At 32.8% G+C, this 57,671-nt stretch carries 51 protein-coding genes and 2 pseudogenes (2 of these 53 running past the window's edge); 25 read left to right on the top strand and 28 right to left on the bottom strand.

Annotated elements, in window-relative coordinates; all coding sequences use genetic code 11:
• Window positions 1-1,188, top strand: the 3' portion of a protein-coding gene (gene pnp, locus deia_RS05585) for a polyribonucleotide nucleotidyltransferase (RefSeq protein ID WP_146821405.1). The gene continues 1,032 nt to the left of window position 1, outside the view; only the last 1,188 of its 2,220 coding nucleotides appear in the window; the start codon falls outside the window, past its left edge; it ends in the stop codon at window positions 1,186-1,188.
• 56 nt (window positions 1,189-1,244) lie between these two features.
• Window positions 1,245-3,269 carry an acetyl-CoA carboxylase biotin carboxylase subunit gene (locus deia_RS05580; RefSeq protein WP_146821403.1) on the top strand — a complete coding sequence of 675 codons (2,025 nt, stop codon included), beginning with the start codon at window positions 1,245-1,247 and terminating at the stop codon, window positions 3,267-3,269.
• A gap of 449 nt (window positions 3,270-3,718) precedes the next feature.
• On the opposite strand, the gene hemF is transcribed toward deia_RS05580, so the two are convergent.
• The 4 genes from hemF to deia_RS05560 all read right to left on the bottom strand — a co-directional run bounded on the left by hemF (window position 3,719) and on the right by deia_RS05560 (window position 6,523).
• Entirely contained in the window at window positions 3,719-4,573 is an 855-nt protein-coding gene (hemF, locus tag deia_RS05575) for an oxygen-dependent coproporphyrinogen oxidase (protein WP_146821401.1), read from the bottom strand.
• Between the two features lie 105 nt (window positions 4,574-4,678).
• Window positions 4,679-5,083, bottom strand: coding sequence for a hypothetical protein (locus deia_RS05570; protein ID WP_146821399.1), 405 nt, complete (start codon window positions 5,081-5,083; stop codon window positions 4,679-4,681).
• Window positions 5,084-5,130: 47 nt separating this feature from the next.
• Window positions 5,131-5,808: a hypothetical protein gene (locus tag deia_RS05565; protein WP_146821397.1), complete on the bottom strand. Its 678-nt coding sequence runs from the start codon at window positions 5,806-5,808 to the stop codon at window positions 5,131-5,133.
• 73 nt (window positions 5,809-5,881) lie between these two features.
• Window positions 5,882-6,523, bottom strand: a complete 642-nt coding sequence (locus deia_RS05560; protein WP_161982888.1) for a DUF374 domain-containing protein — start codon at window positions 6,521-6,523, stop codon at window positions 5,882-5,884.
• Window positions 6,524-6,776: 253 nt separating this feature from the next.
• On the opposite strand from deia_RS05560, the gene deia_RS05555 reads away from it, so the two are divergent.
• Both deia_RS05555 and deia_RS05550 read left to right on the top strand, forming a co-directional pair.
• On the top strand, window positions 6,777-7,100 hold the full coding sequence (locus tag deia_RS05555; RefSeq protein WP_146821394.1) for a ferredoxin family 2Fe-2S iron-sulfur cluster binding protein: 324 nt from the start codon (window positions 6,777-6,779) through the stop codon (window positions 7,098-7,100).
• Window positions 7,101-7,267: 167 nt separating this feature from the next.
• A complete protein-coding gene (locus tag deia_RS05550; RefSeq protein WP_146821392.1) occupies window positions 7,268-8,443 on the top strand; it encodes a hypothetical protein in 1,176 nt (391 codons plus the stop codon).
• A 454-nt stretch (window positions 8,444-8,897) separates the two neighbouring features.
• Here the strand turns inward: deia_RS05550 and deia_RS05545 are convergent, their stop codons facing one another.
• Window positions 8,898-10,679 (bottom strand): class II fumarate hydratase, encoded by a 1,782-nt coding sequence (locus deia_RS05545; RefSeq protein WP_146821390.1) that lies wholly within the window; start codon window positions 10,677-10,679, stop codon window positions 8,898-8,900.
• 141 nt (window positions 10,680-10,820) lie between these two features.
• Here deia_RS05545 and deia_RS05540 point away from each other — a divergent pair, with 141 nt between their 5' ends.
• Window positions 10,821-11,780 (top strand): hypothetical protein, encoded by a 960-nt coding sequence (locus deia_RS05540; RefSeq protein WP_146821388.1) that lies wholly within the window; start codon window positions 10,821-10,823, stop codon window positions 11,778-11,780.
• A complete protein-coding gene (locus deia_RS05535; RefSeq protein ID WP_146821386.1) occupies window positions 11,735-12,238 on the top strand; it encodes a hypothetical protein in 504 nt (167 codons plus the stop codon). The genes deia_RS05540 and deia_RS05535 overlap by 46 nt, the downstream gene beginning before the upstream one ends.
• A 292-nt stretch (window positions 12,239-12,530) precedes the next feature.
• Here deia_RS05535 and deia_RS05530 read toward each other — a convergent pair whose 3' ends face one another.
• Both deia_RS05530 and deia_RS05525 read right to left on the bottom strand, forming a co-directional pair.
• On the bottom strand, window positions 12,531-15,275 hold the full coding sequence (locus deia_RS05530; RefSeq protein WP_146821384.1) for a 2-oxoglutarate dehydrogenase E1 component: 2,745 nt from the start codon (window positions 15,273-15,275) through the stop codon (window positions 12,531-12,533).
• A complete protein-coding gene (locus tag deia_RS05525; RefSeq protein WP_146821382.1) occupies window positions 15,272-15,772 on the bottom strand; it encodes a hypothetical protein in 501 nt (166 codons plus the stop codon). Before deia_RS05525 ends, deia_RS05530 begins: the two co-directional genes overlap by 4 nt.
• Before the next feature lie 116 nt (window positions 15,773-15,888).
• On the opposite strand from deia_RS05525, the gene deia_RS05520 reads away from it, so the two are divergent.
• Window positions 15,889-16,998: a coiled-coil domain-containing protein gene (locus deia_RS05520; RefSeq protein WP_146821380.1), complete on the top strand. Its 1,110-nt coding sequence runs from the start codon at window positions 15,889-15,891 to the stop codon at window positions 16,996-16,998.
• Window positions 16,999-17,007: 9 nt separating this feature from the next.
• Here the strand turns inward: deia_RS05520 and glmM are convergent, their stop codons facing one another.
• Together glmM and rodA are read right to left on the bottom strand one after the other, a co-directional pair.
• Window positions 17,008-18,366 carry a phosphoglucosamine mutase gene (gene glmM, locus deia_RS05515; protein ID WP_146821378.1) on the bottom strand — a complete coding sequence of 453 codons (1,359 nt, stop codon included), beginning with the start codon at window positions 18,364-18,366 and terminating at the stop codon, window positions 17,008-17,010.
• Window positions 18,367-18,370: 4 nt separating this feature from the next.
• The gene (rodA, locus tag deia_RS05510; RefSeq protein WP_146821376.1) at window positions 18,371-19,531 is read right to left on the bottom strand and encodes a rod shape-determining protein RodA; all 1,161 of its coding nucleotides are present in this window, start codon (window positions 19,529-19,531) and stop codon (window positions 18,371-18,373) included.
• A gap of 67 nt (window positions 19,532-19,598) precedes the next feature.
• On the opposite strand from rodA, the gene deia_RS05505 reads away from it, so the two are divergent.
• Window positions 19,599-20,324: a YebC/PmpR family DNA-binding transcriptional regulator gene (locus tag deia_RS05505; protein WP_146821374.1), complete on the top strand. Its 726-nt coding sequence runs from the start codon at window positions 19,599-19,601 to the stop codon at window positions 20,322-20,324.
• Between the two features lie 5 nt (window positions 20,325-20,329).
• Window positions 20,330-21,274: an SbmA/BacA-like family transporter gene (locus deia_RS05500; protein WP_146821372.1), complete on the top strand. Its 945-nt coding sequence runs from the start codon at window positions 20,330-20,332 to the stop codon at window positions 21,272-21,274.
• Here the strand turns inward: deia_RS05500 and deia_RS05495 are convergent.
• The 4 genes from deia_RS05495 to rfbG form a co-directional block, all read right to left on the bottom strand.
• Window positions 21,264-21,710: a TrmH family RNA methyltransferase gene (locus tag deia_RS05495; protein WP_146821370.1), complete on the bottom strand. Its 447-nt coding sequence runs from the start codon at window positions 21,708-21,710 to the stop codon at window positions 21,264-21,266. The two genes, deia_RS05500 and deia_RS05495, sit on opposite strands and share 11 nt — an antisense overlap.
• Window positions 21,711-21,894: 184 nt before the next feature.
• Complete coding sequence (locus tag deia_RS05490) at window positions 21,895-23,325, bottom strand: mannose-1-phosphate guanylyltransferase/mannose-6-phosphate isomerase (protein ID WP_146821368.1); 1,431 nt, start codon at window positions 23,323-23,325, stop codon at window positions 21,895-21,897.
• Between the two features lie 75 nt (window positions 23,326-23,400).
• Window positions 23,401-24,510 carry a glycosyltransferase family 2 protein gene (locus tag deia_RS05485; protein WP_146821366.1) on the bottom strand — a complete coding sequence of 370 codons (1,110 nt, stop codon included), beginning with the start codon at window positions 24,508-24,510 and terminating at the stop codon, window positions 23,401-23,403.
• Complete coding sequence (gene rfbG / locus deia_RS05480; protein WP_146821364.1) at window positions 24,507-25,562, bottom strand: CDP-glucose 4,6-dehydratase; 1,056 nt, start codon at window positions 25,560-25,562, stop codon at window positions 24,507-24,509. Before rfbG ends, deia_RS05485 begins: the two co-directional genes overlap by 4 nt.
• 149 nt (window positions 25,563-25,711) lie before the next feature.
• Between rfbG and deia_RS05475 the strand changes: the two genes are divergently transcribed.
• From deia_RS05475 to deia_RS05445, 7 genes are read left to right on the top strand one after another with little or no spacing between them, the layout of a single operon-like run.
• Window positions 25,712-26,872: a sulfatase-like hydrolase/transferase gene (locus deia_RS05475; protein ID WP_161982887.1), complete on the top strand. Its 1,161-nt coding sequence runs from the start codon at window positions 25,712-25,714 to the stop codon at window positions 26,870-26,872.
• A 53-nt stretch (window positions 26,873-26,925) separates the two neighbouring features.
• Entirely contained in the window at window positions 26,926-27,699 is a 774-nt protein-coding gene (rfbF, locus tag deia_RS05470; protein ID WP_146821360.1) for a glucose-1-phosphate cytidylyltransferase, read from the top strand.
• Between the two features lie 14 nt (window positions 27,700-27,713).
• Window positions 27,714-28,574, top strand: a complete 861-nt coding sequence (locus deia_RS05465; protein ID WP_146821358.1) for a glycosyltransferase family 25 protein — start codon at window positions 27,714-27,716, stop codon at window positions 28,572-28,574.
• Window positions 28,561-29,865, top strand: coding sequence for a lipopolysaccharide biosynthesis protein RfbH (rfbH, locus tag deia_RS05460; protein ID WP_146821356.1), 1,305 nt, complete (start codon window positions 28,561-28,563; stop codon window positions 29,863-29,865). Before deia_RS05465 ends, rfbH begins: the two co-directional genes overlap by 14 nt.
• Window positions 29,855-30,406, top strand: coding sequence for an NAD-dependent epimerase/dehydratase family protein (locus deia_RS05455; RefSeq protein WP_146821354.1), 552 nt, complete (start codon window positions 29,855-29,857; stop codon window positions 30,404-30,406). The genes rfbH and deia_RS05455 overlap by 11 nt, the downstream gene beginning before the upstream one ends.
• Window positions 30,390-30,740 carry a hypothetical protein gene (locus deia_RS05450; RefSeq protein WP_146821352.1) on the top strand — a complete coding sequence of 117 codons (351 nt, stop codon included), beginning with the start codon at window positions 30,390-30,392 and terminating at the stop codon, window positions 30,738-30,740. Before deia_RS05455 ends, deia_RS05450 begins: the two co-directional genes overlap by 17 nt.
• On the top strand, window positions 30,737-30,919 hold the full coding sequence (locus tag deia_RS05445) for a thiamine pyrophosphate-dependent enzyme (RefSeq protein ID WP_146821350.1): 183 nt from the start codon (window positions 30,737-30,739) through the stop codon (window positions 30,917-30,919). Before deia_RS05450 ends, deia_RS05445 begins: the two co-directional genes overlap by 4 nt.
• An 8-nt stretch (window positions 30,920-30,927) precedes the next feature.
• On the opposite strand, the gene panB is transcribed toward deia_RS05445, so the two are convergent.
• From panB to gmd, 8 genes and pseudogenes are all read right to left on the bottom strand, one after another.
• Window positions 30,928-31,779 (bottom strand): 3-methyl-2-oxobutanoate hydroxymethyltransferase, encoded by an 852-nt coding sequence (gene panB, locus deia_RS05440; protein ID WP_146821348.1) that lies wholly within the window; start codon window positions 31,777-31,779, stop codon window positions 30,928-30,930.
• A 12-nt stretch (window positions 31,780-31,791) separates the two neighbouring features.
• Window positions 31,792-33,525, bottom strand: coding sequence for a thiamine pyrophosphate-binding protein (locus deia_RS05435; RefSeq protein WP_146821346.1), 1,734 nt, complete (start codon window positions 33,523-33,525; stop codon window positions 31,792-31,794).
• Window positions 33,526-33,597: 72 nt separating this feature from the next.
• Window positions 33,598-34,632: pseudogene (locus deia_RS05430) on the bottom strand (DegT/DnrJ/EryC1/StrS family aminotransferase); the annotation flags it as partial.
• 21 nt (window positions 34,633-34,653) lie between these two features.
• Window positions 34,654-35,610 carry a GDP-L-fucose synthase family protein gene (locus tag deia_RS05425; RefSeq protein WP_146821342.1) on the bottom strand — a complete coding sequence of 319 codons (957 nt, stop codon included), beginning with the start codon at window positions 35,608-35,610 and terminating at the stop codon, window positions 34,654-34,656.
• Window positions 35,583-36,665 (bottom strand): glycosyltransferase family 2 protein, encoded by a 1,083-nt coding sequence (locus deia_RS05420; protein ID WP_146821340.1) that lies wholly within the window; start codon window positions 36,663-36,665, stop codon window positions 35,583-35,585. Before deia_RS05420 ends, deia_RS05425 begins: the two co-directional genes overlap by 28 nt.
• Complete coding sequence (locus deia_RS05415) at window positions 36,662-37,489, bottom strand: NAD-dependent epimerase/dehydratase family protein (protein WP_146821337.1); 828 nt, start codon at window positions 37,487-37,489, stop codon at window positions 36,662-36,664. Before deia_RS05415 ends, deia_RS05420 begins: the two co-directional genes overlap by 4 nt.
• Before the next feature lie 2 nt (window positions 37,490-37,491).
• Window positions 37,492-37,983 (bottom strand): dTDP-4-dehydrorhamnose 3,5-epimerase family protein, encoded by a 492-nt coding sequence (locus deia_RS05410; RefSeq protein ID WP_146821335.1) that lies wholly within the window; start codon window positions 37,981-37,983, stop codon window positions 37,492-37,494.
• Between the two features lie 11 nt (window positions 37,984-37,994).
• On the bottom strand, window positions 37,995-38,966 hold the full coding sequence (gene gmd / locus deia_RS05405; protein ID WP_146821333.1) for a GDP-mannose 4,6-dehydratase: 972 nt from the start codon (window positions 38,964-38,966) through the stop codon (window positions 37,995-37,997).
• Window positions 38,967-39,044: 78 nt separating this feature from the next.
• Here gmd and deia_RS05400 point away from each other — a divergent pair, with 78 nt between their 5' ends.
• Window positions 39,045-40,109 carry a glycosyltransferase family 10 domain-containing protein gene (locus deia_RS05400; RefSeq protein ID WP_146821331.1) on the top strand — a complete coding sequence of 355 codons (1,065 nt, stop codon included), beginning with the start codon at window positions 39,045-39,047 and terminating at the stop codon, window positions 40,107-40,109.
• 13 nt (window positions 40,110-40,122) lie between these two features.
• On the opposite strand, the gene deia_RS05395 is transcribed toward deia_RS05400, so the two are convergent.
• The 4 genes from deia_RS05395 to deia_RS05380 form a co-directional block, all read right to left on the bottom strand.
• Window positions 40,123-41,046, bottom strand: coding sequence for a rhamnan synthesis F family protein (locus tag deia_RS05395; RefSeq protein WP_146821329.1), 924 nt, complete (start codon window positions 41,044-41,046; stop codon window positions 40,123-40,125).
• A 56-nt stretch (window positions 41,047-41,102) separates the two neighbouring features.
• A complete protein-coding gene (locus tag deia_RS05390; RefSeq protein WP_146821327.1) occupies window positions 41,103-42,464 on the bottom strand; it encodes a glycosyltransferase in 1,362 nt (453 codons plus the stop codon).
• Between the two features lie 63 nt (window positions 42,465-42,527).
• Window positions 42,528-43,280: an ABC transporter permease gene (locus deia_RS05385; RefSeq protein ID WP_146821325.1), complete on the bottom strand. Its 753-nt coding sequence runs from the start codon at window positions 43,278-43,280 to the stop codon at window positions 42,528-42,530.
• A gap of 8 nt (window positions 43,281-43,288) precedes the next feature.
• On the bottom strand, window positions 43,289-44,014 hold the full coding sequence (locus deia_RS05380) for an ABC transporter ATP-binding protein (RefSeq protein ID WP_146821323.1): 726 nt from the start codon (window positions 44,012-44,014) through the stop codon (window positions 43,289-43,291).
• A 252-nt stretch (window positions 44,015-44,266) separates the two neighbouring features.
• Between deia_RS05380 and deia_RS05375 the strand changes: the two genes are divergently transcribed.
• Genes deia_RS05375 through deia_RS05365 form a run of 3 tightly spaced genes read left to right on the top strand, consistent with a single transcriptional unit; the run spans window position 44,267 to window position 48,048 of the window.
• Window positions 44,267-45,937 carry a CTP synthase gene (locus tag deia_RS05375; protein WP_146821321.1) on the top strand — a complete coding sequence of 557 codons (1,671 nt, stop codon included), beginning with the start codon at window positions 44,267-44,269 and terminating at the stop codon, window positions 45,935-45,937.
• 3 nt (window positions 45,938-45,940) lie between these two features.
• A complete protein-coding gene (locus deia_RS05370) occupies window positions 45,941-47,278 on the top strand; it encodes an ankyrin repeat domain-containing protein (protein ID WP_146821319.1) in 1,338 nt (445 codons plus the stop codon).
• A gap of 56 nt (window positions 47,279-47,334) precedes the next feature.
• On the top strand, window positions 47,335-48,048 hold the full coding sequence (locus deia_RS05365) for an RsmE family RNA methyltransferase (protein ID WP_146821317.1): 714 nt from the start codon (window positions 47,335-47,337) through the stop codon (window positions 48,046-48,048).
• A 31-nt stretch (window positions 48,049-48,079) separates the two neighbouring features.
• Here deia_RS05365 and secA read toward each other — a convergent pair.
• Window positions 48,080-50,494, bottom strand: a pseudogene (gene secA, locus deia_RS05360) (preprotein translocase subunit SecA); the annotation flags it as partial.
• Between the two features lie 276 nt (window positions 50,495-50,770).
• Window positions 50,771-51,994, bottom strand: coding sequence for an IscS subfamily cysteine desulfurase (locus deia_RS05355; protein WP_146821313.1), 1,224 nt, complete (start codon window positions 51,992-51,994; stop codon window positions 50,771-50,773).
• Between the two features lie 200 nt (window positions 51,995-52,194).
• On the opposite strand from deia_RS05355, the gene deia_RS05350 reads away from it, so the two are divergent.
• Window positions 52,195-52,458 carry a 6-pyruvoyl trahydropterin synthase family protein gene (locus deia_RS05350; RefSeq protein WP_146821312.1) on the top strand — a complete coding sequence of 88 codons (264 nt, stop codon included), beginning with the start codon at window positions 52,195-52,197 and terminating at the stop codon, window positions 52,456-52,458.
• 327 nt (window positions 52,459-52,785) lie between these two features.
• Here deia_RS05350 and deia_RS05345 read toward each other — a convergent pair whose 3' ends face one another.
• Complete coding sequence (locus tag deia_RS05345; RefSeq protein WP_161982882.1) at window positions 52,786-54,018, bottom strand: MFS transporter; 1,233 nt, start codon at window positions 54,016-54,018, stop codon at window positions 52,786-52,788.
• 58 nt (window positions 54,019-54,076) lie between these two features.
• Between deia_RS05345 and deia_RS05340 the strand changes: the two genes are divergently transcribed.
• The 4 genes in view from deia_RS05340 to gatB are tightly spaced (at most 29 nt apart) and all read left to right on the top strand, a layout consistent with a single transcriptional unit that may run on beyond the window.
• Window positions 54,077-54,529: a hypothetical protein gene (locus deia_RS05340; protein WP_161982881.1), complete on the top strand. Its 453-nt coding sequence runs from the start codon at window positions 54,077-54,079 to the stop codon at window positions 54,527-54,529.
• 29 nt (window positions 54,530-54,558) lie between these two features.
• Window positions 54,559-55,635, top strand: a complete 1,077-nt coding sequence (locus deia_RS05335) for an LptA/OstA family protein (RefSeq protein WP_146821307.1) — start codon at window positions 54,559-54,561, stop codon at window positions 55,633-55,635.
• Window positions 55,636-55,637: 2 nt separating this feature from the next.
• A complete protein-coding gene (locus deia_RS05330; RefSeq protein WP_146821305.1) occupies window positions 55,638-56,981 on the top strand; it encodes an O-antigen ligase family protein in 1,344 nt (447 codons plus the stop codon).
• Window positions 56,965-57,671, top strand: the 5' portion of a protein-coding gene (gene gatB / locus deia_RS05325; protein ID WP_146821303.1) for an Asp-tRNA(Asn)/Glu-tRNA(Gln) amidotransferase subunit GatB. The gene runs 763 nt beyond the window's last position; 707 of the gene's 1,470 nt are visible here — the first part of the coding sequence; the start codon lies at window positions 56,965-56,967; its stop codon lies beyond the right edge, outside the window. Before deia_RS05330 ends, gatB begins: the two co-directional genes overlap by 17 nt.

Below are 57,671 nucleotides of genomic sequence, written 5' to 3'. Positions count from 1 at the left end.
TCGGCATTATTTTGCAGAGGTGAAACTCAAGCCATGGTTGTAGCAACTCTTGGCGCGCCAATTGATGCTCAAATGTTCGATTCCATCGACGGAGTTCAAAAAGATCAATTCATGTTGCACTATAATTTCCCTCCATTCTCAGTTGGAGAAATTGCAGGACTAAGGGGTCCGGGAAGGCGTGAAATCGGGCACGGAAAGCTTGCTTGGAAAGCAATTTATCCAATGTTAGACCTTGAAAATTGCCAATATACAATAAGAGTTGTATCGGAAATCTTGGCGTGCAACGGCTCATCTTCTATGGCAAGCGTTTGCGGTGCGTCACTTTCCCTTATGGATGCTGGAATTGCGATTAAAAAACAAGTTGCCGGAATTGCAATGGGACTGATTAAAGAAGGCGATAAATTCGAGGTTTTAACTGATATAATGGGTGATGAAGACCATCTTGGTGATATGGATTTTAAAGTCGCAGGAACAGTAGATGGAATAACTGCCCTTCAAATGGACATTAAAATCGATGGAATAAGCCAGGAAATCCTTACAAAAGCACTAGAAGATGCGAAAAAAGCTAGATTATTCTTGATTGAAAAAATGGATGCAATAATTGCAAAGCCAAAAACTGAAATTAGTGCACACGCTCCTCAGGTAATAACTTTCTCAATTTCCTCAAATTCTATCGGAGATGTTATAGGTAAAGGCGGCTCAAATATTAAGCAACTTTGCGAAGAATACAAATGCAAAATTGACATATCAGAAAATGGACTTGTCACAATTTACGCAGAAAGCCTTGAAAAAGGCAATGCTGCAAAGGAAAATATCGTTCTTGCAACAACAAATCTTGAATTTGGAAAGACATACGAAGGCACAATTGTTGAGTTAAAAGCTTTTGGCGCAATGGTAAAACTCCCAGGAAATAAACAGGGAATGATACACATAAGCGAAATTGCATCTGTTCGTGTCAATGAAATAACAGATTATCTTGAAGTTGGGCAAGTTGTTCAGGCAAAATACCTAGGCACAGACGACAAAAGACGCATTAAGCTTTCTGTTAAAGAAATGAATTTACCAAGCAAAGTTGACCCGAATTTGACAAAGGAACAAGAAGACGCTGAAAAGCTTATCGATAAAAGATTTTCATCCGAGTCAGGCGTTGATATCCTGCATAGCAACGATGTTTTCTACTCAAATTAATTTACTTGCTTTTTAATTATTTGTATTAACAATTCTTCTAAATCAGATGATTTTTTATGTCAAATAACAGTAAAATTCATACTATTTTAATAGCAAATAGAGGCGAAATTGCCGTTCGTGTTATTGAAACTGCAAAAAAAATGGGCATTAAAACTGTTGCAATTTACTCAGATGTTGATGCTCAGGCAAAATTTGTTCAAAAAGCAGATGTTGCCATACCAATTGGCGGAATTACCTCTCGTGAAAGCTATCTTGATATTGAAAAAGTAATCAAAGCTTGCAAAATGTCAGGTGCTAACGCCGTGCACCCTGGATATGGATTTTTGTCAGAAAAAAGCGAATTTGTCGAAAGATGTGCTAAAGAAGGCATAATTTTCGTTGGCCCATCGGCAAAATCTATGGAAATGATGGGGGATAAAATCACTTCAAAAGAAACGGCAAAAAAAGCTGGGGTAAATGTTGTTCCGGGGTTTTTAGGCATAATCGACGGTAAAGATCATGCGGAAAAAATAGCATCAGAAATAGGATTTCCAGTCATTATTAAGGCTTCAGCTGGCGGTGGTGGAAAGGGAATGAAAATAGTCTATGACATTAAAGACCTTTGGGCAAGCGTTGAATCAGCAAAAAATGAGGCAAAAAACGCTTTTGGTGACGACAGATTGTTTATTGAAAAATACATCGAAAGACCGCATCACATAGAAATACAGTTAATTGCCGATAAACACGGCAATGTCGTGTGTCTTGGTGAGCGTGAATGCTCAATTCAGCGCTTTAATCAAAAGGTTATTGAAGAATCTCCAAGCCCTTCAATTTCAGAAAAAACCCGTAGCCAAATGTATGAACAATCAGTAAAACTTGCGAAAGAATGCGGATATTTCTCAGCTGGAACAATAGAATTTGTAATGGACGGAAAGGAAAATTTCTACTTCCTTGAAATGAATACTCGCCTGCAGGTTGAGCATCCGGTAACAGAATATGTCACAGGAAAAGACCTTGTGCAGCTTATGATTAAAATTGCAGAAGGTGAAAAATTGCCATTTACGCAGGATGAAATCAAGATTAATGGCTGGTCTATGGAGGCAAGAATCTGCGCCGAAGACCCATCAAAAGGCTTCATGCCGTCAATTGGGCGCATTTCGCACTATAAAGAACCACGCGAAATTCATAATGTGAAATTCAGAATTGATAGTGGCGTGCTTGAAGGCTCGGAAATTTCGCCATATTACGACTCCATGATAGCAAAAGTCATAACCCACGGCAGCACAAGAGCCGAGGCAATTGAGTCAATGAAAAAAACACTAGGGCAATTCGAGCTTGCGGGAATTTCAACAAATATCAACCTTGTTGAAGACATAATACGCAATAAAGACTTTAAAGACGGCAAAATTTCAACTTGGTTTATTAAGGAAAATTATCCAGATGGCTTTAAAGGTATAGAGCTCAGCGATGACGGAAAAATATCGATTATTGCTGCAATTATCAAGCTTTATATCACAAATGAAGCAAAAAGATGGAAAACCTCAGGGCAATTTGCGCTAACTCGTGACCCAGATGACAGAGTTTTATATATCAAAATCGGCGACGAGCAGCATAAAATTCGCTATAGCGAAAAGGAAAATGGCGATATTGCAATGTATATAAACAACATAGAGCTTGATTTTTCTTCAAATTATAAATACGGCGACACAATTCTTAAAGTGACTATAAAAGGCGAGGATAAATACATTAAAATCCTGCATCTTTTTGAAGGAAGCGCTAAAATAAATTACCAAGGAAGCCAGTCTCTTGTTCAATTTTTCCCCCGTCATATCGGTGAATACACAAAGCACATGCCAATTATTGACACAAATAAAAAGCCCGATAATTTTGAGTCACCCATTACCGGAATGCTTGTTAAACTTTGCATCAACGAGGGCGATAAAGTGCTTGCCGGTCAAGAGCTTTGCGTAATTGAAGCCATGAAAATGGAAAATGTAATCCGCGCAGAATTTGACACCACGATTCGTAAAATCCACAAGGAAAAAGGCGCAATGCTATCAGTTGGCGACCTTGTAATTGACTTTGATAACACGCAAAAATAATCCGCGCAGAATTTGACACTGTAATTCGTAAAATCCACAAGGAAAAAGGCGCAATGCTTTCAGCCCGCGACCTTGTAATTGATTTTTAACCTACAAGAAGCATAAAAAAAATCAAGCCTAGTCATAACTTTTTAGATTTTCAGCCTAGAATTTATCTGATTTTTAAAGTGCAAAAGTGGTAAAGTTAAATCTGTATAGTGCGATTTTCCACCTTGAAACCATTATTTCTGTATTTTCTCAAAAATTATTTGTCCAACAGTTTTGTTCAAGATACGACAATATATATATTCTTTACATTGATTTAGTTCAGTGTTTTATATCACAAAACCTATGATTATCTCTATATTTCCATCCCTTACTAGAAAATCAAAGCCGAGTAATATTTCACTTTTCAATCTTCATACTAAACTTTTTTAAACAGAAGCTCTTTGTAGGATAGAAGGTAAGACTCAATCCCACTTGCAAATTGGCGGCAGTGACATCATCATTCCATCCGCATTTCCTCCAGTCATTAAGCCAAATTTAATGCCACGATCGTAAATGAGATTAAATTCCGCATAGCGGCCGCGCTTAAATAATTGCTTTTCAACATCGTCTTTCGTCCACGATTTAGCAACCTTCTTGCGCACAATGTGGTCGTAAATTTCAACAAAAAGCGCACCAACATCACGCACAAACGGAAAAGTCTTTTCAGGACTATCATTTTCCAAGTGATAATCAAAAAATATACCGCCAATGCCGCGCGCCTCATTTCTGTGCTTTATCCAAAAATATTCATCGCACCATTTTGAAAATTTCTCGTAATATCCGCTATTGTGCTTATCGCAAACTTCCTTTAATTTTGCATGAAAATATTTTGTCTCTTGCTCGTCTTCAAAAATCGGATTTAAATCAATTCCACCGCCAAACCAAATTTTCCCAGCTGTTTGAATACATCTTGTATTCATGTGAATCGGCGGCACAAAAGGATTTCTTGGGTGCGCAACAAGTGAAACTCCACTTGCCCAGAAATTTCGCCCATTTTCCGTTCCGGGTAACTCTTTTGCAAGTTGCTCGGCGAGATCTCCAAACACAGTTGAGACATTAACACCCATTTTTTCCATTATTCTTCCACGCAAAAGACCAATTTCTCCGCCTCCACCGCCATTTCTTTCCCACGGCTTTATTTCAAATTTTTCACTTCCAGTATAATCGCTGTAATTTTTCGCAAATTCCAATTCAATTTTTTCGATCATCGATATAATCTGATAGCGTAACTCATAAAACCATGAACTTGCTTCTTTTTTGATTTCTTCAAAAGGCATAATAAAAACAAAAACTTCAGTAAAACACTTACTTTTAATCCTATTTTTCCGCTTGTTAGTCAATAAAATTTGACAATTTTGATGCAGGAAAAAATAAAATGCAAGTTATTTTCCGATATAATTATTACTATTTGAATTAAAATTTTGCGTCCTTAAAGAGCATTGCCCTACTTCTATATCTTTTTTTGGACTACTTTTTTGATATTGAAAATTATATTGTTCTGGATTTTGCTGAACGTTGTAAGTTTTATTGCTCTGCAAATTTAAGTTGTTAAAATCATCAATTATATGACTACCAGAATTGCAACCTTGATCTTCCAATGCTAAATTTTTAAATTCCTTTGATAAAGATTTAAGAGATGCACTTCTTGGAGAATTTTTCCTATCTATCTTAACTTGATTAACTTTGCGTTGTTTCTTTAAATGTTTTGCAATATCAAGACTGCTTCTACCAATCTTTATACTTCTTCCCACTGAATCATCGACATCAAGAATATCTTTACTTTTCATAAATAAAATAAACAAAGCAAATCACTATATCAAATATTTCCTTAAAGTCAAATATTAAACATATCTTTTTTTGCCTTAAATACTGCTTTCCATCGTGTTATTTGATCATTGACATACTCTTCACTATATTTATCTTGATAAAAAGACTCATAAACATCAATATCTTCATTATGTTTTTTATATTCACTTTTGCTATCATCATTTTTAATGCGAACCATTGCCTGACAATCCTTTTCTAGTGATAAAGTCTTTTCCAATTTTCTTACCTCAATATCCTTGGTTTTATCAATAGTACGGATTCTAAAAGCATGATCTTGTATCCTATCGTGCATTCGCTTTAAATTTTCTATATGGTACCTTTTTTGCAGCATTATTCTCATTAATAGCTTTCTTTCAGCCAATGTCAATCTCACGCCATGCAATCTGGGAATAGCAAGTACGGAAATATTTCGTAATATTTGCTGGAAAAACCTTGTTACAAGCACACATTCTCGATAATCACTCCTGTTTCGATTAATAACTCCAAGGCTTCTTGCCCCAACAATCTTTCCAATATGCGTCTTGGTTAATTTTTGTACACCAATCTCCTTATACCTTGCAAGCTTTTGTTTTACCCTCTGTAATTCTCTTTGATTAACGCTTCTTGCATCACCACCAAGCGATAGCTGCCATGATCTTTGCTGTTGATTTAAAATCGCTTTTTCTTCTTTGGTAAAAAATGACACAAAAATATCTATTTACAATAGACTTATGTGACTAAAAAATATAAATCAACATTTTTTTATGCAAATAAGTTACCTAATCTCTTTCTTTTTGATATCTACTTTTCTTTACTGCGCCCTGCACAACATTAGGTAAATTACACATCTTTCTTAGTCTGGAAAATGCCTCAAACATCCTTTCTTCACATAACTGCCTTAATTCATCTGGGGAAAATTTCTCAAGCTCATCTTTTGTAATCACAACTTGATTTAGTAAAAATCCACGCGAAAACGGCTTTAAAAGATATATCTTCTCCCAAGTGTTAAATTCAAAAATATTCTCAGATAATGGACATAAAAATCTTATCTGCACCCCATACCTTTTTGCTATTTTAAATAATGTTGCATCTTGAATCTGCATATCAGGACCTCTAGGCCCATCAGGTGTTACGCAAATTGCAACATTTTTCTTACATGACATAATATTTAAAATCTCCTTAACAGAGCCAAGATATCCCTTATGCCTTGAGCCATCAATAATAAAACACCCAAGTGCACGAAATGCAAATCTCATTAATAAAGTGCTCTTATTGTTAGATAACGTAACATACATATCGTAGTTTTTTTGAAAAATCTTTGTAAATGCAATAGTTGCAGTGCCTGACTTATGCCATAGAAAATAAAATACCCTGCCATTTTCGCCTACATCCTCATTTACACCTATTACATCGTAAATCATTTTAATTCTACATGAAAAACGAATTAATAATAACAATAATAGCAATATATAGCTCAATATGCGCCAAACCTGTCTTATTATAAAATTTTTTACTGCCTTATTTACAGACATGTCAATTAATGTATATTCTATCTACAAAAAGAAATATCAAATATATTTGTCAAGATGTTTTTACATCATTAAATAATTTACTTTAAAAAAAACTTGCAAACAAAAAAAATACTCTCACAATACTATAACTCTTGTTACAAATATGCCAAAAATTATCTTTATTAACAAAGACGACTCCAAAACTGAAATTAATGCAAGCTCTGGATTATCTCTGCTTGAAGTTGCTCATAATAACAATATTGATATTGAAGGCGCATGTGAAGGATCTCTTGCATGTTCAACATGCCATGTAATAGTTGCTCAAGAATGGTTTGACAAATTGGAGCCTGCAAAAGAAGATGAAGAAGATATGCTAGATCTTGCATTTGGCCTCACTAAAACCTCTCGTCTTGCATGCCAAATAATAGTTACAGACAAGTTAGATGGCCTTACAGTATCACTTCCAAAAGGCACAAGAAATCTATAATAAATTCCAAAAACAATATAATAATCCATCTTGCTTTTTTGATGTGATTAAGAACTAACTCTATATATATTACACTCTAAAATTTCTTCTTAAAAAAAGCATGTAAAAGCTACTTTCTCTTGACATTATACTAAAAATATGCTATAATAGTCAAATTTAATTTTTTTATGAACAAACTACAAGATGAAATTGAAATACCATTGCAAAAATCAGACGATGAAAATGCTATTCTTATTCCACAACATGCTCTATATAATCAAGGAGGTGTGATAAATAATATTTTTCAAAATGAGTTCATTACAATGTTATCACATATTAGTGATCAGGACATGAATGACTTAACTAAGAAAATAAATAAGATTCTTGCAAATTCAAATACTTTAAATCAAATTAACACAATATATAATGAAATGCAGCAGGAAGATAAATCATTGATAGCATCATTATTTGACAAGAATAAAAAGCCAGAAGATATTGCAATTATAACAAACATGCCAGCTAATGATAACTTTAATCGCATTAAAACATTATTTGTAAAACTGTTTAATGAATTAGCTCAGGTAATTGATACAGATAAATTAAAACCGGTTGTATTACAGAATGTGATGTATAAAATAATTGAAAATATGCATATTAACAATAAATTGTTGTTCATTCAAGAAGATAATAGTAGATTTGAAATAACGAAAAATGAGAGAAATATTATTTTTGCTGTAACTTTGTGCAGAATCTTAGCAACCGTGGTTTGTACTGGAATATTTCTACCTGTATTAAAAATGGCAAATGATCTCGTTGACCCAGATTATGATAAGGATGGATTGTTGTTATTTCTTGGTAAATATGTACTTAAAGGTACTCTAGATTACGCCTTTTTACACTGTTTTACCTGTGCTATGTTTCAAAATCTCAAGATAACAATGGAACACATAGGTAATACATGGACCGCTTTAGGCTATTCATTAATGACACAAAGAAGTGCTGAATTTAACTCTATTGACAATAATCAAAATGGAAAACCACAAACACCTTTAATGGCAAATATTGCTATCACAAAAGAAGATCAAATGAATGCATTGGCAAAAGTCTATCAAGAACAAAATCTATATGATCTCAATACTATCAAAACTGCATATCAAGATGCTCTTTCAAAGCGATTAGATAAAGGCGCTGGATGCTGTGAAATTGGCAATAATAAAAGTAATACAATTGATAATGCGCGAAAAAAAGCATATAATGTATCTTATAAAATAGTTGATAAAATGAAAAATAAAGCAGAAAAGGCAAGAAAAGAAGTTGCTCGACAACAAAATAACAGAAGAGGCTTTTCTTGTAATGTAATGTAAAACAAAAACAATCGCCAGATCACAACTTGGTCTGGCGATTTCAAATCAGTTTTTTACTTTAAATACCACTTTAGCCCGTTTAATCCTTGGTAAAATGGCTTAATATAGAGTAAAAAAGCAAGCTTGCAAGCCTTTAGTTTAAGTAGCGTGATACTTCATCATCTTCTTTAATCGTGCGTAAAAGCTGAATTTTTAGCACTTTACACAAGCCTTCTTGGATCTAAAATTCCGTTCCAGTAACCGATTTTCTAATCTTGATAGCAACAGATCTATTGCGTTATCGCAAAGCAAGTCTTTTTCTTATACATACCACTTTGATTTCCTTTTGATTGTAGAAAAATTCATTGTGATGCGTCGCAAAAGAGACAAGTTGTCGAAATTTTAGTTTTGTAAATAGCTCCTTTGACTTAAGCAAACTCATCTTAATCGTGCGTGAAAGCTTGATTTTTACACTTTACACAAGCCTTCTTGGATCTAAAATTCCGTCCCAGTCTGCCTCTTTAATGCTTCCGTTTCCTCCATCTTTTGTCAGCAAGCCAAGCTCAAGAGCTGATTCCTTAAGCGATAAGCCTTTGTGATGAGCGTTTTTGGCAATTTTTGCCGCATTATCGTATCCAATATGGGGATTGAGCGCAGTTACAAGCATTAAAGATTGGTCGACAAGTTGCTTTATTCGCTCTTTGTTTGCAACAATTCCGATTAGACAGTTGTCAATAAAGCTGTTTATTCCATCTGACAGTAAATTAATAGAATCTACAACATTTTTTATAATCATTGGTCTGAAAACATTTAACTCAAAATGCCCCTGCATACCGCCGGTTGTCACTGCGACATTATTACCAATTACCTGACATGCAATCATAGTTAGCGCCTCGCATTGTGTTGGATTTACCTTGCCCGGCATAATGGATGAACCAGGCTCATTTTCTGGAAGTGAAATTTCACCAAGTCCAGACCTTGGGCCTGAGGCTAAAAACCTTATGTCATTTGCGATTTTCATGATTGACACCGCAAGGGTATTTAAACTGCCGTGAAATTGAACAAGGTCGTCATTTGAGGAAAGCGCAAGAAATTTATTGCCTTCAGACTTAAACTTTCCAGAAAATGCAAGACCTTTTTTAAACACCTTTGTATTTGGAATATCGGACATTTTGCTGCTTGAACATGCCGTTACTTGTTGCTCTAAAAGCACTTTGTGAATCTGGTTAATTCCAGAAATTGTCGTTAAATTTTCTGCAAATTTCTCAGCAAAACCCTCTGGGCAGTTTATGCCAGTTCCAACCGCAGTTCCCCCCTGCGCAAGGCTTTCAATAAACTCAAGACTATAGCAAATATTAAATAGTGCATGCTTAATTTGTGCCTTGTAGCCTGAAAATTCTTGACCAAGGGTAACCGGCGTTGCATCTTGCGTATGCGTGCGTCCAATTTTCACAATATCTGCAAATTTCACCTCTTTTTCGCGAAGCTCATTTGAAAATCTTATCATTGCCGGTATCAACTTTTCATAAGCCAAAAGCGTCGCCGAAACATGCATTGCCGTTGGGAAAGTATCATTTGAAGACTGCCCTAAATTAACATGATCATTTGGATGCACAGGGCTTTTTCCACCCCTTTTACCTGTTTCAATTTCGTTTGCAACAGATGCAATTACCTCATTGACATTCATATTTGTCTGAGTTCCAGAGCCAGTTTGCCACGCAACAAGTGGAAATTCATTTTCGTAAAACCAGTCAAAAATGTGCTGCGAATTTGGTATATTATTCGCTGTTTTTATAGCGTTTATCGTATCTCTTTGCTGTTTTATGTACTGCAAGTTATACTTTTTTAATGCAAATTCCTGCATTTCAAGACTATCGCCACTATCCATTTTACGATTTGGATTTTCAAGCCACGAAACCCAATTTTCATAATCTGAAAAGATGAAATTTGATTTTGCGCTGTCAAAAATGCCAAGGATAATATTTACAGAATCTATTATTTTATCGCAAATTTCGGGCGTAATTTTTGCAAGCTCAACCTCATTTGGGTTTGCCATTTTTAGCTGTTTATTTGTAATCGCAGCCGCTTTTTTTATAAGCAACATCGCATAAATTACCTCTTTTGGCATTTTGTGTCCAGCGTTTTCATTACAAATTGGGAAATTTTGTATAGATCTTTGCGTTTGCGCGCCAAAATAACGAGACGCAGGCACTTTTACCTCCCCCATTGTATCTTTTTCAACTCTAAATTCGCTCATATTTTTTCTCTTAAATCTAGCATTAAATAAAGATAATAAAAAAATTATTTGCAAGTTTTTTTAAAAAAAATAAATTAATAGTTGACATTATATAAAATTTGTAGTATAATTACAAAATTTAATTTATTATTTTATATTTTTATGAATCAATTTCAAGAACAACAACAAGTTAAAGTAGAAGAAGTTGCAGCTTTACAGAACAATCAAGTACAGCTTAGCCAGGAAGACCAAGACAAAATAGCGTACATCGAAATCAATATAAATGAATATAAGGAAAGCAATAAAGATAAACAAAGTGAAACAGAAAGAAAACAACAAAAGTGTGATATAGATTTAGGAAACCTATATATTGATATTATACAAAAAGGATATGGATATTTGATAAATGTCAACCAAAATAATGGTAGAAATAACGCACTCAACTGTCAGTTTGCAATGATGAGCGCTTTTACTGAGATATGTAAATTAGCCGGCATGACTGAACAGCAAATTAAAAAGAGATCAAAGAAGCTACATGCTGACACAACTTCCGGCAGTGACGCCATCTTAAGACATGCTATAAGTTTGATACTGCTAAATAATCACAAACACAGGTTAAGGAATAAGTTGCACCATACACAAAAGAATATGATCAAAAGTTTTTGTGAATTTTTAAAAAAATCGGACAACATTATTCAGATAGAAAAAGTTCTTAAAATATGTAATAAGGTTATGAAAAACATGATGTTTAAAAAACAACTTATTGCAAATAACTCAAATAGTAAATCACAATTATATTACGATGCAAGAGAAATAATACAAAGCCACGAAATTTTTCGTACCAAGAATCTTCCTTCGATATTAGAAAATGCAACATTTAGTGAACATGGAATGCATTCAATATACAAAAAGATAACAGATGGAGTGATAACGGAAGAAGATATTGATGCAATATTGAATACTACACCACAAAGCAACATGCATAACTCTGCACTTCTGATGGTAATTGCACTATATGCAACAAAATATGCTTTAAATCCAATAGAAGAAGAAAATCAAAAAAGTTTGATTCGTACATGGAAGAACTTGGTACAAAATGTCCAGATAGAGATCAAGAGTTAATAAAAAAAGTAAAAATCGAACAAGAGGAAGAAAATCAGCAAAATCAACAGCAATTTATCAATCAAGTTCCACAAGTAAAGCAAGAGGGGGGAGATGAACAACAGCAATTCCAACAACCATATTATTCTTTTCAAATGCCAATGCAGGGGCAATTTCCACCAGTAACGCAATTCCAACAACCACAATCTAATATTAATATAATCCAGCAGCAGCTTCTTCCGCAAGTTAAAGAAGAGAATAATGTAATAGGAGAAGGTGGTAATCAACAGCCATTCCAACAACCACAATCCGCTATACAAGAACATGTTGTTCCACAGGTGAAAAAAAAGATTACAAAAAAAGATAGACGGCAATTTGAAGTAGCTCAACAGACAGCCAACCAAGCGGTGCAAAATCCTCAAACAGGTCGATACCCAACAAGAGAAAGAAATAATACATCATTCTCACAATTTTTTTGATTAATCAAGTATAAACAAAGCCTGCATCAAATGTGGGCTTTGCCTTGATGATGCAATTATATAAGAGACTTTAAATTACAAAATTTCTTCTAAAATACGTCCTTTTGCTCTTTTTGATTCTGCTTTCATTTGTTGCAATTCATATCCCAACATTAGAAAATCTTTCATAGAAAATATATACCGCAAAAGTTTCATTTATAAATATTTTAGACAATTCTTCAGTGATTTACAATAATGAGTTAAATTTATACATTAAAAACCTTATTTCCATGAAAAAAATAATGCTTAAACTCTATCCAAGCACATCCTCCAAAATATGCGCTTGCTCCTTTTGATGTTGTTTTTCAAAGCCGGTTGCAGGTGAGGCAGAGGCAGGTCTTGAAACGCATGATAATTTCGCCTTTGGCATTGAGTTTTCAAGCGCGCTTTCAAGATAATCACGAATAAACTGCCATGCGCCCATATTCCTTGGCTCCTCCTGTGCCCAAATCATCATTTTCGCCGATTTATACTGCGAAATTTCCACCTCAAACGCCTTGCTATCAAATGGATAATATTGCTCTATGCGAATTATTGCAACATCATTTCTATCGCCTGCCCTTTCAAGTAAATCGTAGTATAATTTCCCGCTTGTAACAACGACTTTCTCAACTTTTTTCGCATTAATATAACGAATTTCACTAATAATTGGCATAAATTCACCCTCAAATTCATCAAGTTTTGAAACAGCCATTTTATGACGAAGTAGCGATTTTGGAGACATAATAATCAGTGGCTTGCGGAATTTCGCGTGCAACTGGCGACGCAAAATGTGGAATAAATTCGCAGGCGTAGTCGGGTTTGCAACTATAATATTTTCCTGCGCGCAAGCTTGTAAATATCTTTCAAGACGAGCCGAACTATGCTCTGGCCCTTGCCCCTCGAAACCATGCGGTAAAAGCAGCACCAGATTTGACATAAGCAGCCATTTTTGCTCAGCAGATGAGATAAATTGGTCAAAAATAGTCGATGCACCATTTGCAAAATCGCCAAATTGCCCTTCCCAAATAGTTAAATGATTGTTTTGCACTAAAGAATAGCCATATTCAAAGCCCATAATCGCATACTCAGAAAGCGGGGAATTGCAAACCTCGTAACTTGCTTTTTCACTAGATAGTATCGATAAAATATTGTGTTTTCCGCCGCTTGTTGCATCTGTTAAAACCGAGTGTCTGTGCGAAAATGTTCCACGCTCTGAGTCTTGGCCTGTAATTCTCACGCTTTTTCCCTCTAAAACCAAGCTTGCAAAAGCTAAAATTTCACCAGCCGCCCAGTCAAGCTCGCCCGTTTTCATGATGTTTTCAAGCCTTGTCTCAATTTGCTTTGCAAGGCGTGAATTTGGCGTAAAATTTGATGGAATTGCGTAAATTTTCTGCAAAAGTGGCAGTATATCTAATTTTTTAATGCCGGTTTTATGCTTTTGAAACGAAAATTTATAATCAAAATCCTTATACTTTTCATCCTTTGTAATTTTTGTGCCAGATGCCCCAATTTCATAGTCTTTATCGAGCTTTTTTAAATATTCATCTTGAACTTTTTGCGCAAAATCCCCTGCAATATTGCCGTTTTTTAGTAAATTTTCAAAATAAACAGTAGGTGGGCTTTTTTTATCTTTTAAAACATTATACAGCATCGGGTTTGTATAAAACGGCTCATCACCCTCGTTATGCCCATATTTCCTTGAGCAAACAAGGTCAATTACAATGTCTTTTTTGAATTTTTGGCGATATTGAACCGCAAATTTTGCGATTTTAACGCACGCATCGACATCGTCGCCGTTTACGTGGAAAATCGGACATTCTATGATTTTTGCAATGTCGGTGCAGTATCTTGACGAGCGTGACTGCCAGCTTTCGGCCGTAAAGCCAATTTGATTGTTGATAGTAAGGTGAATTGTTCCGCCTACATCGTAGTTTTTCACGCCCGACATGTTAAAACACTCAGCAACTATGCCCTGTCCGATCATTGCGGCGTCTCCGTGAATTAATAATGGAATTGTGGCTTTTTTATCCTTATTTTTTGCATATGCCATGCCGATAATTAAAGGATTCACAGCCTCCAAATGCGATGGATTATAGGCAATTTCAACATCTATTTCGTTTTCCTCAATATTCTTCGTTGTTTTGTGCCCTGCGTGATATTTTACATCCGATGCAATTTCCCCAAGAGATTGATCGACCTTGACAGTCTTTAAAAACTCAGAAAAAATCGTAGATGCCGGCTTTTCGGCGATGTTTGTCAGCATTCCAAGCCGACCGCGGTGTGCCATGCCAATTATTATAGATTTTACCTTATCTTTTGCCGCGTTGTAAATGATTTCATTGATAATTGCTAAAGAAGTCTCACCACCTTCAACAGAAAACCGCTTCATACCTGGGAATTTCTTGTGTATAAACTGCTCAAAAGTCTCAGCCTTAATCATTATTTCAAGAGCGGATTTTTGCCTATCATTTGCTAGATTTTCCTGCATCAGTGCTTCAAAATTCGATACAATCCAGTTTTTTTCCTCAAGATTTGAAATATGCGAAAATTCCGCGCCAACAGAGCCTAAATAAATAGACTTTAGTCGATCCCCTTCATGCGTCTGATTTTGCGGTAGTAACTGCGAAATTTCAGGGTGCAGGCGATTTGAATTTGGAATAATTGGATTATAATCTGCCGAAATATGAGCAAATGCAATTAATTTCTCACGAAATGCGGAAATATTGCAGGCTACATCTTGCTTTTGCGTGCTTTGCGTCTTGCTTTGTGCATCATTTTTTGGCGATGCTTCCTCGTCTTTAGATATAACCTTTAAATCGCGTTTTTTCCAAGACGGACCGAAGAAATCTGTCTCAAAAGCCGCAATTTCATCTTTTGACATACTTGCAAAGAAATTACGCCAATTTTCGTCAACACTGTTTGAATTTGCCGTGTATTGCTTGTATAAATCGGCGATAAATGCTGCATTTTGCGCATACAAAAACTGGGTTTGATTAAAAATATCGTTACTACTCATACAGCACTAGAAAAATTATCAACAGCGGTCATTAAATTTGCCTTTATTTGAGACAAAATATTCTTTAAATTATTGTGCAACACAAGATTTTCAAAATATACGGAAAACCCGCTTGATATATAGGTTTTTGAGCCAATATATCTTATAAAACCAACATCTTTGCACTTTTCTTTTACAAATTTATCAGCTAAATCCTCATTAATTCCATATTTTTCGCTATAAAAAACATATGCGATTTTTTCGCCAATCTTTGCTGAAATAATATTTTCCGCCGCAAGCATTACGCAAATTACATCATTCATAGACTTTAATTTTAGTAGTGATATTTTTTCTGCAAGTTGCGATATATCAGATTTTTTACTCTCTTGCGATGAAAAAAAACTGGAAATCGCAAATTTTATCACCTCGCTTTTTTCTATATCACTTCCATCTAAAGAGCTTAAAATTGCTTTTGCCAACAGGATATTTCTCTTGTCTAGAAAATCTGAAATATTCATAAAAAAATAATGCTTGACTTTTTATACAAAGTATTTTTTTATATTTCAAGAAATTTTCTTAATTTTTCTTGACTTATTTCATTTTTTAGTGTATAATTAGAAAACTAGATGCTTTTATGAAAGATGTTTTGGAAAAATTTAAAGATTCAATGAAAATAATGCTAAAAACTCAAGATGAGTATAGAGCGAAATCAACAAAAGTTATAGAAAAAAATATAAGCCTTACAGACTCTTTATCTGGTAAAATAGATGATATACAAACAGAAGTCTCAAATCTACAAACGGAAATAGATAGCTTAAAAACGCAAAATAAAAATCTTGAAACGACAATCTCAAGCTTCAATACTCAGGCTAAATCCATAGCCGAAAATGTTATTAACGAAGAACTAAAATCTTTTAAAATCAAACTTGAAGAAGCTCTTGATAAAATGATCGCTGATAGTCGGGGATTCATGATAAAATCGATTAAAAAAGAAATATTTGATGAAATTAATGAGCGTTTAGATAAAGATGTTGAATTTGTCGTTAAAAAACATATACATCAAGACTTTGAAAATAGAAATTACCAAAAACCTCAAAATATCGAAAGAATATCAGAGTCAAATTTACAACAGAATAAAACTGAATCTCTTGATAATATTGCAAAAAACATAAAAAATAATATTCTTGCACATACTAACTCAAACGCGCAAAATCAAGACCTCAATGGCGGTGTAATCAAAAAAATTGACACAGAAGAAATAAGAAAGAAAATACTTGATGCAATAGAAAGAAAAAATGATAAAATCAATAACTCATTAGACGTTGAAAAATCAAAACAACCAACTACAGCAATAGAAATTATACTTTCAGAAGTAAAGCTTGGTCTATATAAATTGCCTTGCTTCTTCGATGGTGAAAATATATTTGGAATATATAATGCAGATCATAATAAAAATCTTCTTCAAGCCGGAATGAATGATAATCTTATGATAGCAAGCCCAGCTTATCTTGAAAAAATTCACATTAATCCATTTTGTGCAGATATATCTGAAAAAGGCGATATGATAGCAACTAAAACTAATGAATGTAAAATATATTATACCAAAAATGGAAATGTAATATCAACAACTGCGCATCTAAATATATGTAGACATTGCTTAAAAGCTATATACCATAAAGATGATATCGAAAAAACAGTGCAGCAATTTATAGAAGACTTTTTGGCAGGAACAATTCCTGAATAAAATATACAACTATAAAGATCCAGCATTTTTTAATACAGCCTGAACCTTTGATATAATTTCATCTTCAATTTCCTTGTAATTCTTGTCATTAGTCTCAATAGTCAGTCTAATTAGATTTTCAGTTCCAGATTTCCGTATTATTATTTTACTATCAGGTAATTTCTTTAAATATTCATTTGCAATGCTGTTTAAGTCTTTTGATATATCAACAGTTGGCTTTGTATCAAACTTAATCTTTGATAAATATTGCGGAACTTTCTCGAAAAAATTCAATATCTCACTTGCCTTCTTATTATATGTTGTCATCATCGATAATATATTCAGCGCACTAATTAAACCATCACCAGTTGTGCAAAATTTCTTCATTATTATATGCCCAGACTGCTCGCCACCAACAGAAGAATTGTATTTCTTCATTGCCTCATATACATTCTTATCACCAACATCGGTTCTAATTAGCTCAAGCCCATGTTGATTTAGATATTTTTCCATTCCAAGATTTGAAACTATGGTTGCAACAACATACTTACTGTTTAGGTGATCAAGATCTTTTAAATACATTGCAATGGCAGTAATAATCTGGTCTCCATCTGCTATCTCACCTTTTTCATCCACAATAATCAATCTATCACCATCACCGTCGAGTGCAATTCCAATATCAGCCCTTGTTTCAATTACTCTTTGCTGCAATATACTTGGGTGAGTTGAGCCGCAGTTAAGATTAATATTAACTCCATTTGGCTCGTTTCCAATTACAATAATATCAGCCCCAAGTTCCCATAAAATATCAGGTGCTATCTTGTAATTTGCGCCATTTGCACAGTCAATTACAACCCTTATTCCACCTAACATTTTTCCCTGCGGAAAACTTCTTTTTACAAACTCTATATATCTATCACTCATTCCCTCAATTCTTTTTGCTCTTCCAATTGCATCAGGGGTGCAGAAAAAATCATCAATTTTGCAGTTAAAATATGCATGCTCTATCTCGTATTGCAATTGATCGCTAATCTTTTCACCATTTGCATCAAAAAATTTTATCCCATTATCAATATACTCATTGTGTGATGCTGAAATCATAATTCCTATATCACACCTCATGCTTCTTGTTAAAAAACTTATAGCAGGAGTTGGCACGGGGCCTGTTAAAATAACATTCATTCCAGACGATAAAAGCCCAGAAGTAATAGCATTTTCAATCATGTAACTTGAAAGCCTTGTGTCTTTGCCTATAATAACACGCTTTGTTGATGTTAGAGACTTTAATTTATTTCCAATAATTGCACCAATCTTGCTTGCAACTTCAACATTCATAATGCTTGAGTTTGCAAGGCCGCGAATTCCATCAGTTCCAAATAGTTTTCCCATATATTTAACTTAAATTAACATCTTCATTTACATAAGCATTCGATATAATTCCAAGTAATATAAAGGATGTCAGCATGGAACTTCGCCCATACGAAATAAACGGCAGTGGCACGCCAACAACTGGAACAATACCAATATTCATACCAATATTAATAATCATATGCACGAAAATTAATGTTGTCGATGCCTGTGCTGCAATCTTTAAAAAGAAATCTTTGCGCGATATAGATGTATAATGCCCATAAAAAAATATCCCAATATACATTATAATAAGCCCTACAGTACCAATAAAACCCATCTCTTCGCCAATTACTGTAAAAATGAAATCTGTTTTGTTTTCAGGTACAAAATTTGAACGCGTCTGACTTCCAAGCCCAACTCCAGAGCCAAAAAATCCACCACCACCAATAGCAATTTTAGCCTGTGTTATGTTGTATCCAGAATTTAAAACATCGCTTTCCGGATTTATAAAAGTTAAAATTCTCTGCTTTTGATAATCATGCAATTTTGCCCATATTATTGGTATAGAGATTAATACAATAACACCAGATAAAGCAAACTTCCACATTTTTACCCCAGAAATAAAAAATATTACAATGGAAATAAATAAAATAATCATTCCAGTTCCTAAATCAGGCTGTATAATTGTTAAAACACATGGCACTAAAGCAAGTAAAAGAGGTTTGATAATCTTTTTTAATGATGCAATATCTCTCATTTCTGACTTGGAAAAATACTGTGCCATCACTAAAATTATTCCAATTTTTATAAACTCAGACGGTTGAATTTGAATAACACCAATACTAAGCCATCTTTGCGCACCAAGGGAAATTTTACCAATCGCATATGTTAAAACTAGTAAAAATAAACACAAAAGATAAAATATATACGAATATCTCTTTAAATATACAGGATGAATACACGTTACCAACGCAAAAATACACATCATGAAAGGCAAAGAAAATAACTGCTTTTTAAATAAAATTCCGCTTTGATCAACAGAAAATATAGCAGTAAGCCCAATTGCAAGCATCATTGCCATTAATATCACAAATGAAAATGGCATCTTTTTTAATTTCTGAAAATCAAAAATCTTCGTAGCAATATAGCTACTCGTCATTAACATCTGTCTTTTTTGCTGTTTTTTCTGCGCCGCGCTTAACACTTGAAAAAAGTTTGTTGATTTTTATTAATTTATATTCATTTAAAAGTCAAGTGTAAATAATTTTTTTATGGCTGGACATTCACATTTTGCAAATATTAAACACAAAAAAGATGCGCAAGATAAGAAAAAATCTAAAATCTTGACCCGCGTGCAACGCAATATAATGGTTGCACTCAAAACAGGACTTCCAGACCCAGATGTCAATTCAAAACTTCGTAGCGCAATACTTGAGGCAAAATCGGCAAATCTTCCAAAAGATAAAATCGATGCTGCTATTAAGCGATATTCAAATAACTCAGACTCTGACGATAACTACGAAGAAATGCGCTATAATGGCTATGCACCTGGCGGTATTGCAATTATAATAGAATGCCTTACAGATAATAAAAATCGCACCGCAGGCGAAGTTCGTGCAATATTTTCAAAATACGGCGGCAATCTAGGCGAAACCGGCTCTGTTGAATATAGCTTTGCTCACATAGGTCTTATAGTTTATCAAAAAAATGCCAAAACCATAGATGAAATAATAGAAATAGCAATTGAAGCCGAGGCAATTGACGTACAAGAAGATGATCAAAAATTCTATATCACAACAGATTGGACTAAAGTTCATGAAATCGCCGAAAAAGTCTCAAATAAACTCGGCGATGCAGAAAGTATAAGCGTTATCTGGGATGCTGAAAATAAAATTGCCGTATCTGGAGAGCAAAAAGAAAAACTATTAAAAATGCTCGATGCTTTTGAAAATTTAGATGATGTTCAAGATGTTTTTTCTAATGCAAATTTTGATTAATAACAATGACTAAAATATTTACTATACTAAAACACGGAATGTCAAAAAATGCCAAAATACAAATGACATTCGTGATATTTCTTTCAATTATGGCAGTAGCGTGTCTTGTTTGCATGAATTGTGTTTATGGCTGGTTTTATGACTCCCTTGTTAATAAAAATAGCCAAAAAGTCATAGCAAATATAGCTCTCTACTTCGCATTAATGATAACACTTGGACTAACCGAAGCCGAAATGCACTATCGCAAAAGAATGTTCACATCCTACTTTAGAAAAACAATATATAACTACTACAATATCTATGTTTTAAATGAAGAAAAATGTAAATTTTCCTGCCAAAGAATGAGCCAAGATTTGCTTCAATTTGGTACCCAATTTATTAATCTTTTTGCCCTACTTCTGCACTCAATATTGCTCATACCGTCATTTCTTTATGTGCTTATAACCCTTAAAATAGGCTATTTAACACTTGCAATATGTATAATAGTTACAATACTTGCTTCAATAATAAGTAAAAAAATAGGTCACCCAGTTGTAAAGTTACAATATAATCAAGAATCCCTCGAAGGTGGACTTCGTCGTGATTTAATAGATCAAACTAAGCTAACTCGTAATAAAACACTACCTGATATATCAAGTGTTCTGCAAAATTATGTTAAAATGTCAAAAAAAGAGCGACTTTTAATGTATTTTAAAAATACATATGATAAAATATCACATGCAATACCATATACCTTTCTTGTTCCTCGTTACATAGCAGCTAAAATTACCCTTGGTCAAATGGTTCAAATGGGCACAGGGCTTTCAAAATTGCTCACAGAAATAAGCTTTATCGTCAATAATATCGATAAAATAGTAGAATTTGATGCAACAGTTGCACGTGTAAAAGAACTTGATGAAATAAGGCAAAATGCAATAATCGATTTTCTTGACAATAAAATTACCGATTAACAACTAAACTTGCATACGATACAACAATCCCAACACTTACCGCAAGATTTAAAGACCTCTTACCTTCAGCCATTTTGATTTTCAAACTATCATCGCATAACTTCACTACATCTTCACTAACCCCACCAGACTCTGATCCAAAAAGCAATATATCACCTTGCTTAAAGCTATACTCACTATATAATTTATCTGCTTTTGTTGTCAGTAAAATTATCCTTGCCTCATCATTTGCAGATCTATATTCCTCAAAATTATCAAAGCAGTTTATCCGAAAATCAACTCCATAGTCCATCATAGATCTTTTAACCTCTTTTTGATCTAATACAAAACCAGTCGGCCTAATAACATCAATCTCATTAATACCAAAGCAGGAAATCGTTCTAATAATATTACCAAAATTCCCAGGCATGTCAGGCCTAAATAAACACACTTTCATGTAATATAAATAATATAACAAAAAAAAACTAAAAAATCTTTAATTGTCAAGGTTTTTATCTAAAATACCACGACTTTTTCAAAAATGCCGATTATTCCAATCAAAAGCATCAATAACAATGCAATCTCAATAAATTAAGCATACTAAATCCCTCTAAACAAAGCCTAAATTTAATTTAACTATGTTAAACCCTCCCATATTTATCTTCATATCTTACAATATCATCCTCGCCAAAGTACGATCCACATTGAACTTCGATGAAAACCAAATCTTGTGTTTTACTGTGATTTGCGATTTTATGCTTTGCTAAAACGGGTATGTAAATTGATTCATCCTTGCAAAACGGGATTTCTTTGTCGTTTAATGTCACAATGCCGCTTCCGCTTATGCAAATCCAATGCTCGCTGCGTTTATTGTGCATTTGGTATGAAAGTTCATTTTTCGGCTTGACTGTGATGATTTTTATCTTAAAGTTCTCCTTTTCCATCACATTTTCGTATCCGCCCCAAGGTCTGTTGTCAAAACAGTGATTTTTAAGGCACGGTAATTGCGTATTTTGCAATTTTTCAAGCATTTGTTTATTGCCCTGACTGTCTTTTTTCGTGATTGTTATTGCATCTTTCATGGCAATAATGAGTAAATCCTCGATTCCATGGGCAATAAGCGGCTTTTCACTAGTATTTATAATATGCGAATTTGAAACTTCATCAATATATACATCACTGTCCAGCAAATTTCCCTTTTCATCTTTACTTGCAATATCGTAGATTTGACCGAAAGATCCAAGATCTGTCCAACCAAGATTTTCAATTTCTATGCAGAAAATTTCGCTTACTTTTTGCATTATTGCAAAGTCTATTGAATCTGACCTAATTTTGTCAAAAAACTCATCATTTAGCAAAATTCCATCAATATGATCTTTAGAGTGCTCAAAAGACTGCTTTGCAAATTCAAGACTTACTTTTTCAAAAGCTTCAGCCTGCGTAAGGAAAAACTTTGGACAAAAGAAGAAAATTCCGCAATTCCAAAGATGCTTTTTGCCTTCAAGATATTGCTTTGCCCTCTGATTATCTGGTTTTTCGGTAAATTTTGCGACTTTAAAAATGCCATTTCCCACACTATCACTGGTTTTTTCAATATATCCATAGCCATTATGCGCAAACGTTGGAACTATTCCAAAAGTTACAATTCCTTGATTTTTGTAGAATTCATCGACTTTTTTACATGATGCCATAAAGACATCTTCATTAATAATTTTCTGATCGCTTGGCAGCAGCAATACCTTTTCAAAGCCATTTTTACTTGCAAATAGTGACGCAATAATGCTTACGGCAAGTGTGTTTTTCGCACATGGCTCATATATAACATGTATATTTTTGTCTTCCTCAAGATTGATTTTTCGAAGCTGCTCCATGATTATAAATCTGTGTCGAAAATTTGCAATTAGCAATATATTGCTTGATAGTTTTTTACCCCTTAAAACGCATTGCTGAAATAAAGTTAAACCCGATTTATCAAGATTAATAAACTGTTTTGGCATATTTTCTCTTGACAGCGGCCAAAGCCTTGTTCCAGAGCCGCCAACCATAATTGTAATCAAGGTTTTTGCAATCATATCTATAATTACTTATATTGTCTTTCTATTTTAACTTAAGATAAAAGTCAATAGATTAATCACTTACAACTAATATTAGACTATATTGAAAATTCGTTTTATTATCAGGTAAATTTGCTTTACTGGGCGACGAATATGCAGCTTAACACAAAAGTAATAGCCATATTTTTTCACTAACATAAATATATTATGCTTGGCATTCACCCTATGATGTATACTAAATTTTTCCAAGGTCATTAAATATCTCATTTCTTTAATTCCAAAGCCATATTCAAGGTCTATTTTACGCCTTAAATCATCATCTTGCAAAAGGTTAAATAGATTATGAAGAGCGCTGAGTCGAATTTGAAAATTATCGCTATCCAGTGCTATTTTGCATAAATTAAATTTCAAAAACTCCTTGTTATCTGATATTTCATTTCCAAAAACTTTTTTTGCTGTTTCAAAATTCATTTTTTCAAGAAATAAATCAAGTAAATGAAACTCTTCAAATGCAAGTCTATTGCTGATTTTTGAGCCAACATGAAGTCCGCTCATTTGATTCTTATGTATTCTATATCTTACAAGTTTTTGATTAACAAATTTTGCTGTACAACCTCCAAGTAGTAAATTTGCCCAAAGCTTTACATCAAAAAGCTGAATTCCAATGCGACAGACATATTCCCTATAGATTTTAGATTTTTTAATCAATACAGTTGGATATGAAATTAGCGTTATACCATTAAAAAGGAATTTTAATAACTCATTTTCACTTTTACCAAAAGCAATATTAAAAACATAATTATTTTTTTTCATCTTTCCTTGCTCGTCTATAACAGACATATCGGAAAACAGCATATCTATATTAGGATTTTGATTAATTTCACGCATTAGCTCCTCAAGGCAATTTTCTTCCATTACATCATCTGCACAAAAGAATTTGATATATTCACCCCTTGCAGCATCAAGGATTTTTAAAAATAACTCACTTCCGCCTGCAAGTATATTTTTTTCCATTTTTAAATGCACAATTCTTTCATCTTTAAAGGAATGCGCAATTTGGGCGCTTTTATCAAGGCTTGCATGATCAAGTAAAATTAGCTCAAAATCATCAAAAGTCTGCTTTAAAATTGAGGAAATTGATTCAGCTATAAACTGTTCATCATTGTAATATGAAATAAAAACAGTGATTTTTGGGTTTTTCATAAAGCAAAAAAATCCTCAATCATATTATATGATATAGTGTTTATATCCTCTTTATTTATATAGGATTTATACCATTTTGCAGTTTGACTAATCATCTCTTGAGTGCAGTACTTTGGTTTCCAATTTAAAACGCATTTAGCAAGACTTATGTCAAGTTTTAGATAATGCGCTTCGTGATGAAAATCTCCTTTTTTAACCTCAAACTTACCCTTTCCAATAGCATCAATCATATTGCTTACAAGAGTGATTGTGTTTGTCTCGTTTGTATTTTCTGGTCCAATATTTAGAGATGTCATTTCAAGATTATCTTGCTCAAAAGCGTACTTTACAAATGTCATATAACCCGATAAAACATCGAAAATATACTGCCAAGGGCGTATTGAATTTGGGTTTCTAATCTCAAGTGTTGTGTTATTTTCAATTGACTGTATTAAATCTGGAATTATTCTGTTTTCGCCAAAATCTCCACCGCCAATAACATTTCCACCCCTTGCTGTAATGATTTTTGTCTTACCATCTTGAAAAAAGCTCTTGCGATAAGATGTTGTCAAGATTTCCGCCATTGCTTTGCTTGCTGAATATGGATCATGTCCGCCAAGTGGCTCATTTTCACGATATGGATAGTGCCATTCTTTATTTTCATAGCATTTATCGGTTGTTACATTTAACACAACTTTTGGCAAATGAGATGAATTTCTTATCGTTTCAAATAAATTTGCAAGCCCAATAATGTTTGTTTGATACGTTTCTATTGGATTTTTGTAAGATCTTAAGACAAATGGCTGCGCCGCTAAGTGAAACACTATATCAGGACGGCTTTCTTCGTAAGCTTTTTTTAATTCTTCAAGATTGCAAATATCGCCAATATATGACTTTTCGATAGTATTTTCAATATTTAATATATTGTATAAATTTCCTCGAATGTCTTGAGGCTCAAGGCTGAAACCAAATACTTTTGCTCCCATTTTATGTAAAATTAATGCAAGCCAAGCACCTTTAAAACCAGTATGCCCTGTGAGAAAAATTCTTTTATCTTTATAAAAATTTTGCATATTCACTAACTTTTACAGTTAATTACAATATAAAAAATAATTTGCAAATAATATTTCATATTCTATTATCTCATTAAATATTAACTTATATGATAAAAAATAGATATATATATTATATATTGGCATTGCTTGGTTTACTAATATTCTGTATGCAAATTACAAAATATATAAAGAAGTATGATAGCAAGAAAAAGAATGAATTAAATCCAGGAATAATAGCAAAATATCAAAATATACTGAATAAAAAAGATGATCTTTCAAAGAGGTATGACTTTTTACAAAAAGATAATGACGATTTATTGGTCATTTTACTTAGAGCGGAATCAACTAGAGCAAAGGAATTTTTTCCAAATGGATATAAAGTTCATAATACACCTTATTTTGATAAATTTCAAAATGATATTGGTAAAATGGTGAATTTACCACATTTATATTCACTCAGAAATGGCACACCAATAGCTGTTGCACATATGCTAACAAGATTCAAAGAGCATAATCTTCAATCAATATTAAGTGAAAAAAGTGTCATTAGTGTTTTTGATTCTCTTGGGTTTGAAACCGCATATATATCATCAAATGATTTTTCGATTGGTGGAAATGCAAATCCTTTAAAAACAATTATTCTTGAGGCAAAACATCAATTTGATGAAGAAAGTATAGATATGAAGAAGAATGAATATAATATAGCAGAAGGTTTAAATGGTAATGATTGGATAAGTTCTTTGCAATTTTTAAGAATGTATGATCAAGGCAAATTTGACAAGAAGTCTTTTGTTGTTGTCTCGCAACATGCAGGGCCACACGAGCCATATAATTATCATCCAAAAAGTTTTAATAAATTTCAGCCAACTTGTGATGCTGGAAATGATTTTGTATACAATTGCAGTAAAGAAGAGATTTTAAATTCATACAACAATGGAGTAATGTATTCTTCATACCTTTTTTCTCTTGTAATGGAGAAGGTAAAAGATAGAAATGCAATCATTATTTTCTCATCAGACCATGGTCAATCTCTTGGTGATGATGGAGATTATGGTCATGGATATATGGCAAGTAATATGATGAGTCAAAATCAGCGAAATGTAGCATCATTTGTTTGGATGTCCGATAAATATATTCAGCAAAATAAGGATAAATTTGAAAATATCAAGCAAAATAGTCAAAAATATTTGACACATTCAATTTTATTTCATACTTTCCTTGATTGTGCTAATATAGAGTCAGATATTATTGAAAAGGAAAGAAGTCTTTGCAGTACAAAATTAAAAAGCGATACAAAGAAAGAATTTTATAGTGATAAAAAAATATAAAATTTCTTGCAAATAATAATTTTATTATCACAATTGTCTAAATTGTAAGTTTTATGAAAGCAATTATACTTGCAGGCGGACTTGGTAGCAGGATCTCAGAAGAGACAAATTTAAAACCAAAGCCTATGATTGAACTTGGCGGTAAGCCAATTTTATGGCACATAATGAAAATATATTCAAGCCATGGAATAAATGACTTTGTTATATGCGGTGGCTATAAAGCTTATGTTATAAAAGAATATTTCATGAATTACTATATGCATCAATCTGATGCAACTTTTGACTTAAAAAATAATTCGTTTACAATACACAGCAGTAACGCTGAAGACTGGAGGGTAACAGTAATTGATACTGGCGAATTTGACATGACTGGCTCACGAGTTAGACAAGCACTAAAATATGTTAAGGATGATGAAGCTTTTTGCATAACTTATGGTGATGGCGTTGCAGATATTAACATCACAGAAAGCATAAAATTTCACAAATCTCATGGCAAAATTGCAACTGTTTCTGCAGTAAAACCTACTGGCAGATTTGGCATTTTAGATATAAAAGACAATGCAGTGCTATCTTTTAAAGAAAAAACAGTTGATCAATCAGATTGGATTAGTGGTGGATTTTTTGTTGCATCTCCCAAGATTCTAAATTACCTTCCAGACTCAAAAGACTTGGTTTTTGAAACGCAAGTATTACCCAAATTGGCACATGATGGTGAAATGATGAGCTTTATTCACGAAGGTTTTTGGCACCCAATGGATACCTTGCGTGATAAAACAACACTTGAAGATTTGTGGAATGCTAAGGCTGCACCTTGGAAAATTTGGTAATTATACTTAATAACATGAGAAAAAACTTTTGTTACATTTTTTTACTTCTTTTTGTTTTGATTACAGGTTTTTTGTTACATCATAGCAAAATATATTCTACTAAGCCAATTGTTCTCGATCAAGTATATGTAATTAATATGGATAACTCTCCTCACAGATATGAGGCATTAAAGCCAGTCCTAGATACTGAAAATATTAAACATATAAGATTTAGTGCAGTCAATGGATATGAAGTAAAAATAGAAGATATGCATGGTAAAATATTTAAAGGAATTGATATTAAACTTGGTAAATTGAAATTTCGCCTTGGCGAAGAATATAAGATATATTGTCCAAATATTACATTAAGATATAAAATGAAATATCATCAATCTCAACTTGGATTTTCTGCTGGAGAAATTGGAGTATATTGCTCTCATATTGAAATTATGAAAGATATTATTGACAGAAACTATGATGCAGCAATGATATTGGAAGATGATGTTGTCATTCATAATGGATTTGGCGAAAAACTCTCTAATACATTAAAAGAATATATTCCAGAAAATGCAGACATTCTTTGGTTTTATGGTTCAGGTGAAAGAGTTTTGCGATATAAAAAGATTTTATCTGGAGCTCCATGCGGTGGTGCGCATGCTTATATTTTAACAAAAAATGGAGCAACGCATTTTATCAACGAGCTTTTAAATCCAGGTATTACAATAGATGGTGAGATGTATCAAGCTTCAATGAATGGCAATACTAAATCTTTCATTTGCGAAGGTTTTAATATCGAACAAAAAGCACCAAATAACGATGATTCCTCAGATATTAAAAAAATGGGGAGAATGGATTATCAAAGTCATCTTAGTATTAAACATTATGGAAAGCATTAAAAATCAAATTATGGAACTAGTTTGTGAGTATACAAAGCAAAAACACCTTTCTAAAACTGCCTTTGTCGCAGGTCAAACAAACATTCCTGTTTCAGGCAAGGTTTTTGACGAAACTGACGTTTGCAGTTTAGTTGATTCGTCACTTGATTTCTGGCTTACAACTGGGCGTTTTAACGACGAATTTGAATCCGTATTAAAGAAATTCATAGGCACACGCTTTGCACTAACTGTAAATTCTGGATCTTCTGCAAATTTAGTTGCAATGACAACCTTAACCTCTCATTTGCTAAAAGAAAAAGCACTAAAATCTGGTGATGAAGTAATTACTGTAGCAGCCGGCTTTCCAACTACGGTAAATCCTATTATTCAAAACGGTTTGGTGCCGGTTTTTGTTGATGTTGACATTCCAACTTATAACATAAACGCAGATTTAATCGAAGAGGCGATAACAGAAAAAACTCGTGCCATCGCTATAGCACATACCCTTGGAAACGCGTTTAATCTTGAAAAAGTAACGGAAATTTGCAAAAAACACAATTTACTACTAATGGAAGACTGTTGCGACGCACTTGGAACCACCTACAATAATCAACATGTTGGAACTTTTGGAGACATTGCAACCCTTAGTTTCTACCCAGCCCATCACATAACCATGGGGGAAGGCGGGGCGGTTTTTATGAATAACTCAAATGTAAAAAGAGCAGCAGAATCAATTCGGGACTGGGGAAGAGACTGCTACTGCGCCCCTGGAGTTGACGCAACTTGTGGCAAAAGATACGACCAACAGCTTGGCGATTTACCATTTGGATACGACCATAAATACACATATTCTCACCTTGGATACAACCTTAAAATAACCGATATGCAGGCGGCAGTTGGGTGCTCTCAAATGCAACATTTATCAAAATTCATCGCAAAAAGAAAGGAAAACTTCAAGCTTTTATCAAGTGGACTTGCTGATTTACAAGATTTCTTCATTTTGCCGCAAGCAACCCCGAACTGTGACCCATCTTGGTTTGGCTTTCCAATTACAATCAAGGAAAATGCAAAATTCTCCCGCCGTGATTTGATGATTTACTTAAACGAAAAGAAAATTGGAACTCGCCTTGTTTTCGCGGGAAATCTAACAAAACAGCCATATATGAAGGGGCAAAATTTCCGCATAGCCTCCAGCCTTGAAAATACTGATAAAATTATGAATAATGCCTTTTGGATTGGAACTTTCCCTGGGATAACAGAAGAGATGATTGAGTATATTGCAAATTGTTTTAAGGATTTTTGTGGAAAGTAAAAATGTCATCATAACAGGTGCTTCTGGCTGGCTTGGAATGGAGTTAATAGCATTTCTGCAAGGGCAATTCGGCGATTCAGTCTTGAAAAACATTTACCCAATAAGCCATAGCGCAAGCGAAATTAATTTTGGTTTTGGCAGGGTAAAATCCTATAAATTTGATGAAATGAAAGACATTGAAAACGCAATATTGTATCATTTTGCTTTTATTACAAAAGATAAAGTTGCAAATTTTAACGATGAAAATTACATAAATGCCAATCTTGAAATCAGAAATAAAGTTGAATCGCTAATTGAAAAAAACGACATAAAATCGATGTTTTATGCATCCTCTGGCGCAGTTTATCAGCGTGGAACTCACGATTTAGTCTCAAATAAAAGCGATATATACGCCTATTGCAAACTTTTAGATGAGGAGTTTTTCAAAAATTTCTGTGTCAAAAAAGATATTAAACTACTCACAGCACGCATTTTTAGCCTCATTGGCAAATTTATCAATAAAAACGGGGTTTTTGCCTTGCAAAATGATAGAGCAAGCTAAAAATACTGGCATAATTAAAATAAATTCGCAAAATAAAACCTACAGAAATTACATTAATGTGCCTGATTTGTTGGAAATTTCAAATTGCTTTCTAAAGGATGACACTTCTGAAAAATCCTATACTTTTGACACATTCGGGCAAACTTTGGAAATGCAAGATTTAGCAAATTTAATTTTCGAAATACTAAACATAAAATCCAATATAGATCGCACTTTTAATGCAAATCTGCCAAGCGATAATTACTTTGGGAATCCTGAAGAGCAAAATATTTTGCTTGAAAGATATAATTTAAGGCTCAATAGTGTCAAAACGTGTCTTGAAACGATTGTATGAATAAGACGGAAATTAGACGATTAATCCTCGACAAAGCATATAACTCAAACACTGGGCATATAGGCTCAAGTTTGTCAATTTGCGATATTATATGGTGTCTTTATGATCGCATAATGAAGGTGGGGCCATCTGATTTTGAAGACGTGAAAAACCCTGAAAGAGATGTTATTTTTTTATAAGCAAATAATTACCCTAAAGTTTTTTTAATCATAGATAGAGCTTCATCGCTGATGGGATAAAAATGCTCCTCAGCTGGAAATGTTGCGTTTCTAACTTCAGTTGCGTATTGTGATATAGCTTCAGTTATCTTATCACCTATATTATCAAATACTTTTATGAATTTTGGTCTAATTTCTCCTACAAAAGTTCCTAAAATGTCATGCATTATTATTAACTGACCATCTAATTTTACCCCAGCACCAATTCCGTAGCAAGGTATAGAAACGGAGTTTTTTACAATTTCAGCTACTTCATTTGTTACTCCTTCTAATAAAATTGAAAATGCACCAGCTTTTTCAAGAGCTTTTGCATCTTCTACTAAAGCATTAAAAGATGCTATGTCTTTGCCTTGAATTTTATAACCACCCATTTGAGCCATATTTTGTGGAGTAAGTCCTATATGACCCATAACTGCAATACCGCTATCGGTAATCGCACGAACTCTTTCGACCATTCTAACACCACCTTCTAATTTAATTGCATCACAACCAGATTTAATAAATCTTCCTGCATTACTAACCGCAATTTCATTGCTTATTTGATAAGACAAAAATGGCATATCTCCAACAACAAATGCGTGTTTATTACCTCTTATAACAGCATTTGTCATCATAATCATTTCATCCATACTGACTTCATTTGTTGTTTGATAGCCAAGTAAGCACATTGCACCAGAATCTCCAACTAAAATCATATCAACACCAGCTTTATTTGCAAAAGTTGCAGCTGGGAAGTCATATGCGGTAATAAAAACGGCTTTTTCTCCTTTATTTTTTTTGTTTTTCAAAGTTGAAATTGTCACTTTTTTTCTTGTTTCCATATAAAAATAAAATTAATCTTTTAGCCTAGTATTTTTGCAATATTTACTATTTTTTTCAAACTCATCGCCTGATATATAAGGATATTGATCATGAATTGGCTTCCCAAGTTCCAATTTTGGTTCAATCAAAGTATTTTGATGAAGATTTACATTAATAACTGCTGGACCTTGGTAGTCAAAAATTTCTTTTGTTACATCCTCTAAACTATTGATATTAAAATATTTGATGTCATATGCTTCAACGATTTTCTTAAAATCAGGACATGAATATCCATAACCAGTAGCTGCGTATCGTGATTCAAAATATAAATCCTGAAATTGTTTTATGATCCCATATCCATCGTTATTTAATATAAACAGTTTAATATTAAGGTTATGATATCGCATTGTTTGCAGTTCCTGAATATTCATTTGCATAGATCCATCGCCAGTAAATGCAATAATTTGCCTTTCTGGAGCGTGTAATGCCGCACCTATGGATGCTGGAAATGAATATCCCATTGGAGAATTTCCGCCAGCTGTATAAAGAATATGATTTGTTACATGAAATGCCTTAAACACCCAACATAAATTCGCACCATCATCAGCAACCACAATTGCATCATCTTTAATTAATTTGTTAATTTTCTGAACAACTTTATATGGGGAAAGTGTATTATTTGCAACGGAAAAAAGACTTAAATCTTTTCCAAAATATTGTTTTTTTAAATCATCTGCAAAATCTTTCCACTCATTTTCTATATTTACTGGGGATATTTTCTCAAATGGAATATGTTTCAAATTTGCATTTATAGTTTCATATTCTTCTTTTTTGTATTTTTTAAGCTCTTCAATGTCAACATCTATAACCATAACCTTACCAGAAATGGCAAAGTTTTTTATACTTCCAGATCTTTGGCGATTATCAAGCCGTGAACCCAAAACCAAAAGTCTATCACAATTTTGAATTAGAAAATTTGCAGATCTATCGCCATAAACACCAAGTTTGCCATAGAAATTATCGATATTGTGATTAAAATATGTGCATCCATTCCAAGATGTTACAAATGGTATTTTTGATTCAATAAGCCATTTTTCCACATTTTTTGCCACACCTGCTAGTCCAACCCCAGCGCCAAATAGCACCAAAGGTCTTTTTCCATCCTTAAAAAAAGCATTAATTTGATCAATATTAATAACAGAATTTTCTTCTTCCGGCGGGTAATACTCAATTATATCTCCAACCTCTTCTTTTTGAACATTCATAGGAATATCTAAAAGAACGGGACCTTTTCTATCCGAAATAGCGAGATTCCATGCTTTTATTAGCTCTTTTTTTAATTCATTTCCATTCTTTATCTGCACAGCATATTTAGTAATTGGCTTTACCATATCAACAATATTAGTTTCTTGAAATCCAGCCTGACGGACTTGAGCACCAAGAAAATTAGCTGCTTCTGTTTGATTAACTTGTCCTGTAATATGAAAAGAAGGAATAGAATCAAAATATGAACATGCGATACCAGTTATTAAATTTGTTGCACCTGGGCCAGATGTTGCAACTGTTACACCAACATTTTTATCTATTCTATATATTGAATCTGCTGCCATAGCACATGCTTGCTCGTGTTGAAAGCATGTATATTTTAAATCTTTATGACGATGAATTGCATCAACTATAAAAGCACATGCACCACCAGTTATCAAGAATACATTTTGCACACCTCTTTGATGTAAAAATTCTGCAATATACTCAGCACCAGTCATATTTTATATTATATGTTAATTATAATTAAGTAATAAGAAAAAATAAAATGCAATGTTTTTTTTATTATTTTTCTAAATTACATTTAATATATTTCTCAGCAATGCTATATTCTTTGCAATATCAACATCATGATTTCCTACAAAAAACCCATTTGAGTCAATAAGCTCAGCATTTTCCATGCTGCCTGCAAGCTCATAGTCAAAATATTTAAGCATTTCGCATTTTGTCATATCACCAGTTACAATTGGACGAGTTTCAATTTTCGCCTCAGTTAGCTTTGCAATAATTGCCGATCTTTCAATTCCAGCCTCAGGTTTTATTATCATCGCAAAACCAAACCAAGAGGATTTTCCAATTTCTTTTTGAATTATAAACCTTTCATCATTTGCAAAATTGTCTTGAAATATTCGTGCATTTTCACGCCTTTTCGCAATCATACTCGGCAGTTTTTTGAGCTGCTCTATGCCAATTGCCCCTGACATTTCAAGCGGACGAACATTATATCCGGGAATTAAAAATCTAAAATGCTCTTTAAACAAATCTGACATTTTAGTGCATAAATGGTTATTTTCCGGCAAATTTCTCGTCCAGCCATGTGCGCGAAGACTAAGTAAAATATGATGGAATTCTTCATTATCGGTCACAATTAAGCCGCCTTCCATAGTTGAAATATGATGTGAGAAAAAGCAAGAATAAGTTCCCATTTTTCCAAAGGTTCCAGTTTGTTTGTCATTATAACTTGAACCCATAGACTCGCAATTATCCTCCAAAATTGTTATATTTCGCGTGCCAATAATCTCGCGAATTTTATCAAAATCATTCGGATTTCCAAGTAAATTCACAAGTAAAATTGCTTTTGTTTTATCGGTTATTGCAGATTTTAGCTTTTCTAAATCAATATTTAGCGTATTTTTATCAATATCAACGAATTTCACATGAAGTCCATATTGTTGCAAGGGCGAATAAGTTGTTGACCAAGAAACAGCCGGCACAATTATCTCATCCCCTCGTTTTAGCGGATTATTTTTACGAAAAAACATTGCTGCAATCATTAATAAATTCGCAGAGGAGCCAGAATTCACCATCACGCAATATTTAGAATTTACAAAATTTGCAACAGTTTATGATTATAAATAAAATAGATTAGATTTATAAGTTTTAATAAACCAATTGTAAACATCCTTTATTCCTTCTTCAATTGAAATTTTCGCCTTCCATCCAAGGTTTGAAATCTTTGAAACATCAAGCAATTTACGCATCATTCCATCTGGCTTTGAGGTATCTAGCACTATATTTCCCTGAAAACCGGAGATTTCTTTGATTAAATTTGCAAGCTCTAAAATTGAAATATCGGCGCCAACACCAATATTTATAAGCCCAGTATCTTTATTTACATTTTCGCTATTTAGTAAAAATACGCACGCATCTGCCAAATCTTTAGCATGCAAAAATTCTCTTTTTGGAGTTCCAGTTCCCCACAAAATGATTTCTTTGTCGCCATTTTTTACAGCTGTTGCAAATTTTCTAATTAATGCAGGTAAAACATGAGATCCTTGCGGGTCAAAATTATCCCCTGGCCCATATAAATTAGTAGGCATTACTGTAATATAATTCGTTCCATATTGCTCATTATAAGCCTGACACATCTTAAGTCCTGCAATTTTCGCAATTGCATAGCCATAATTTGTTGGTTCAACATCGCCCGTCATTAAATATTCCTCACGCATTGGCTGAGGGCAGTTTCGTGGATAAATACAGGAGGAACCTAGAAATAACAGCTTTTTCACACCAGTTTGATAGCTTGAGTGTATCACATTATTTTGAATTTGCAAATTTTCATATAAAAAAGCCCCTTGCTGTGTCATATTTGCCATAATTCCACCCACTTTTGCAGCGGCAAGGAATACGTAATCAGGCTTTTCTTTTTCAAAAAACTTTAAAACCTCCGCTTGATTTAGCAAATCCAGTTCCACGCGCGTTTTTGTTATAATATTTTCATAACCCTGATCTTTTAGCTTTTGCAAAAGATGAGAGCCAACAAGGCCCCTATGTCCGCTTATGTAGATTTTAGAAGTTTTTTGCATAGATTTAAAATATATTTTTTTCTGATAATATATATTATATAACTTGAGATTTTTTGTGGAAACATATTTAAAAATGTTTGACTTAATGCTTTAAGAATTTGTTTTGTATTTTTAATTGCAAAAAATACAAAGATAAAAGAAATGCTTGTAGATATTTTATTCAATTTAATTGCAATAGTGCGAATTTTTTGGTCAAATAATGTGCAATTAAAAAATAACTCCAAAGCCCTTTTTTTATCTTTCAATCTATAGGAAAATTGATTACAAATATTGGTTTTTACAGCATCAAACATTCCACTATAAATATCTAAAGGATTTATACCTCGTTTTTTGAATAAATAATAAGCACAATATGCTAGATAATATTCATAATCAAAATTAATTTCCACAGATCTGCTACCGTTAAAGTATTTAAATAAAAACTTATCAATAAAGATCATACATTTTGAATTCTTGCATATCTGTATTCCAATATCCATTTGCGGATGAACAAGCTCAATATCAATATCAGATAATTTTTTTACTTCCTGTGTTTTAAATATTGATAAATTAAAACACCATCCAGAATGTTTTAAGAAGTCAATAAAATTATCACATTTAATTGATTGTTTATTAAATCTTGGGATATATGGATGCACTACATTTAAAAAACTTGTATCACTATATGTTGCACATCCAGTACATACCATATCTGGATTATGTATTAATCCTTCTTTGCATACTGTTAATATAGCATTTTCAACCAATGCATCATCCCCACAAAGCCAAACATAATCTTTTTCACTGAGCTCAAAAGGGCGTGACAAATTCCTTGACAGCCCAATATTCTCCTCATTTCTAAAGTATTTTATCACATCCGGATACTTCGAAACATATTCATCTTTTATAATCTCAGGGCTTTTATCAGTTGAGCAATTATCAACAATTATAACATCCAAATCACAAATTTCCTTGATTTCATTAAGCTGAGAAACAATGCTATTTAGCGTTGCACGAATTGTTCTTTCGTGGTTGTACATTGGAATACCAATTGAAAGGGAGATTTTTTTGTTCATAAATTATCTATCATTTCACAAAGTCTATCTTTAATATTAATGTTTTTGTAAATGTCAAGTGGTTTGCTTGATATTTCAAATTTTTGATCACTCTGATGATTAATTTTTATTAAATCTTTTGACACATTTAAAATATCACAAATCATATATGCTATTTCTTGAGTTGTGAAACTTGTGCCATAACATATATCAAAATCGCCAATATAATTATTTTTAATTGCGTAAAAAATTTGATTTGCAATATCAACAACATTTATAAAGTCAAATTTATTAAATGGATTTTGCACAAAAACTTCTTCTTTATTTCTCAATTTTGTAATTAAATAACTAATTATTTTCTCGCTTGGCTCGCCTTTTCCATAAACATTATGAATAAATCCCCAAGAAGTCTTATAATTAGAAAGACTGGCAAAATCTTTTAGAATCTCGTAAGTTTTAATTTTTGATTTTGTATATAAATTATTTCCTATGTGAGTATCATGTAAATATTGGTAAAAAGTGCCAAAGCCATAAAATATTCCATTTGGATTATTCTTATAAAATTCCTTCATGAGTTTTGTTGACAAAGATAGGCAATCTAAATTCTCATCTGAATTCCAGTAAATTTTGTGCTTCACAAACCAAGCAAGATTTAAGCAAATATCTGGCTTTAATGATTGCATCAAATTTTCAATTGCAAAATTATCTTTTAAATCAAGTTTTGTATGTTTTGCATAATCAAGATTTGAGCGACCAATAGTATAAACGTCATATTTTTCTTGAGTTAGCACTGGTAAAAGTTTTGATCCAATAAATCCTGTTGCACCTGTTAATAATACTTTCATACTTAAATAGAATTAAATAATAAATCTCTTTCTGATAATATTGGATTTACAATATTCCAATTAAAATTAATTGAATTATATAAAATACCAGAGTCATTATCTTTATTATATTCCACATCTTGCAAATAAATCATTGAAGTATTATCTTCAAGCGCTAAAAATCCGTGTGCAAAATTCTTTGGTATAAATATTGCTTGATTATTACATTTTAATCTAAAATCATATACCCTGCCATAATCAACTGATAATTTATCAATATTAACACATACATCAAGGACCGAACCACTTGTTAGAAATATTATTTTATTACAAGCAGATTCATTTTTTTGAAAATGCATTCCACGAATCACATTTTTTTTTGAAACAGAATAAAAACATTCTTTAATATGAAATTCAAAGCCAATTAATTCTGCAAAATTTGTTGCATTAAAATGTTTGATAAATAATCCTCGATTATCTGAAAATTGTTTTGTATTAATAATTCTTGGCACCATATTTTCTAAAATTACTCACAATCAGCCTCCACCATCATCTTCACAAGCTCTTTAAACTTCACCTTTGGCTGCCAGCCAAGTTGTTTTTTTGCCTTTGAATAATCACCAATTAATAAATCAACCTCTGCTGGGCGGAAATATTTTGGGTCAATTACAACATAATCTTCCCATTTTAAGCCCTTTTGACTAAACGCCTCAACTAAGAAATCCTTCACAGAATAAGTCTCGTTTGTTGCAAGAACATAATCATCCGGCTTTTCCTGTTGCAACATAAGCCACATTCCCTCGACATAGTCTTTAGCATAGCCCCAGTCACGCTTTGCATCCAAATTTCCAAGGCGAAGCTCTTTTGCGCGCCCATGTAATATATCGGCAAGACCACGCGTTATCTTTCTTGTTACAAAAGTCTCACCACGGCGAGGCGATTCATGGTTAAATAATATCCCATTTGATGCATGTATTCCATAGCTTTCACGATAATTAACCGTTATCCAATATGAATAAACCTTGGCGCAGGCATAAGGTGAGCGTGGATAAAACGGCGTGGTTTCCTTTTGTGGAACCTCTTGAACAAGACCATACATTTCTGAGCTTGAGGCTTGATAAAATTTCGTCTTTACCCGAGTATCGCGAATTGCTTCCAAAATTCTTGTTGTTCCAAGCCCAACAATATCGCCTGTATATTCAGGAATATCAAAGCTTACACGCACATGGCTTTGAGCTGCCAAATTGTAAATTTCATCAGGATTTATCTTCTCAATTAATCTATGAAGCGAGCATCCATCGAATAAATCTCCATAGTGTAAAAATAATTTCACCCCATTAATTTCAGGGTTTTCAATTAAATGATCAATTCTGGAAGAGTTGGTAATGGTTGAGTGACGCCTTATGATGCCATGCACTTCATAGCCCTTTTCAAGTAGAAGATCCGCTAAATATGAGCCATCTTGCCCTGTAATTCCTGTAATTATTGCTTTTTTCATTCTTTTATCATTTTTTTATATCTTACATATTGATTTTAATTTTCAAGTTATTATTTTAATTTTACAATAAATTTTTTTATGAAAATTAACCTTCTCATTTATGGATTTGACAATAGCGCAAGTATATCGAAATATCTACCTAAAGATTCACATCTTGGAAATGGAGTTTGGCAATACAATGGGGCAACAATCCAGCTAAATCAAACAGAAGGCGATTTTGACTACACCTTCATTTTAGACGATATATCCTCCACAATTTCTGTCTCAAGGGGTAAAATATTCTATGGCAGCGCCGAAACATTCGGCTGTATATCCTATATGAAAGAAGATAAATTTTTCGCACAATTTGAAAAATGCTTTTCTTGTCATAGTCTTTATCATCATAAAAATGTTACACACAGCCTGCCTTTTCAACCTTTTATGATTGCAAATCACAATGGTCATGACTTTTTTACCCAGAACGATAAAGTAAATTATGATAGTCTTTTGGCCTCAAAATCTTACGAAAAAACCAAGAAAATATCCATGATTGCATCAAATAAAGCATTTTCCGATATCCATATTATGCGTCTTGAATTTGGTCTTGCATTAAAAAAGCATTTTAAAGACAAGCTGGATCTTTTTGGCTCAGGTCATGCATCTTTTGCAAGTAAAGCAGATGTCATAATGCCTTATAAATACCATATTGTGTTTGAAAATCAGCACACGCCATCCGTCATTACTGAAAAGCTTTACGACTCATACCTTGGGCTTTCCGTGCCAATTTATTTTGGCGCACCAGATGTTCATCATTACTTTTCAAAAGATAGTCTGGAGCTTATAAATCCTTATAATTTTAAAGAATCTGTGCAAAAAATTGAGCAAATTTTGGATGAAAATAATTACGAAAAATACCTTCCACATTTAATTGATGCAAAAGAGCAAGTATTAAACAAATATTGCCCTTTTAAACGCATTATTGAAATTTGTAAAATGGATTATGAAACAAGTAAAAATATCGATACAAAAACACAAATTATATATCCACGCTCACATTTCTTGCCAAAATCAACAGTGAAAGTAAAATTAATTACCAAGATTATTAAAATGTTTATACCAAAAATCGTTCGTAAATATATAAAAAATATTGTAAATAGTTTATAATAAAAAAAAACTATCATTTACCAACTCTATGCAAATGCCTCTCAATTAAAGAAAAATCATATTTTGTATATTTTTTTATCATTTTTTCTGCCCTTCTTATATTTTCATAAAAGGGGTTATCGCGAAAAAGCATAACTTTAACAATTGGCAGCTTGTATTTTCTAATCATGATGGAAACCATAATAAGTGATGGATTTGAGTAATTTAGATTGCATAACTTTCTAATTGTTAGCATTATCCTTTGCCTCTTTGTTAGATTTTTATGATCATCACCAAAACTTTTAGTCCATCGAATATATTTTGGAATAAATTTCCTTAAATACCATGCTTTGATTTTAAGAATTGTGCCTTGCTTAAATGTATCTAAAAAAGATACCTTGCAATATGCAGCAATCTTAATATTATTTGCCATTAAAAGCTTAGAAAACCCAAGTTCAAAATCTTTAATATAGTCGATCTTGCTACCTTTATTTTCAACTTTTAAGAAAAAATCAACAAAAAATTCTTTTTCAAATACTTCTTTTCTCAAAACCAAAAAATAGCTTTGAAGATATCTTGATATACTTTCTCCAATTGTAATAGACCATGCACCAATTTTTTTAATTTCCATTGTTGCAAAGACATCTTCGATATTGTAAATTGGCCCATAGCAAGAGTCATTTGCAAGCACAACTTCATCGTATTGAGACAAATTTTCAAACCCAATATGCTTCATTCCATCTCTCCACGAGCCAAAGTCATATCCTTCGTTTTCTCGATTAATAAAGGTTGTAATGATTCCATCAAGTTTTTTCTGCTCTTTCTCGGAAACATTTGATACCGAAGCAAAAACTATATCATTGCAAACCTTCTTTAACTCTTTGATGTAATAGACAACATAATCGTCAATAATTCCATCTTGATCGTAGTGTGCAAAAAAGCAAATTCTGTTTTTCATTATTAAATAATGTATTTTTACTACCTCTAAACATAATTTATTTAATTTGCAATAATTTAATTACGTTTTTTAGCCGCAAAATTTAAAATTCTATCAAGAGTTATTTTTGCCATTTCTATATCACTTAATTTAGAAACAGACTCATTTGAAATCTCATTAATCACAAGTGCATTTGGATTATTTTGCAATCTTTCCTTCATAGCGCCAACGCCAAAAGTTACAACTGGAATGCCAACTTCAAGGCAATCTTGTGTTGCAATTGAAAACGTTTCGGACAAAATTGATGGAATAATACACACAGATATAGAATTGCTGTGAATTATTTGAGCAAAATTATTACTGTTATACGGGCCAAGATTTTTAATTTTTGATCCAATTTCATAAAATCCCTTACCGATAAAATGTAAATTTACATTTTTATATAGAGTTTGATTATTATCAATAATTTTCTGCATTTCGCAAAATATATTCGAGCCTTTAATATAATGCCAAGTTCCAATCATAGCTATATTTAATGTATCAGTTTTAAAAGAATTATAGTCTTCGGGAAGCTTTACAAAATGCTTTGAAAATGAAAACAAAGCATCTGAAATTTCTATTTTATTATCAGAAAATACAAAGGCTTTTTTGTATAAATCAACTGTCGTTTGAGAATAAGCTATAATTTTTGATGATATTTCAAAAAGTATTTTAGCTGAATCTCGCCAAGCTTGTATATTTACAAACTTTAAAGGATGTATATCTTGCCTAAAATTTAAAAATGGAGACATTGCAGCCTGAATAATGGAACATTTATGGCACTTTTCCGGTGCATCTAAATTGCAAAATTTTGACTTATTGTTCATTAAAAATATTGTTGGGCAAATATAGAAAAAATCGTGAAGATGTGTATAAATTGGAACCTGCAAACTATTTTGTGTTTTCAAAACATTTATCATTTCAGGTAAATATGACTTTAGTAAATGATGTATAGTGATTTTTTTACATGATTTCTGATTAATAAAATTTTTTAATGCAATCTCAGATGAAGCAGCATTTGATACATTAACAACTTCATCATTAAAATACTTCTTAATAACGCAAGTAAATTCATCTTTTAAGAAGATAACGATATATAAAGTCGAAGGATTGAGCTTTATTGTCATGTCTACAACAGACTGCACACCTCCGCCTTCAAGCTGAGTTATAATTAATTCAAATGCACTTGTTATTTTATAATCTATATTATTTTCAATTACATCTTGCGTAAAAGATTTCTTTTTTGATAACAACTTAAATATATAAAGCTGTTGTTTTTTGATTATTAATAAAGTTTTATAGAAAACTAGTGAGAATTCATGTTTTAAAGAATAATATAGAAAAGATTTAATAATAAATTTGATATAATTCTTGATTTTTCTTATTATACGATTCATCATATCAACAAATTTTCATAACAGCAATATCAATAATAACGCATTCATACTTATTAAGCATCTTCACTAGCAATAATAAATGACATTTTTTGCAAGTTTTTTCTGTGCTATGATGTACACTATCAATGAAACAACGAGTAATCCAAGCATAGAAGCATGCATAGAAGTCGTTGGTAAAGATCCCTCATGCATAAGCCTTACAAATGGTACAATAAGAATGAAAAATGGGTTGAAATACGATATTTTAAACATCCATCCTGGCATTTGAGAAATTGGATAAAATATCGGAGTTGCCCAAAGAGATACCATACATGAAACTTCAAGTAAAAACTTTATATCTTGAAAATATGGATATATAATAGCAACACTTGCACAAACAAGAAACAAAACAATCACAATATATGCAAAATAAAAGGGTGCAAATATCATATTTACATGAATCGGCAGATGCGCAAAAAGTGCTATTATCAAAGCACATGCAATAAAGCAAAATATCAAAAGATATAAATTATGAAATATATTTGCAATTGGAAAGAAATTACTTTTAATCTTAAAGCGTGATATTATAGATCGATTGTCAAAAATACATGTCACTGATGACATAAGAGACATATTAATGAAAGTAAGCAATAAGAAGCCATACATAATAAATGCACCATGATTATCTTGGTTTATAACAATAACATTGTTAAATACCAAACAAATAAAAAGTAATTGAACAACAGGGCGCAGTGCAATCCATATCTTTCCTGCAACAGCATTTCCGTACATGGTTTGAACTTTGGCATCATTTAAAACTAAAATCTCTTTAAATGTCATACATCGGCTTAAAACTTGTTATACAATTTTATCATTTCACTTGGCGTTCCACTGTCAACAATTTCACCATTATCAACAATATAGCAGTGGTCACACAATTGCTCAATTTCCTCTAAATCATGGCTTATTGTCAGACCAATATCAACCTCTTTCCACTTTTTTAGCATATAATTATATGATTTTTTTATAAAATCCTTATCTCCAGTTGCAAAAGCCTCATCCATAATTAAAATATCACCTTTCTGAAAGACAGTTGCAGAAAAGATTAGCCTTGCTACCATTCCCATAGAATACAATTTTAGTGGTACATCAATTTTCTCACGAGAAATGCCAGAAAACTCAATAATCTCATCCTCAATTTCCTTATTATATTGACTAAGATTTCCATTATACAAAAATAGTAACTTTATATTATAACGCCCAGATAATTCACCGTTTAATCCAGCACCTAAATCCAAAATAGGCAAACACTTACCAGTGACATTAACAGTACCAGAAACGGGTGGATATGCCCCAAGTATAGTGCGCATCAGAGAAGTTTTTCCTGCACCGTTTTTTCCAATAAAGCCAATTTTATCACCACTTTTTATCTCTAAATTAATATTTTTTAATATCGGAACTCTTTCAACTTTGAGATTTGGCATCTTCCCGAGAATCAAAGACCTTAGATTTATGAACTTTGCAAATTGACTTTTACCATCAACACATACATTTTGAAGCGATATTTTTGACAAAGTAACTATAAATTTTCAAAATCTTTAATCATTGTATTCAAAAAGTCAAGTAAAATTTTTGCTATCAATCTTAATGTCCTTACGAAGTACTCGAAAATAAATATTGAAAAGTGAAACTTCAAATATCAATTTTATCCATAAATAGCTTATCCTAGTCTTAAAATAACAAATGAAATTAAAATTCTCTATATATTTAAAAAAAATCTTGAATTATATTTTTTTGCAGTCAAGGTTATGAAACACGATTGAATTATGGCGAAAATTATATTTGTTACAGGTGGGGTTGTTTCATCGCTTGGAAAGGGAATTGTTGCAGCATCTCTTGGAAATATTTTACAAAATGAAGGCTTTTCGGTAAAGATTAAAAAGCTTGATCCTTATTTAAATATTGACCCCGGAACTATGAATCCAACTCAGCACGGAGAGGTTTTTGTAACAAACGACGGCGGCGAAACAGACCTTGATCTTGGGCATTACGAGCGTTTTACTGGGAAATGTTCTTCAAGGCATGATAATGTTACATCAGGACGCATTTATCAACGCTTACTTGAAAAGGAAAGAAGGGGTGAATATCTTGGCAAAACTGTTCAAGTTGTTCCGCATGTAACCGACTTAATCAAGGAATTTATTATGCAGGATGTTGAAAAATATGATTTCACAATTTGCGAAATAGGCGGAACCGTCGGAGACATAGAACAGCAAGCATTTTTAGAGGCAATTCGCCAAACAAGATATGATTTTGGAAGGCAAAATACCATGTCTTTACATGTAACACTGCTACCGTATATTAACGCATCTGACGAAATTAAAACAAAACCAACGCAAAACTCGGTTAAAGACTTAATGTCATATGGAATTGCTGCAGATGTTTTAGTTTGCAGAACTTCAAGACCACTTGAAGAGGGTGATAAAAAAAAGTTATCGGCTTTCTGTAATGTTGATTTAAAAAATGTCATAGAAGCACCAGATGTTAAAAACATTTACGAAATTCCCATTATTTATGCTCAAAATGGGCTTGGAAGATGCGTCTTGCAATATTTTAATCTACAGCAAAATAAAGAGCTTTTTGAAAAAAATCTTACACCTTGGGCAAATTTTGTAAAGTCCGCAAATGAGGCAAAAGAAGTTAGGAAAATTGCAATTGTTGGAAAATATATTTCGTCAAAAGACTCATATAAGTCTTTAATTGAGTCAATTTACCACGCATGTATACATCAAAATATTAAGCCTGAAATTCATTTAGTTGATGCAAAAGACATTATGTCAATAAAGGAAGCAGAAAATAAACTTGCAGGTTTTCATTGCGCTGTAATTGCAGGCGGCTTTGGAACAGATGGAATTTTAGGCAAAATCCACTGCATAACATACCTTCGTGAAAATAACATTCCAATGCTTGGAATTTGCCTTGGAATGCAGCTTTCTGTTATTGAATTTGCAAGAAATGTTGCAGGTTTAAATGTTACATCTAGCGAATTTAACGATTTATTTAGCAATTTTAACGACGCAAAATACATTGTTGATATAATGCAAAACTGGAAAACTGACACTGGGGATGACATTGTTCGCACAAAAGATGCAGATCTTGGCGGAACCATGCGTCTTGGGTCTTACATTTCCCATATTTTACCTAATACTTTGGCACATCAAGTTTATCAAAAAGATGAAATTCGCGAGCGTCATAGACATAGATATGAAGTTGATATAAAATATCGTGAGAAATTAGCAGAATTTGGAGGAGTTTTTTCAAGCCTTTCACCAGATGGTAAATTGCCTGAAATTTTTGAAATTCACAAATTTCGTGATAAAAATGGCAAGGAAAATGAGCTAAAGTTTTTCATTACTGTTCAATTTCACCCTGAGTTTAATAGCAATCCGCTTTCGCCAAATCCAATATTTGTAAGCCTTATTAAAGCATGTATTTAGTTTATGCAAGGTATTTTAAATAGATTATATAAATTTATTTTGATTACCATAATAGTCTTTAGCATGCCAAAATTTGCAAAAGCCGAAGATGCAAAATACAAGGTTTCATACGGCGGGGAGAAGATTTACAATGATGACTCAAATATCACAGGAGAGACTGGTGAGGGTGATACTCTATCTGCGGCAGATAGAAGTAAATATACATCCAAAGAATTTCTAAAAAAAACACCTCAAGAACAAATTGATGAAATGACAAAAAATAGTAACAATAGACAGTCAAGTTTTAATCAACTAGATCCAAACAATCAGAAAAAAACCAATTCTACAGCGCAAGTTAGCGACAATAAATCAAATTATCCACAGCCGGTAAATAAAAAAGAGGAAATATCTACAGATACTAATACCGTAGGTCAAAATTCAACTGATACCAAAGAAATTCAAGAACAACGAAAGCAGCAATTAACAATATCAAGCATGGATGTAAAAATGCTGCAAAATGGCGTTATGAATTCAGATGCTCAAGCACAAAAAGAATTAAAAAATAGATTATCAAGATCAAAACAAGCAACATTAACACAAGAACAAATAGACGCCTTTGGCATTCCTTCGCCAATTGTAACTCGAGATGTTAATCATAAAAACCATCAACCACCTCCAAATATTGCAATGAGAAACTACAATAAACAAAATAGGCATTTAACAAAAATGATTTACCCGCAAGATTATGAATATAACGCTTTTAAGATTATTCAAGATGATAAAAATTTTTCAACTAAAGATTTTGAAGGAATGGTAGATGTTTTGCAAGATCCATCTATACTTGATAATAACGGTAATACCTTATTAATGCACGCTATTGTTAGAAAAAAACATCAAATAGTAATGCATCTAATTAATAACGGCGTTCAGCCAAATATTTTAAATCGCTTTGGCATTAGTGCCCTGCATTTATCATCATACGTTGGCGATCATATAACAACTGTAGCGCTAATTGAAAGTGGCGCAGACCCAAATATACGAGACTTAAACGGCAATACACCACTAATGTACGCAACTCTTTCTGGAGATCCATCCCTTGCAAAAAGAATAGTAGATTTAGGCGGCGATGTTGCAATGAGAAACCTTAAAGGCCTTGATGCTATGGATTTTGCATATGAATCAGGCAATCTTGCAATGGTAAATTACCTACTGAAAAAGGGTCAAACACTTCTAATTCATAGAGATGTCTTGCAACGCCAGAGCGACGATGCTGACTACCTTGGAGACCAAACTCATGCAAAATTACTCGATGACTATGTAGATTATATCAAAAGAGTTGAATACTTTTACTACGCTAGATAAAAAAAATCTTGCAAATTGTTAAAAATACAATATAAATCTAAAAATTTTTACCCACAATGCGTTGCTATGTTGAAAATATATCCCATAATAGCGAAGAAATTTTAATAGAAGATGATGAATTTCATCATATTAAAAATGTTATGCGTATAAAAAACGGTCAAGAAATAATAGTTTTTAATAATGAAATTGAATTTTTATGCACAGTTTTGGATATTCAAAAAAAATCCATTATTGTAAAAGTTGTAAAAAATACCTCTAAAACTGAAAAAAAATCCAATATATATCTTATGCCTTGCATTGTTAAAGGCGATAAAATGTCAGAAATATTTGATATTGCAGTGCAATTTGCCGTCTGCCAAATACAGCCAATAATTTCGCAAAATTCCCATGTAAAAGATATAAATATTAAAAGAATGGAAGCCGTAATGCAAACAAGCTTAAAACAAAGCAGCGGAATGTTAAAAAGTGAAATCTGTAATCCGGTGAAATTTGCAGATATTGTAAATATCATCACAGAAAAAGATTGCATAATATACGGCGATTTATCAAAAAATACAATAAAAATAAACTCCATTAATATGCAAAGTTATAATAAAATTTTTGCCCTTATCGGCCCAGAAGGCGGCATAACAAAAGATGAATATCAAATACTACAAACAATCAAAAACTCCTTTGGAATATCGCTTTCATCAAGAATTTTACGAGCAGAAAATGCAACATGCGCTATACTTGCAAATATTTATGCTAGTCTTGAATCTCAAATGCCATGATTCTATGCAAAGACATGGAAATGAAAAGCGTCATTATCAAATCAAAATTGCGATATGACTCTATTTTATACTCATTTAGCGGGTCTTTTTGTCCATAAGATCTAAGGTGTATTCCATCCATCAAAGCCGTCATCATTGAAAGATGAGACTGCCATAATTCATCTAAAGTGCTGATAAATATTGACATTAATACGCTATCAACAATATTACTTGAATGCTGAAGTATACATCCATTTAATTTATCTTCGCAAAGATTATATAAAGATTGCGCTGCAATATCAATATTTTCAAAATTTTGTGCGTCATCTTTGCCAAATTCACGCCCGAAAATCTCCTTTATTTTATCAATCACTATTTGATTATTAAGTAAATTTTGCCCAGCAACAAGCCCAGCCTGCGCGCATGTGTGAGTTAAAAAATCATGACACATATTCTTAATTTCAGGCATTAAATCTTTATTTTTGATAATATTTAAACGCTTTGTATACATAAAAATACGCTGTTGATTTAGCACATCGTCATATTTTAAGATATTTTTACGCATGTCATAATTCATACTTTCAATACGTTTTTGAGAATATCTAATTACCCGCGTTAGCATAGAGTGATTCATAGCCTCGCCCGGTTTAAAGCCAAGTTTTGAGACAATTGACTTTATTCTATCTCCGCCGAAAATACGCAGTAAATCATCCTCAAGCGAGAGCATAAAAATTGTTTCACCTTTATCCCCTTGACGCCCGGATCTACCGCGAAGCTGGTCATCAACACGCCTGCTTTCATATCGCTCTGCCCCAATTACCAAAAGCCCGCCAGCCTCTAAAACCTTTTGCCTTTCAACTTCATATTTCTCTTTTATTTGCACTATAATTTCTGCTTTTTGTGCCTCATCTTCAATATTTTGCGTGCCATCTAAAATCATTGCGTCAATATTTCCCCCAAGCTTAATGTCTGTTCCACGCCCAGCCATATTTGTTGAAATCGTAATAGCACCAAACTTACCTGCATCTGAGATAATTTTTGCCTCTCTTTCGTGGTTTTTTGCATTTAAAACCTCATGCACTATGCCATTTTGGCGAAAAACATCCGATAAAGCTTCAGAATATTCAACGCTTGCCGTTCCAATCAAAATTGGCTGCCCTTTACCATTTGCCTCTTTGACAAGCTCAATTATTGCCTTATTTTTCTGCTCTTTTGTGAGGAATACAGAGTCTTCATAATCCTTTCTTGCAACTGGATTATTCGTTGGAATAGCAATCACTTTCATGTTGTAAATTCCTATAAATTCTTCCTCCTCGGTTTTTGCAGTTCCCGTCATGCCGGCAAGTTTTTTATACATTCTAAATAAATTTTGATATGTAATTGACGCAAGAGTTTGATTTTCCCTTTGTATTTCAACACCCTCTTTTGCTTCAATTGCCTGATGTAGTCCTTCTGAATACCTTCTGCCTGCTAAAATTCTGCCTGTAAATTCATCAATTAACAAAACTTCGCCATCTTTTACAATATAGTCTTTATTTTTCGTAAATAGTTTATGGGCTTTTAGTGATTGTTGAACATGATTTACTATGCGGAAATTTTTATCATCATAAAGCTGACCCGAAAGAATTCCATATCCATTTAATATTTTTTCAATTGTGTCAACGCCATTTTCTGTCAAATGCACAGATTTTTCCTCTTCAATTACAACAAAATCATCAGGTTTTAGCAAGACTATCGCAGCGTTTATGCGAATATACATTTCAGTATTTTCAACACTTGGCCCAGAAATTATAAGCGGCGTTCTTGCCTCGTCTATTAAAATCGAGTCTGCTTCATCAACTATGCAGTAGTTAAATGGCTTGTTTAAAAAGAACATTTCCGCAGGATCTGCCTTCATATTATCACGCAAATAGTCAAATCCAAGCGTGGAATTATTAACATACGTTATATCTTTTCCATAGTTTTCAGCTTTTTCCTTGTGTGGCATTTGATCTAAAACGCAGCCAACAGAAATTCCAAGACCCTCGTAAATCGGCCTCATCCAATCGCAGTCACGCTTTATCAAATAGTCATTAACGCTAACAATATGCACGCCCTTTCCAGTGAGTGCATTCAAATATGCAGGCAGGGTGCATACAAGTGTTTTTCCTTCCCCAGTTCGCATTTCAGCAATATTTCCGTAATGCATGGCTATTCCACCTATAAGCTGAACATCAAAATGTCTCATATTTGCAAATCTTCTGCCAGACTCACGAACTAGTGCAAATGCAAGTGGAAGTGCCTCTTCAAGCGTCATTCCATTTTGAACCTTTGCTTTAAGCTCAAGGCTTTTTTCTAAAAGCTTATCATCATTAAGGCTTTGTATTTCCTTTTCAAGCCCGTTTATATTGTTTGCAATTTGTCTATATTGCTTCACAGCTCTGTCATTACTATTTCCCAAAACAGCATTTATAATAGATTTAATCATAATTCATGTACAATCAAATTCATTTTTGAGCAAGGAAAAATAAAAAGCAATGAATTTTTCTAGCTAAAATATCACTTTAATCAATGGTTATTTAATGGATTATAAAACATTCTACAGCACATCATTTTATATCTAAACCTTGGGTTAAATTACATCCTTCAATGCTCACTCACTGCATCACAATTTTATCTCATGCCTTTCAAAATATACTATATCCTTGCTATTAAAATGTCTACGAAATTTTTTATACCTAAACCTTGTAGTAAATTACATCCTTCAATGCTCATTCCACTGTATCGTATCTGGGTCTATGCCATCTTGCACCATTTCCCAAAGTGGTGAAAGTTCCCGTAACTTTTCAACTGCGGCCTTTGTTGTGCTTATTGCATAATCAACCTCAGCTTTTGTTGTAAAACGCCCTATGCCAAAACGAATTGAAGAATGTGCAAGTTCATCTTTTAGCCCAAGTGATTTAAGTACATAAGATGGCTCAAGGCTTGCAGAAGTGCACGCAGAACCAGAAGATACCGCAAGACCTTTCATTGCCATAAGTAAAGACTCCCCTTCCACATATGCAAAGCTTATGTTAATATTGCCAGGATGCCTGTTTATTCGATCTCCATTTAAAAAAGTATATGGAATTTCAAGCATTTTATCTATAAAATAGTCCGATAATTCCTTAATCCTTTTGTAATCACTTTCCATTTTTTCAGATGCAATTTGCGCAGCAACTCCAAAACCGCAAATAAGTGGAGCAGGCAGTGTTCCGCTGCGAAGCCCTCTTTCCTGCCCACCACCGTGTATAATCGGAGTTAATTTTACCCTTGGTTTTTTTCGTATATAAAGAGCTCCAACGCCCTTTGGTCCATAAATTTTATGCCCAGATATTGACATTAAATCAATATTCATTTTATCTACATCAAGTGGTATTTTGCCAAAAGCCTGCGCGCAATCTGTATGAAAAAAGATGCCATGCTCTCTGCAAATTTTACCAATTTCCTCAAGATTTTGAATAACGCCAATTTCATTATGCACGCCCATAATTGACACAGCAAGTGTTTTTTCGGTTATGTGCTTTTTTATTTCAAGTGGATCAATTAAACCATTTGGCGATGGCTTTAAGAATGTAATATTTGCACCTTTTCCTGCTATGTACCTGCAAGATTCAATTAAACACTTATGCTCTGTTGTAAGGGTTATTATATGATTTTTTTCTGGGCTGTAGAATTCAAAAAGCCCCTTTATAGCAAGATTATTTGACTCCGTTGCCCCGCTTGTAAAGATAATTTCATCAGATTTTGCACCAATTAAAGTTGCAATTTTTAACCTTGCAATATCAACTAATTCCTCAGCGTGCCAGCCATAAATATGACTTCTTGAATGCGGATTTCCAAATTCAGTTTCAAATGCCTTCATCATCTGCGCGAGTACCTCAGGGTCAACAGGGGTTGATGCCTGATAATCAAGATATAAGCTGTTATTTTTGCTTTGCAAATCCATGTAAAAAGAAACTTATATTCTATATTAATAAAATGATTTTATTTGTCAAGGGGTTTTTATGGCAAAATTAAGACATAAATTCCATTCCTATAAACATCATCCATAAACGCTTTATTCCTGCATGATAAAAGGTATAAAATGGAAATTTCCTTTCGCGCAGACAGCCTTGACGCACTTGGGCGGGTGGTTGTTTTGGCTGTATAAAAGAGATTTTGGGCTCGTGGATTGATGAAAACCTTGATCACACGACGATTTTACACATCGAAGACAAAAGCCTTGGTGATTTCATCGAAAACCACACAAGGCAAAAGATTTATTATATGAATGCAAATCCGACGGCGGAAAATATCGCAAGCCACATTTTTACCGATATAGTGCCGGTTTTATTTGCATCCAAGGGAATAACCTGCACAAAAATCAAGCTTCACGAAACACCAAATTGCAGTGTTTGCGTGAAGGGTTGATTTTGAGGTCAAGATGTAGATAAAATCTATGCTTTTCCGATGTTAGATAATCACTAAAAACCAAAAATTTCTATGAATTGATTTAAAGTGATATCGTTGCAGATAAGATTGTGCAATCTTGATACAAAATAAATCTTTAGATAAATCTGAATTGCATTATCTTGATTAAAATATTGTACAGTTATTTTTAATCCCTGATCCTATTTTTTGCATCCAGCCACGCTTGGCATTGTTTTTTAATATCTCAACTGTCTCGGTTAATGTTTTGACCTGTTGTGATAATTTGGTTACCTGTTAACACATTATACCACAATTTTTAAGTGTCTTTTATAAAACTTTTTTACGCATCAAAAATATAGCGATTAAAAGACATGGAATTTCAAGTAATCCAGCCGTTAAAAAGAAGGCATTCCACCCCAAATTGCTTGCTAAAAATCCAGAGCCGGCACTTAAAACGCTTCGTGAAAATGAGGCAAAGGACGACATAACTGCATATTGCGTAGCGCTAAATTGCCTATTGCACGCACGAGATATACAAAATACTAGCACTATATTTCCTATACTGCTTGAGAAATTTTCAATTGCTATAACCCCTGATAAAACATAGACATTATGACCAAAATGATTTTGCAAAATGAATAGCTGATTTGCGAAAATTTGGAATAAAATTGCAAAGATAATGATTTTCGATGAGCTAAATTTCGTTGTTAAATACCCCCCAAAACCTGCGCCGATTAAAGTTGCAAAAAACCCAAAACCCTTTACAACCGCTGCAATTTCGCTTTTTGAAAAACCAATTTCCACAAGGAATGGATTCATCATTTGCCCAACATATACATCTGTTATTTTAAAAATTGCAATCATTAATAAAAATATCTTGGTATAAGGTTTTTTGAGTAAATCTATAAATGGATTTAAGAAAATAGTGCGAAATTTTGTCGCAAAAGTCTCATTTTTGCTATTGTGTTGCTCCTTATACTCGTGCTTAATCGACAAAGAGAGCAATATTCCAATTGCTGCAAGGCTTAAATATATCCCCGCAAGAGACAAATATGTCATTTTCCACCCATATTTATCAGCTAAAAATAGCGCAAATCCGCCTGAAATTAACATTCCAACACGATAGCCATAAATAAATATTGCAGTAATTCCGCCTTGTTTATCGCGCGAGACCGCCTCTATTCTAAACGCATCGCAGGAAATGTCAAATAATGTCGATGAAATCGCAATAAATAACACGCATGCCGATATTAAAAAAAGATCGTCTGCATTGCTAACAAATGATGAAAATATCATTCCAGTTGCACATAAAACAGCCGAAAGCGCCATCCAATCTCGTCTTTTTGGTAGTATTTTTTTAATTACTGGAAGTGAAAAATAGTCTAAAATCGGCGAATAAAGAAACTTAAATGAATAAACAAAGCCAAGAATTCCAAGCGCACCAATAGTTGATTTGCTTATTCCAAGATCAACAAGACGCATAGAAAATGTCGATGCAGTAAGGGCAAGCGGAAGGCCACTTACTATTCCAAGTATAAAAAAAATGAAAGAATTTAACATTTTTGCTTCCAAAATTTCACAACTAATAAAATATTTTTTCTTAAAAAGCAAGAAAATTATGTTCATAGACGATATTTTAAAATTTATTGGCTCAAAATATACATATTTTGCAAGTCTTGGCATGAAATATGGAAGGAAAATTGACGAAAAAAACTTCGATTGCATAGGAATGATAATATATTCCCTTTCTCAAAATGGCTTTAAAATGGAGCAATTTTCTAATATTTTGTCCAAAAAAATGTATCAAAATCTAACAATTGACGAAATTGAAGAAATTACTGCAAAACTTTCCAATATGGGCTTTAAGATCCTTGATAAAAATCATGAAATTCAAAACAGCGATATACTGCTATTTCACATAAACCACCTTCGTTTGCATTTTGGCGTTGCAAGAAAAAAACCAGATTCTATCGATATAATTCACGCAAATTCAGAAGTTGGAAAAGTTGTTTGCGAAAATTTTGACATGCATTTAAAAAAATACTTGATTTATATAATAAGACTCCAGTAAAAAAACCATGACATACTAATAAAACTTTTGTGCCAAGAAAAATTGAAGCAAGTATAGAGCAATTTAATAAGAAAAACAAGCAATATAAACGCATTATTAAAATTGTTCTCTTAATATTTATCTTCATTATAGCCATTTTCAGTCTATCGCGATATAAGCAAAAAATTCTTGGTATAATTTTAAGCGCAAAAGATTACAGTATCAAAGGCAAAAAAATCAGCATCTTTGGCTCAATCGATGCAATTAATGTTTCTATGTCAATTCTGAACAATAAAATTGATATTGATATTAAATCAGATGAAGCCAATCCTGACCAAGAAAATAACATATATTTAAAAAATGTATACGCAAAATTAAGAAGTAAAAATAATCAAATGGTTTTCTTTTTAAAATCAATTGATGGAATAATCGAGCATGAAAATACACTAATCTTTAACAATAAAGTTAATATTTACGATGAAATAGGAAGTAATGCTGTTTTTGAAAATATGCAATGCGACTTCAAAACCGGAAATATAAAAAGTAAAAACCCAGTTATTAACGGTGTAAATGGCTCATATACATATAACATTATCGCAAATGAATTAAACTTCAATACTAAAGAACATAAAGCATATCTTGTAAATAATGTCTTTCTTTTAGCAACAAATAATGAAAATCAACTTGAAACAAAAGCTAATGCAAAAAATGGTATTATGGATCTTGAAAAATATACCTTAACATTAATTGGAAATGTAAAAGTTCTACACCTTGATTATGAGCTAACTGCAGATAAAATAGATATGGATTTGTCAAAAAACGATAAAAATAATATCCACAGCAATGCTATGTTTTCCTCAGATGTAAAAAATATTCTTGCAAGCGGTAATATTGTCTTAATTGATAAAAAAATTAAAATATCATCAAATAAAGCAGAATATTTCGGCGAAAGCGGCGATGTTTTCTTTACCGAAAATGCAAAAGCCGAGGAAAATGGAAAAACACTATTTGCACACAGCATTCTATACAATATACACTCTGGCAAAATGGAAATTAAACCAAAAAATAATTTACGCATAAATAGAAATACAGAAAATGATTCTCGTATTAAAGTTGTTTTAGATTGAATATGAAAAAAATTATAAAATTTACAATAAAATTAATAGCATTTATAAAAAAGAATATTGATATGATTGAAAAAATTGCATTCTTTTGTCTTGGAATAGCAATAATGTTTAATGTAAGAATGTGTAACCTAGTATTTCTTTCTTATGCAATAATTGCAGTATATGTTATCTTTTATAACAGAGAAAATGAAGTTATGCGATATGCACTGTGGACAGCAACGTCTCGCCCAATAATGGAGCAAGACAGTAAAGTTGCTGCATTTAAAGCAAAAATTTTTGAAGCAATCTTACTTTCCGCCTTTGCTGTTATTCCATCTCCAAATTTCAAATACTCTTTTACCTCACTAATAACTATATTAATTATGATATTTTTTGCAATTTTTGTGGCATCTGGATACTGTTTGCAAAAAAAAGTTGTTAAATATTTCTTTTCTTCCATGTTTGCTGTAATATCTTCTATCGCAATATATTACTATAATGGTAATCATTTTGAAATTAACGGCAAATCACTCGGCATTATAACATCGCTATATTACATATTCTTACATAGAGATGATGTTTTTACAGTACAGAAAATCAAAAAAATCCGTTACTTAATATACCTTTTACTCTATTGCTTAATTGGATTTGTAATATTTAAAAATCACTCTGCAACATCAAAATTAGTTTTCATCAGCTCACCTTTCGTATATTTTCTTTTTTCAAAACTCTCTATTAAAATTTCAAAAATAATCTTATTTTTTGCAACAATTTTAATTGTTTCTTCCGTAATTTTATTTTACTATTTTGTCGATATACATACTGTTTTTAAGAAATTTGGTACAATACCACCAAGCTTTAAACACAGAATGTGCATTGCCAAATACTCTATGGAAAAATTTACAGAAAATCCTTTTACTGGAAATGGCTTTAAATCATCAAGATTTTATAACACCAGCAAAGATTGCTTTATCGTAAAAAAAGGTGAAACTATTAATGATAAAATCGTAAATGAAGATTTCGCAATTCCATACAATGCAGGATTTCACAGTCATAATCTAATAATACAAATATTATTTGAATTTGGTGTATTTGGCATAATAGTCTTTGTTTTTTTAATGATAAGATTAATACAACAAATAAATCCATCACAAACACCCAAAACTTTTGCCCTAAAATTTACCGTATTTTATAATATTTTCATGCTATATTTCTTTTCATATAGCCTTTGGGAAGGTTGGATAATATCAGTCATTGTTATATTCTTCTTGCTTTATAAAAAAAATCATTGGAATATTCTTGAATATAAAAAAATATATCCTACAACAGATAAAAGTATGTTTTATAACCATGATTATTACCAGTAAAAAAGGAAATAGCTACGAGCTTGTAATTGGCCTTGAAATTCATGCTCAAATCAAGGATGAATGCAAGGTTTTTTCAAAATCATCAACCAACTGGGACGCAAAACCAAATACAAATATCAGCCCAATGGACATCGCATTACCGGGTGCCCTACCTGTTTTAAACATGAACGCAGTTTCAAAAGCAATTGCGGCTGGAATGGCTATTAATGCAACAATTAACGAGGAATCTTTCTTTGATCGCAAAAATTATTTCTATCCAGATCTTCCATCTGGCTATCAAATTACGCAATTTTATAAACCAATAGTTGAAAATGGCTGGGTCGATATTTCACTTGAAGATGCGTCAAAAAAACGAATAAATATCGAAAGAATCCATATAGAGCAAGATGCTGGAAAGTCAATCCACGATTTAGTAGGCGATAAAACTTGCCTTGATTATAATCGTGCAGGAGTTGGACTAATGGAAATTGTCTCAAAACCTGAGCTTTCATCACCATTTGAAGCGGGTGAGTATGTCAAAAAATTACGCTCTTTAATTCGCGCTGTTGGCGCCTCCGATGCAGATATGGACGAAGGCTCTATGCGCGTTGACGCAAATGTTTCCGTTCGCTTGGTTGGTGAAAAAAGACTAGGCACACGCTGCGAAATTAAAAATTTAAACTCAGTCAGGTATCTTCAGGCTGCAATAGA

Origin of the sequence: Candidatus Deianiraea vastatrix (assembly GCF_007993655.1) — a bacterium.
In the GTDB taxonomy this organism is placed as follows: Bacteria; Pseudomonadota; Alphaproteobacteria; order Rickettsiales; family Deianiraeaceae; genus Deianiraea; species Deianiraea vastatrix.
Note: the sequence above shows the minus strand (reverse complement) of the source record. Positions and strands in the feature narration are given on the sequence as shown.

Excerpts from the sequence above, each read along its gene's own strand:
- deia_RS05580 (WP_146821403.1), top strand. The coding sequence starts at position 1,245 with ATGTCAAATAACAGTAAAATTCATACTATTTTAATAGCAAATAGAGGC.
- hemF (WP_146821401.1), bottom strand. The coding sequence starts at position 4,573 with ATGCCTTTTGAAGAAATCAAAAAAGAAGCAAGTTCATGGTTTTATGAG.
- deia_RS05570 (WP_146821399.1), bottom strand. The coding sequence starts at position 5,083 with ATGAAAAGTAAAGATATTCTTGATGTCGATGATTCAGTGGGAAGAAGT.
- deia_RS05560 (WP_161982888.1), bottom strand. The coding sequence starts at position 6,523 with ATGATTTACGATGTAATAGGTGTAAATGAGGATGTAGGCGAAAATGGC.
- deia_RS05555 (WP_146821394.1), top strand. The coding sequence starts at position 6,777 with ATGCCAAAAATTATCTTTATTAACAAAGACGACTCCAAAACTGAAATT.
- deia_RS05550 (WP_146821392.1), top strand. The coding sequence starts at position 7,268 with ATGAACAAACTACAAGATGAAATTGAAATACCATTGCAAAAATCAGAC.
- deia_RS05545 (WP_146821390.1), bottom strand. The coding sequence starts at position 10,679 with ATGAGCGAATTTAGAGTTGAAAAAGATACAATGGGGGAGGTAAAAGTG.
- deia_RS05540 (WP_146821388.1), top strand. The coding sequence starts at position 10,821 with ATGAATCAATTTCAAGAACAACAACAAGTTAAAGTAGAAGAAGTTGCA.
- deia_RS05535 (WP_146821386.1), top strand. The coding sequence starts at position 11,735 with ATGGAAGAACTTGGTACAAAATGTCCAGATAGAGATCAAGAGTTAATA.
- deia_RS05530 (WP_146821384.1), bottom strand. The coding sequence starts at position 15,275 with ATGAGTAGTAACGATATTTTTAATCAAACCCAGTTTTTGTATGCGCAA.
- deia_RS05525 (WP_146821382.1), bottom strand. The coding sequence starts at position 15,772 with ATGAATATTTCAGATTTTCTAGACAAGAGAAATATCCTGTTGGCAAAA.
- deia_RS05520 (WP_146821380.1), top strand. The coding sequence starts at position 15,889 with ATGAAAGATGTTTTGGAAAAATTTAAAGATTCAATGAAAATAATGCTA.
- glmM (WP_146821378.1), bottom strand. The coding sequence starts at position 18,366 with ATGGGAAAACTATTTGGAACTGATGGAATTCGCGGCCTTGCAAACTCA.
- deia_RS05505 (WP_146821374.1), top strand. The coding sequence starts at position 19,599 with ATGGCTGGACATTCACATTTTGCAAATATTAAACACAAAAAAGATGCG.
- deia_RS05500 (WP_146821372.1), top strand. The coding sequence starts at position 20,330 with ATGACTAAAATATTTACTATACTAAAACACGGAATGTCAAAAAATGCC.
- deia_RS05495 (WP_146821370.1), bottom strand. The coding sequence starts at position 21,710 with ATGAAAGTGTGTTTATTTAGGCCTGACATGCCTGGGAATTTTGGTAAT.
- deia_RS05490 (WP_146821368.1), bottom strand. The coding sequence starts at position 23,325 with ATGATTGCAAAAACCTTGATTACAATTATGGTTGGCGGCTCTGGAACA.
- deia_RS05485 (WP_146821366.1), bottom strand. The coding sequence starts at position 24,510 with ATGAAAAACCCAAAAATCACTGTTTTTATTTCATATTACAATGATGAA.
- rfbG (WP_146821364.1), bottom strand. The coding sequence starts at position 25,562 with ATGCAAAATTTTTATAAAGATAAAAGAATTTTTCTCACAGGGCATACT.
- deia_RS05475 (WP_161982887.1), top strand. The coding sequence starts at position 25,712 with ATGCAAATTACAAAATATATAAAGAAGTATGATAGCAAGAAAAAGAAT.
- rfbF (WP_146821360.1), top strand. The coding sequence starts at position 26,926 with ATGAAAGCAATTATACTTGCAGGCGGACTTGGTAGCAGGATCTCAGAA.
- deia_RS05465 (WP_146821358.1), top strand. The coding sequence starts at position 27,714 with ATGAGAAAAAACTTTTGTTACATTTTTTTACTTCTTTTTGTTTTGATT.
- rfbH (WP_146821356.1), top strand. The coding sequence starts at position 28,561 with ATGGAAAGCATTAAAAATCAAATTATGGAACTAGTTTGTGAGTATACA.
- deia_RS05450 (WP_146821352.1), top strand. The coding sequence starts at position 30,390 with ATGATAGAGCAAGCTAAAAATACTGGCATAATTAAAATAAATTCGCAA.
- deia_RS05445 (WP_146821350.1), top strand. The coding sequence starts at position 30,737 with ATGAATAAGACGGAAATTAGACGATTAATCCTCGACAAAGCATATAAC.
- panB (WP_146821348.1), bottom strand. The coding sequence starts at position 31,779 with ATGGAAACAAGAAAAAAAGTGACAATTTCAACTTTGAAAAACAAAAAA.
- deia_RS05435 (WP_146821346.1), bottom strand. The coding sequence starts at position 33,525 with ATGACTGGTGCTGAGTATATTGCAGAATTTTTACATCAAAGAGGTGTG.
- deia_RS05425 (WP_146821342.1), bottom strand. The coding sequence starts at position 35,610 with ATGCAAAAAACTTCTAAAATCTACATAAGCGGACATAGGGGCCTTGTT.
- deia_RS05420 (WP_146821340.1), bottom strand. The coding sequence starts at position 36,665 with ATGAACAAAAAAATCTCCCTTTCAATTGGTATTCCAATGTACAACCAC.
- deia_RS05415 (WP_146821337.1), bottom strand. The coding sequence starts at position 37,489 with ATGAAAGTATTATTAACAGGTGCAACAGGATTTATTGGATCAAAACTT.
- deia_RS05410 (WP_146821335.1), bottom strand. The coding sequence starts at position 37,983 with ATGGTGCCAAGAATTATTAATACAAAACAATTTTCAGATAATCGAGGA.
- gmd (WP_146821333.1), bottom strand. The coding sequence starts at position 38,966 with ATGAAAAAAGCAATAATTACAGGAATTACAGGGCAAGATGGCTCATAT.
- deia_RS05400 (WP_146821331.1), top strand. The coding sequence starts at position 39,045 with ATGAAAATTAACCTTCTCATTTATGGATTTGACAATAGCGCAAGTATA.
- deia_RS05395 (WP_146821329.1), bottom strand. The coding sequence starts at position 41,046 with ATGAAAAACAGAATTTGCTTTTTTGCACACTACGATCAAGATGGAATT.
- deia_RS05390 (WP_146821327.1), bottom strand. The coding sequence starts at position 42,464 with ATGATGAATCGTATAATAAGAAAAATCAAGAATTATATCAAATTTATT.
- deia_RS05385 (WP_146821325.1), bottom strand. The coding sequence starts at position 43,280 with ATGACATTTAAAGAGATTTTAGTTTTAAATGATGCCAAAGTTCAAACC.
- deia_RS05375 (WP_146821321.1), top strand. The coding sequence starts at position 44,267 with ATGGCGAAAATTATATTTGTTACAGGTGGGGTTGTTTCATCGCTTGGA.
- deia_RS05370 (WP_146821319.1), top strand. The coding sequence starts at position 45,941 with ATGCAAGGTATTTTAAATAGATTATATAAATTTATTTTGATTACCATA.
- deia_RS05365 (WP_146821317.1), top strand. The coding sequence starts at position 47,335 with ATGCGTTGCTATGTTGAAAATATATCCCATAATAGCGAAGAAATTTTA.
- deia_RS05355 (WP_146821313.1), bottom strand. The coding sequence starts at position 51,994 with ATGGATTTGCAAAGCAAAAATAACAGCTTATATCTTGATTATCAGGCA.
- deia_RS05345 (WP_161982882.1), bottom strand. The coding sequence starts at position 54,018 with ATGTTAAATTCTTTCATTTTTTTTATACTTGGAATAGTAAGTGGCCTT.
- deia_RS05340 (WP_161982881.1), top strand. The coding sequence starts at position 54,077 with ATGTTCATAGACGATATTTTAAAATTTATTGGCTCAAAATATACATAT.
- deia_RS05330 (WP_146821305.1), top strand. The coding sequence starts at position 55,638 with ATGAAAAAAATTATAAAATTTACAATAAAATTAATAGCATTTATAAAA.